This is a genomic window from Agromyces sp. SYSU T00194 (assembly GCF_040496035.1).
Classification (GTDB): domain Bacteria; phylum Actinomycetota; class Actinomycetes; order Actinomycetales; family Microbacteriaceae; genus Agromyces; species Agromyces chitinivorans.
On record NZ_JBEPJZ010000001.1, the window covers coordinates 504,972 to 562,642 of the forward strand.

Here is a 57,671-nt window from a genome sequence, read left to right on the forward strand (position 1 = left end):
TGGCCCAGCCGGTCCCAGTCGAGGTCGATCGTGTACCCGCGGATCACGCCCGACCGTTCGAGTCGCGCGATCCGCTCGGAGACCGCGGGCGCGGACATCTCGACTTTCGCGGCGATCTTGCGGACCGAGAGCCGGGAGTCCTCGGCGATCACCTCCAGGATCGCGATGTCGGTCTCGTCGATCCGCACGGGGTCGTGCGGTCGTTCCACCGCTCCCACCAGGGCCGACATCGGCGTCGAGCGCGTCACGACGTGACCGCCCCGACGCGACCCAAGGCAGGCCGCGCCCCACCCTCGGTCTCCCGGTACCACGACGCGAGCCGTGCGAGACCGCGCCGGAGCACGGGCTCCGACGCCGACAGCGAAATCCGCGCGAACGACGCGGCCACCGAGCCGAACGCGGTGCCCGGCGCCAGCGAGACGCCTCGCTCGACGAGCTCGATGCAGGCCCGACGGGAGTCGACGCCCGCGGCGAAGGACACCATCACGTAGAAGGCGCCGTCCGGCACGACCACCTCGATCCCCTCCGCTCGCAGGAGCCCGACGACGAGGTCGCGCCGTCGCCGGTAGCTTTCGCGCATCGCATCGACCTCCTCGCGCGGACCGGTCAGCGCCGCCATCGCCGCCGCCTGGCTCACCTCGCTCACGCACGACACGAGCGGCTCCTGAACCCTCCAGAGCGTCGGCGCGAGCCACGACGGGCTCGCGACGTAACCCACCCTCCACCCGGTCATGGCGTACGTCTTCGAGAAGCTGTAGACGCCGATCACGTGGTCGCGGTCCACGCCGATCGCGTTCGCCGGCGTCCCGTCGAAGATGAGCTCGTCGTAGACCTCGTCCGAGAGGACGAGCACGTCCCGGGCGGCGCACACCTCCACGATCTCGCGCACCACGGCCGGCGGGAACACCGCGCCGGTCGGGTTGCCGGGGCTGTTCAGCACGAGCAGGCGCGTGCGATCCGTGATGAGGGCGGCGATCTCCGCGGGGTCGGCGACGAATCCCCGATCGGCGGGGAGCGGGTAGTGCACGGCTCGTGCACCGGCGAGTGTCGCGAGCATCTCGTAGTTCGGCCATGCCGGGTCGGGGACGAGCACCTCGTCGCCGGGCGAGAGGGTCGCCGCCATGACGAGCTGGCAGGCCTGCACGCCGCCGGCGGTGACGATGACGTCGTCCGGGTGGTAGTCCAGGCCGCTCGCCTCGTGCAGGCGGCGCGCGAGCAGCGTGCGCAGCTCGGCGAGGCCGGCGGACTGGGTGTACCCGACGCCGTCCAGCGCCCTCCGCATCGCTGCCTCGGTGATGTGCACCGGGGTGGTGAAGTCGGGTTCGCCGATCTCGAGCCGATCGATCTCCCCGGGCGGACGCGCGACCACGAGGTTCACGATCTCGCGGATGCCCGACCCGCCGACATGCGATGCGTACTCGCCGATCCCCGCACTCACAGCGCGAGCCATCCGCCGTCGACCACCAGCGTGTGGCCGTGGACGTACGCGGCGTCCTCGCCGAGGAGGAACGCGACCGCCCCTGCGATGTCGCGCGGGTCGCCCAGTCGCCCGGCAGGGATCTTCGCCCCGGCACGCGCGAGCTTCTCCGGGTCGTCGAGCACCGCCGTCGTGAGCGGTGTCGCGATGGTCCCGGGCGCGACGGCGTTGACCCCGATGCCCAGCGGCGCGAGCTCGACGGCAGCCGAGGTCGTGAGCTGGCGGATGCCCGCCTTCGACACGTCGTAGGCGGCTTCGGGCGTCGACGACGAGACGAAGGCGGCGGTCGACGCGATGTTCACGATGCGCCCGCCCCCGGTGCGGCGGAAGTGGGGCACGATCGCCTGGATCGCGAGGAACGCGCCACGGAGGTTGACGGAGAGCTGCAGGTCCCACTCGGCGACGCTGTAGTCGACGAGCGGCTTCGCGATGGCGATCCCGGCGTTGTTCACCAGGCCGACGAGCGGCGCCGACCGCGCCGCGGCGAAGTCGACCAGCTGCGCCACGGATGCGGGGTCGGACATGTCGACGACGTGCGGGACCGCGCGGTCGCCGCGTTCGAGGATCGCGTTCGCGACGGCGCCCGCCCGGTCGGCGTCGAGGTCGGCGACCACGACGTCCCAGTCGCGGGCGGCGAGGAGGGTTGCCGTCGCCTCGCCGATCCCGCCGCCGGCGCCGGTGACGATCACGGTGCGGTGGTTCTGCATGTGGAGCTGCTTTCTGTGGAGTCGATCCGGTGCGTGGGGTGCGGGTCAGGCCAATCGGTCGCGGACCTCCCCGAGCAACGACACCGAGCGCATGGTCGCGTCGTGGTCGACGCCGGGGTACTTCGACCGGAACATCACGTGCAGGCCGTCGCCCACGATGTCGCGCAGTCGTCCGAGCAGGTCGGCCACGTCGTCGGGGGTGCCGAGCGACATCTCGCCGCGTCTGCGCGCGTGCTCGTCGGGCGACATGCGGTCGGGGTACCATCCCTCGTATTCCTCGGGACGCAAGCCGTACCAGTCGCCGTACACGCGGCGGGTGTACATGTACCCGTCACGGACCGCTTCCCATGCCGCATCCGCGCCGTCCTCGTGCAGGAACCCTCCCAGCGTGAGGTAGAACTGCACCGGTTCGTCGCCGCGGCCGTGCCGCTCGAGCGCCTCGCAGTAGAGCCGGTGACCGGTCTCCACCCGTTCGAGGATGCCGCGATTGTGCCCGCGCTCCGCGAAGACGTCCGAGTCGGTGCCACCGTCCATGATGAACGCATCCGCGAGGCGGGCGACCCGGTCGATCGCGGCCGGTGCGTGACCGCCCATCAGGAGCGGGATCGAGCCGTGCACCGGCTTCGGGAACACCTCGACCCCACGTCGCGTGAAGTGACGTCCCTCGAAGTCGACGGGGCCCGGGCTCCAGGCCTGTCGCAGGATCTCGCACAGTTCCTCGGTGCGCCGCACGCGGGTCGGCCGCCGGACGCCGAAGCCCTCGTACTCCACGTCGCGGTAGCCGAGCGCGAGCCCGAGGCGCAGGCGGCCGTTCGAGAGCTGGTCCACGAACGCGGCGTCCTCGGCGAGCCGGATCGGCTCGTAGAGCGGGGCCAGCGCCACCGAGATGCCGACGCCGATCCTCGTGGTCCGGGCCGCGAGGGCCGCCGCATACGGGAGGACGCTGCCGACGTAGCCGCTCTCGAGGAAGTGGTGCTCGGTGATCCACACGGCATCGAGCCCGACGCGTTCGGCGTGCTCCATCTCGCGCAGGGAGAGCTCGAGCTCCTCCGACTGGTCGAGACCGGTGTCCGGCAGCGCCTCGCCGCTGAACACCCCGAGTCCGATCTCCATGTCATGCACCTCTCTTCGCCTGCGCGCTCATGCGGCAGCCTTCATCTCGTCGTGGCGCCAGCATCGGACCACGTGGTCGGCGGAGAGCACCACTTCGTGGTGCGGTTCCGGGCAGTCCCCGCCGACGACCGGGCACTCCGCGCCGACGGTCGTCTCCTCCGCGGCCTCGCCGGCGAGCTCGGCTCGGAACAGCCGCCGGGTGTACGGATGCCTCGGGGCGGCGAACAACGCGCTCGTCGTCGCCCGCTCGACGATGCGGCCCCGGAAGAGCACGATCACCTCGTGGCTGGTCAGCCGCACCACCTTCAGGTCGTGCGTGGCCATCAGGTAGGTCATCCCACGCTCCTCCTGCATGCGCTCGAGCAGCGCGAGCACCTGTCCTTGGATCGAGACGTCCAGGGCGGAGGTCGGCTCGTCGAGCACGAGCAGCTTCGGAGCGCTGGCGATCGCGCGGGCGATCGCCGCACGCTGCAGTTCGCCGCCGCTGACCCCGCGCGGCCGTAGGCCCGCGAACGCGGACGATAGTCCGACCGAGGTCAGCAGCTCGGCGACGCGGCGATCACGGTCCGCCGGGCGTTCCGGATCGAGACGGAGCACCTCCCCGATCGACCATCCGATCGTCCGCATCGGGTCGAACGAGAGCAGGGGATTCTGGAAGACCATCTGCAACTCGTGCCGGCGGGCGCGCGACCGGCGGGCGGACAGCCCCGACAGCGGTGCGCCGGCGAGCTCGATCGCACCCGCATCCGGTCGGTGCAGCCCCATGATCAGGCGCGCGAGGGTGGACTTGCCGGACCCGGACTCCCCGACCAGCGCGACGGTCCGGCCGTGCGGGATGTCGAACGAGACGTCGTCGACGGGACGGATGGTGCGTCGACCGACGGTTCCCCGGACGCGGAACTCCTTGCGCACGTTGCGGACGCGCAGCAGTGGCTCGGTCATGGTACCTCCACGTTGTGGCATGCGACCCGACGACCGTCGGACCCGACCCGCAGGGCGGGGCGTTCGGTCCGGCAGAGCTCCGTCGCGAGTGGACAGCGCGCGGCGAACGGGCAGCTGTCCTCCGGGATCTCCCCCGGGTCCGGGATCCGCCCCGGGATGAAGCTGATGCGATCGGCCTCCGGGTCGGCCGACGCCACGAGCCCCGCGGTGTACGGGCTGACCGGATCCCGCATGATCTGCTCGGCGGACCCGTGCTCGAGCACCATGCCCGCGTACAGCACCACCACCTCCTCCGCCATCGACGCGATGGCGGCGAGGTCGTGGGAGATGAGCAGCAGCGCGCTCCCCCGCTCGCCGACCTCGCGCGCGATGGTCGCCAGCACCTGCACCTGGATCGTCGCGTCGAGGCCGGTGGTCGGTTCGTCGGCGATGACGAGGTCGGGCTCGCACACGAGCGCCATCGCGATCGCGATCCGCTGTGCCATCCCGCCCGAGAACTGATGGGGGTAGTCGAGCGCACGCCGGTCGGCATCGGGGATGCCGAGCTCCGACATCAGGCGCACTGCGCGGCGCCTCGCCTCGTGCTTGCCGATCGGGAGGTGCGCGCGCGCGACGTCGGCGATCTGGGTGCCGACGTTGACGACGGGGTTCAGGGAGCTGAGGGCGTTCTGGTAGACGATCGAGACGCGCCTGCCGCGCACGGAGCGCATCTCGTGCTCGGTCAGGTCGAGTACGGACCGCCCGTCGAGCTCGATCTCGCCGCCGACCACGCCGACCCCCTCCGGCAGCAGCCCCACGATCGCCCCAGCGGTCATCGACTTGCCGGAACCGGACTCGCCCACGACGCCGATGCGACGACCGGCCGGGATCTCCAGGTCGAGGCCCTGGACGATCGGGCGCCCGCCGACCGACTCGATGCGCAGGTCGCGTATGGACACCAGGTTCATCGGGTCCCCCAATCGGAGATGCGACGGCCGATGCCGTCCAGTGCGATCACGGTGACGAAGACCGCCAGGCCGGGGAAGAACGCCATCCACCACTGGCCGTAGGCGATGCGGGGCGCGCCGATCGCGATCATCGCGCCCCACTCGGGCTCCGGGATCGGGACCCCGAGGCCGAGGAAGCTGAGGCCGGCGATGACCTGGATCGCGAACCCCGTGTTGATCGAGAACTGCGACAGGAGCGGCCCGACCGAATTGGGGGCGATGTGCTGGACGATCACCCCGAAGCCGGTTCGGCCGGCCGTGCGCGCGACAGCCACGAAGTCCGCCTGCAGCAGGGGCGCCGCCACCGAGCGCGCGACCTTGAAGAACGCCGGCGTGTAGAAGACAGCGATGATGCCTGCCAGCACGAGACCGCCGTTGCCGAGGGCGGCGATCACCATGAGCGCGAAGAGGAACAGCGGGATGGCCTGGAACATCTCGGCGATGCGGGAGAGCACCTCGTCCACCCACCCGCCGAAGTAGGCCGCGACGCTCCCCAGCACGAGGCCGAGCAGGAGCGCGACCACGATGCCGGAGACCGAGAGCAGCAGGTCGGTGCGCGCCGCGTAAAGCACCCGCGTGAACACGTCCATGCCCTGGGTGTCGGTGCCGAACCAGTGCGCCGACGACGGCGGCTGGTTGGTCGCCGACAGGTCGGCCTGCACGGGGTCGTAGGGGGTGATCAGCGGCGCGAACGCGGCGAGCAGCACCAGCACGGCGAAGGTGGCGGTGGCGCCGCTCAGCAGGACCTGGCTGTGGAACGCACGGCCGATACTCGTGCGCGGCCGCTCCACGGAGGGCGGCTTCGGGGTGTCAACTGCCACGGCGGATCCTCGGGTCGATCGCGAGCGACACGAGGTCGGCGATGAAGTACAGGAGCAGGTACAGGGCACTGGTCAGGAGGGCCACGCCGATCACCGGCGCGAAGTCGAGGCGCTGCATGGAGAGCACCGCGTATTGGCCGACCCCGGGCCACGCGAACACGATCTCGACGAGTACGGTGCCGCCCAGGAGGTAGCCGAAGGTCATGGCGACCTGTTGCGCGATCGGGGCGGCCGACGACTTGACGGCGTACCGCGCGTATGCCACCTGCGGCGGCAGGCCCATCGCGCGGGCGGTGCGGAAGTGGTCGCTCCGCAGCACCCGGCCGACGACGTCGCGCGTGAGCGCGAGCAGGGCGGGGAACGCGCCGAAGGCGAGCGCGATCGACGGGAGCACGAGGTGGGCGATCGCGTTGGCGAACACCGCCCAGTCGCCGGCGATGGCCGCATCGACGACCGTCATACCCGTGACATGCGGCGGGGAGCTCATGCCGATGTCCAGCTCCCCGGTCGGTGCCGGCGCGATGCCGAGCGTGTAGGTGAAGACGTAGATCAGCAGGATGCCGAGCCAGAAGGTCGGCATCGCGACGCCGAACCGCACGAACCCGGTGATCAAGCGGTCGATCCAGGTCGCGGGGTGCAGCGCGGCCCAGACGCCGAGGGGCAGGGCGAGGAGCACGGTCAGGAGCAGGGCGGCGAGCGCCAGCTCCAGCGTGGCCGGGAACACCGCGGCGAGCGCCTCGGAGACGGGCTGTCGGGAGAAGGTCGAGGTGCCGAGGTCGCCCTGCAGGAGCCCGCCGAGGTAGTCGAGGTATTGCACGACCAGCGGACGGTTGTAGCCCAGCTGCTCGCGCAGCGCCTCGCGCTGCTCGTCCGAGGCGTTCTGGCCGGCGAGCAGGTAGACCGGGTCGCCGACGTTGTGGCTGAGCAGGAAGACGATGAGTGTCACCCCGAGCAGCGCGATCACCGACGTCGCGAGCCTGCGGAGGACGTACACGCCCCCGCCGATCACGGCGCTCTGGCGCATCGCGCTGCCCGGGATGATCGTCATCTCGTGTTCCTTCGTTCGCTCAGTCGCGGGTGAGCGGCTCGAACCGCATCAGACTGTCGGGCTCGAGCACGAACCCGGAGATGTCGTCGCGCATGGCCACGAGGTAGCTGGGCTCGCCCAGGCTCAGGATCGGCACGTCCGCGTTCAGCACCTTCTGGACCTCGGTCGAGAGCTGCTGGCGGGCGTCCGGGTCGAGCTCGACGGCCAGCTGCTCGGCGAGCGCGTCCATCTCGTCGCTGACGTACCCGTAGCGGTTCAGCACGGCGTCGGACGTGAAGAAGAGGAACACCGAGTAGTACGGGTCGTCGACGTAGCTCGACGACCCCGTGACCATGAATGCGTCGCCTTCCTGGGCGAAGCTGCGCTCTGAGAACGCGGCCGGCGCCAGCTGGTTGATGTTCATGGTGACGCCGATCTCGGCGAGCGCGCTCTGCACGGGCACGGCCAGCGCCTGGCCGATCGTGTCCGCGGTCGACACATCCAGCGTGAACTCGAACCCATCGGCGTAGCCTGCGTCGTCGAGGAGGTCCGCGGCCAGCTCGAGGTCCTCCGTCGTGACGCCGTTGTCGGCGTCCGCGTCGAAGCTCGCCGAGTTCTGCGGCCACAGGCCCTGCGGGGTCTGGGCGTACCCGAGGCCGACCTCGTCGGCAATCGCGTCGTACGGGATGGCGTGCGAGAGCGCTTCGCGCACCCGGACGTCACCGAACGGCTCGAAGCCCTGCACCAGGCCGATGTAGTTCTGCGCCCTGGACGGCACGTCGACGATGGTCACGCCGTCGGTGCCCTCGAGCCCCGCGATCGCGTCGGCGGACAACCCCTCCGCGATGTCGAGCGTGCCGTTGGCGAGCAGCTGCGCGCGGTCGGTCTCGCTCGGGATGATCTGCATCACGACGGTCTCGAAGTAGACGTCGTCGGCGTACGGGTAGTCCTCGTTCTTCTGGAGCACGACCTGGTTGCCGGCCTCGTAGTTCTCGAGGGTGTAGGCGCCGCCGCCCAGGCTGTTCTGCGCCATCCAGTCAGCCGCCCAGGGGTCGTCCTCGGTGGCGTGCTCGGCGATCGCGACCGAATCGAGCACCGAGGCGTCCTGGTCGCGCAGGAGCTGGCCGAACATCGGGCTGGGCGACGGGAGCGTCACGACGAACTGCGTGTCGTCGATCTTCTCCAGCTGCGACGCGTCAGTGATGCCGGCCGTGTTGAAGATGAAGACCGGACCCGTGCCCATCCCGAGCGCGCGCTCGATCGTGTAGATGAAGTCGTCGCTGGTGATCGGGTTGCCGCTCGGGAACGTCGCCCCCTCGGTCACCGTGAAGGTGGCGGTGAGGCCGTCCTCGGACATCTCGTAGCTCGCGGCCTCCGCGACCGTCTCCGACGTCTCGCTGATTCCGTACCCGTCGCCCTCGGCGACGGGGTACTTCTGCCACTGGAAGTAGGTGTTCTTGATGATCTCGTTGGCGATCGCCTCGCTCGCCGTGCCCGGGTCGAACGTCGCCGGGTCACCCGCGATGCCGATCACGAGCTGTCGGTCGTCGCTGGAGTCGGACGCGTCGGTGGTGCCGCCGGCGGAGCACGCGGCGAGCGCGAGGCCCGCGGTGACCGCGAGGCCGATGGCGGCGGTCGCACGGCGAGCGCCGAGGCCGCTGCTGCGGAACAGGGATTTCATGCTGGTGCCTTTCGAATGCGGATTCGGGTTGGTGGTGGGGTGGTGCGCTTCAGGGGTGAATCGGTCGTTGGCGGATCATGCGTCGGCCGGGTCGCCCCAGCCGCCGCCGCCGCCGGTGAACACCTCGAGGACCGTTCCTGCTGGGACCTCGAGTGCGTTCGTCTTGAGCCGGCGCGTACGCTCCTCGTTCGGCCGGGTGACGTAGATGTCCGGCCCGAGGCCGTCGGAACCGCCCATGAGGCCCCAGGACGGCGTCTTCGACCGTTCGAACCAGAGGGACAGCCGCGCGTCCTCGAGCACCTCGTACACGCGCTCGATGCCTTCACCGCCGCTGAAGCGGCCCGCACCGCCGGACCCCTCCCGGAACGCGTGGCGATGGATCCGGATCGGATACCGCTGCTCGATCGTCTCGACCGGCGTGTTCTTGAAGTCGCCCGCCGCGGAGTGGATCAGGGCGTCCTCGCCGTCGCTGCCCTCCCATGCGCCCCAGCCGCCGGCCAGGGACTCGCCCGACATGAAGACCGGCGAACCGAGGGCGTTCGTGAACGTGACGTTCCACGAGTCGCCGACGTGCCCGGCGGCCGCGCGATCCGGCACGGCGTCGGAGAGTGCCTTCACGACGAGGTCCATCGCGAGCATCAGGTGCGGTCCGTAGTGCAGGTGCGCGGCCTCGGCGGGCGGATCGAAGCAGCTCCCCGCGGGGATCACGACGTCGAGGTTCCGGAACGCGCCGCCGGATGCCGGGCTCGTCGGGTTGACCAGGAACTTGAACGCCTGCTGCAGCGCGGACTCGGTCTGCACTCGGCCGGAGTTGATGCTGCCGCGCGACTGCGTGCTCGACCCGGTCAGGTCGACCGTCATCCGGTCGCCCTCGATGGTCACCGTCACCTGGACGTGCACGGGCACGTCCTCGCTGATGCCGTCGCCGTCGAGGAATCCCGACGCCCGGTAGGTGCCGTCGGGGATCTCGGAGACGGAACGCCGGTCGTCGGCCTCGGCGTGCGCGAAGTAGGTCTGGATCGCGGCGTCGACGGTCGGCCAGCCGTAGCGGGAGACGATCGCGTGGAACCGCTCCTCCCCCGTGCGGCAGGCGGCGACCTCGGCGAGCAGGTCGCCGACGAGCGCGTCCGGGAACCGCGAGTTGAGGGCGAGCAGGTCGAGGATCTGCTGGTCGAGCACCCCCGCGTGCCAGAGGCGGGTCGGCCCGATGCGGATGCCCTCCTGGAAGATGTCGACCGAGTCGGAGACGTAGCCCGCCTCCTTCGCACCGACGTCGCTCCAGTGCGCCTTGGCACCGCTGAAGCCGCGGAGGACGCCGTCGACGAAGATCGGCACGAACACCGTGACGTCGTTCAGGTGGCTGCCGCAGACGACGGAGTCGTTGACGATCCAGACATCGCCCTCGGTGAACGAGTCCTTCCCCTTGATGTCGATGACGGCGCGGATCGCCCCGGAGAGGCTGCCGAGGAAGAACGGCAGGCCCGGTGCCTGGCCGAGCAGGTAACCGTCGGCGTCGTAGATGCCGACCGAGCAGTCCTTGGCCTCGTAGATGATCGGGCTGTAGGCCGAGCGGTAGAGGTTGCGTCGCATCTGCTCGGCGCCCGACATGAAGGCGTGCTGCACGACCTCCACGGTCGCCGGGCTCGGTGCAATCTCTGACGTTGCGGTCATGCGTCTTTCCTCTCGAGGAGCAGGTGGCCGGCGGGCAGGCTGACGGCCCGCCAGTGCGGAGGGACGACCGTGGTCGAGGTGGTCTCGAGGACCAGCGCGGGTCCCTCGACCTCGACCACGTCCTCCCGCAGGTACACCGGGGTCGACTGGGGCACGTCGCCGAAGTGGACGATCTGCTCGCCGACGGCAGCCCCCTCGCGGGCCTCGGTCACCGTCGCGCCGCGGGACTCGAAGGCCATACCCGTCGAGGCGCGGACGGCCACGAGTTCGATGCCCGAGCCCGGACTCGAGTGCCCGTACCGGCCGTGGTAGACGTCCTGGAAGTGGTCGATGAGCTCCCCGAAGTCCTGGCCGCGCTCGACCGGGATGGTCAGCGAGTACTCCTGGCCGACGTAGCGGACGTCGGCGTAGAACTCGAGGTAGGCGTCGTCGTCGGAGATGCCCTCCTGCGCGAGCATGTGGCCGGCGCGCTCGCCGAGGAGGTCGAGCACCTCGTCGATCTCGGCCGCCGCAGCGTCCTGGTCGCGGAAGAAGGAGCGCACGAAGTCGTGCCGGATGCCGCCCTTGAGCATGCCCGCTGCGGAGAACGAGCCCGGCAGCGCCGGGATCACGATGCGATCGATCTCCAGCTCGTCGGCGACCGAGGTCGCGTGGAGCCCGCCGGCCCCGCCGAAGAACACCAGCGCGAAGGCGCGGGGGTCGAGCCCGCGCTCCACGGTGAGCTCCCGGATCGCCTCGGCCATGCGGAAGTCGACGATCTGCAGCGACTGCTGCGCCAGCTCGACGGCGGAGAGGCCGAGCTCGGCGGCGACGGCCCCCACGGCCTGCTCGGCCGCGGCGCCGTCCAGGCTGAGGCTGCCGCCCAGCCGCTGTGCGAGCGGAATGTGACCGAGCACGACGTGGGCGTCGGTGACGGCCGGCTGGGTGCCGCCCCGCCCGTACGCGGCGGGCCCGGGCATGGCGCCTGCCGACTCGGGGCCGACGCGCAGCCGTCCGAGGTCGTCGACCGAGATCAGGCTCCCGCCGCCGGCGCCGATGGTGTGGACCTCGGCTGAGGGAGCGAGCACCGGCAGCTCCTGCAGCTCGTATTCGCTGCGCAGCGACGGCTTGCCCTCGCGCACGATCGAGACGTCGAACGAGGTGCCGCCGACATCGGCGGAGATGAGGTCGGGCATGCCGAGCAGGTCGGCGAGCGCGGCGGTGCCCGTGACACCGCCGACGGGACCGGACATGAGGGTTCCGATGGCGTGGTCCGAGGCCAACCGGGCGATCATCACCCCGCCGTTCGACTCGTTGATGTAGACCGGGACCTTCAAACCGGCCTCCTCGAGCGCGGCCTCGAGCGCCGCGAGGTACGCCCGCATGATGGGCGTGATGTACGCCGACATCACGGTGGTCGAGGTGCGCTCGTACTCGCGCCATTCGGGGGCGACATCCGCGCTGGTCACGACCGAGACGCCGCGGAGCTCCTCCTCGAGGATCTCCCGGACCCGGTGCTCGTGCGCGGGGTTGACGTAGCTGTGCAGGAGGCAGACCGCTACCGCGGTGTGCCCGGCGGCGCGGATGCGCCCCGCGACCTCGCGCACGCTCGCCTCGTCGACGGGCACGAGCACCGCCCCGTCGCCGGCCAGTCGCTCGGTCACCTCGAACGTGGCGTCCCGGCCCAGCAGCGGTGCGGGCTTGCGGTAGTGGAGGTTGTACATGTCGGGGCGGTGGCCGCGTCCGAGGAGGTAGGTGTCGCGGAAGCCCGCGGTCGTCACCAGGGCGACATCCGCACCCCGGCGCTCGAGCAGTGCGTTGAGCCCCTGCGTCGTGCCGTGCACGAACACCTCGATCGCGTCGAGCGGCACGCGCGACTCGCGCAGTGCGGCGACGACGCCCTCGACGAGGTTCGGCGGCGTCGACAGCACCTTCGTCGTGGTCAGCGCGCCGTGCGCGTCCTCGGCGACGAGATCGGTGAAGGTCCCCCCGATGTCGATCGCGATGCGGTAGCCCATTCCATTCCCTTCGGTCACAGTCGGATCCGATCCAGTTCGTCGTCCAGCCCGAGCAGCTCGTAGCGCTGCAGGGCGATCGGCACGTTGCCGTTCAGCCAGAGGAAGTCGTGGAACGCCATCAGGTCGAACTCGTCGCCGAGCGTGCGCACGGCATCCGCGAGGAATGCCTCGATCTGGGCCTTCCCGATCTGGTATGTCGAGCCCTGGACGGGGATGGCCGCGAAGAACGCGGCCTCGTCCATGGCGGTCTCGAGGTCCATCGGCACGCGATCGGCCATGAGGGCGCCCGCCTCGCGGACGCTGTAGCGCCCGGTCGCGAGCCCGAGGTCGACCAGCACGCGCAGCGCGCGCAGTCGGAGGAACGAGTGCACGACCGCACGTGTCCCGGGCGCGTCGTCGAAGAGCCCGGATCGGAGCATGAGCTCCTCGTTGTAGAACGCGATCCCCTCGTTGGGACCCGAGTCGTAGTAGCGGCGGCGCAGGGCGTCCGGATGCCGCCAGGAGAGCGCGAGCTGCTGGTAGTGCGCACCCTCGTGGATGATGCCGGCTCGCGGATCCCGCGCGTTCGCATCGTAGAAGTAGGGCAGCCCTTCGACCGGCGCCGGCATGTAGCTGACGCCGTCGAGGTCGACGCGGTCGTCGTCGGTCAGGTCGTCCGTGACGCCGAGGAACTTCAGGGGTTCGAGGTATGCCGGCATCGGCGCGACGAGGTAGTGCCCGAGCGTGGCGGGCTGGCTCAGGATGCGGTTGTGCACGTAGAACTCGCGGATGGCGAGCTCGTCCCGGCGCTCCTGCTCCACCTGCGCCTCGACATCCGGCAGGAGCGGCGCCTGCTCGCCGCTCCCCTCGATCGCGGACAGGGCTTCCGCACGTGCGAGCTCGCGGCGTCCGATCGCGAGCATCTCGTCCGCGTCGAGCGGGTTGAGCGCCACCGTCCGGAGGAACTCCCGCACGGCGTCCTCGCCAATCGGCCGCCACTCCGCAGAGCCGGGGATGCGCTCCACGAGCCACTCGCGGAACGACTCGAGCTCGAGTGCCGCGGTGCGGGCAGCGCCGGCGACGCGATCGCGCACAGCCTCCGGCAACTGCGCGGAGAGCGCCGCCGTCGAATCCGCGATGCGGACGCCGATCGATTCGAGGTTCGCGGCCGTCTGCTCGGCGAACTGGCGTACCATCGAGCCCGCCAGGTTCTCCCGAGCCCAGACGAGCACCGTCGGCGTGTGCTCGTAGGCACGCGCGACCCGCTCGGCACGGGCGGCGTCGAACGGCGGGAGCTGGAGCAGCTCGTCGAACACGACGCCGAGCGTGTGGTCCACGTAGAACCCGGGGTGGGTCGCCCACTGTGCCACCACGTCGAGTTCGAACCGCACGCGGGCGATGGCCGACCCGACGAGCGCGTGATCGACCACGGCCGCACGGTGCGCGCGGTCGCCGCGCGGCGCGGGCACCGGCAGCGCGGTCCACTCCGCGGCGAACTCGTCGGCCTTCGCGCGAGCGGCGGCGACGTCCGAGCGCGACCAAGCCGGCAGCCAACCCTCCGGACGCTGGATGCGCGGGATGTCGTCACTCGTGCGCGGCTGCTGCGCGGCGCGCCACGTCCAGAAGCGGCGACCGAGCTCCGAGACCGACGAAGCATCCGATGAGGGGGTGTGCATGCCGTCGATGCAATCGCATGAATGTATCCGGCAGGTGAAACGATGTTTCGACTGTGTAAACGTTAGGCGGAAGTGAGCCTCCACCTTTCATTCGAAAACGCAGTCGGCTCAGTTCTACAGCTGTGGGAAAAGATCCTCGTGAGAGTGCACCAGCATCCACGCGCCGTCCGGTCGACGTCGCCAGGCTGCCGACACGCGAATCAGTTCCATCGGCGCGGCATCGTTCGCATACTCGACGACGAGCGTGTGCCGACCGATACCCGTGTCGCCCCAGACGTCGATGATCGGGTGGTTCGCGGTGATTCGGGAGACGACCGGGACGTCAGGGCCGCTCGGTCGCGCCGCCCGGAGCGCGTTGAACTCCCGCATCCCGTTCGCAAGCTCCGCAACGACGGAGTCCCAGATGGTGCAGTCGTCCGAGATGTGCGCATCGGTCCGCGAGCGGTCTCCGGTCAGGAAGCCGGCGTACATCGAGAGCTGCTCGGCCCAGATCGTGCGCTGCTCGGGCGTGAGCGCGCTCGGGTCCGCAGCGTCGATCAGGGCATCGGGGGAGGTCATCGCGGGTGCGTCCATTCGTCGGTCCTCGGTCGGTGTCACGGGAACGTAACGCGAACGTCGTCTCGTACGATCGACTGACTGATACGTTTCCTTGTGTTCGTAAAGCAGACTAGGAGATTACTTGTCATTCGCTAATTCCGACGCCAACTGGAGTCGCACCCGCGGCGTTTGGACGTTGCTCGGCGAGTCGCGCACGGCACAGGTCGCGAGCAGCGCCGGGTTCGGGTGGAGCGCGATCGACATGCAGCACGGCCGCTGGGACGACGCCGGCATGGTCCGCGCGCTCGAGGTGATGGCGGGTCCGGTGCTGGTACGCGTCCGGTCGCTGGACGACGGGCTCGTTGGACGTGCCCTCGACGCCGGCGCCGCGGGCGTGATCGCGCCGATGGTGGACTCCCCGGACGACGCACGTCGACTGGTCGCCGCGTCCGCCTACCCGCCGGCGGGCCGGCGCAGCTGGGGCCCGATCGTTTCGGGCTACGGCGCCGCCGACGCACCGCCCGCACGCGTGTTCGCCATGATCGAGAGCCGAGGCGCCCTGGATCGGGTCGAGGAGATCGCGGCGGTCGCAGGACTCGACGGTCTGTTCGTCGGCCCGTTCGACCTCGCGCTGGCGCTCGGGATGCCGGTCGACGACCTGCTCCACGACGCGACCGACCTTCGACGGATCGCCCGGGCGGCGGAGCAGGCGGGTCTGGTCGCCGGCGCGTTCGCGGGTACGCCCGAACGTGCGACCCGGCTGGAGCGCCTCGGTTTCGGCTTCGTCGCCGCCACGACCGACGAAGGGCTGCTCGCCCGTGGTGCGCGCGAGGTGCTGGCGGATCGAGGCCGCGCCACCAGCTGATCGCCCGGCCCGCCGCGCGTCACTCGGCGCCGAGCGCCTCCCGCGCGTGCCGGTACTTGCGCGCCATGCGGGTCTGCATGTCGAAGTCGAGGCGACGGGTGCGCCAGGCGGCCGTGTTGTCGTCGATGTCGGCGAGCTTCACGCGCCGAGCGACCGGATGCTGCCGGATCTTCGCGTAGTACTCGTCAGGCGTCACCTCGGGCGTGCGGGTCAGCAGCACCACGACCTCGATGATCTCGGGCAGCACGCCGGCCTCGAAGAGCTCGCGCCGCGAGATCGCGGTGTCCTCGAGCACGTCGTGCAGCCACGCGGCCGCCGACTCGACGGGCTCGAGGAACGGGTCGAATCGCTCCGCGACGCGCCCCGGATGGTCGATGAACGGCGTGCCGCTGCGGTCGAGGCGCTCGCGGTGCGCGACGAACGCGATGCCCTTGGCGAGCATGACCTGGGCGATGGCGTCGGTCGGCGAGAGGTCGGTGGCGGGCGCGGCATGCTGGTGATGCTCCGCCGGGTCCGCGGGCTCCGAGGCGTTGACGGGCGGTGCGGATGCCACGGGCGGTGCGGATGCCACGGGCGGTGCGGATGCCACGGGCGGTGCGGATGCCGCGGGCTGCGCCGCCCCGACCGACATGACGTGCGCGCCGCTCGTCGCAGACGCGTCGGGTTCCCCGTTCCCGTCCTCCGGAAGCTGCACCGTCTCGTCCGGCACCCGCACGGTCTCGTCCGGCACCTGCACGGTCTCGTCCGGCACCCGCGCCGACTCCGCAGCCGCTTCCGGCACCTGCGCGGGCGCCGCCACCGGGTCACCGGACTGCGACTCCTCGCCCTGGGGGCGCACGTCCAGCACCGGCGCCTCGGCCACCTCCGGCGCGGCGACGCCCTCCTCGGCGTCGATCGCCACGGCATCGATCGCCACGGCATCGATCGCCACGGCCGCATCCGACGCCGCCGTCTCCTCGGCCGCCGCCGCAGCCGCTGCAGCCTCCGGCTCCGCAGCCTTCGCAGCCTCCGCACCCTCCTCGGCCGCGGCGTCCGGCACGACCTCTGCGCGCCGCGTCGGCGCGGGCGGAGGCGGCGGCGCCGCTGCCGGCGGCACGACCTCCGACCAGGGACGCGGCTTGGACACGGTCGCGATGGGCACGGTCGGGATGTCGGCGGTCGACGGCTCGGCGGCATCCGCTCGCTGCCCGGCCCCGTCTCCGTCCGCCTCGGCGATCGGGTCGCGCCCGACCACCCGGCGCCGGAACCGCAGCTCGGTCTCGACGGCGCCGACCTCGCGCTCGTCGACCTGCAGCATCGACGTCGAGTCGCCGTCGCGGAGCCACGCGAACGCCTGCGCGTCGATCTCGGTGAGCCGTGCGCCGTCGCGCGTGGTGAAGTAGCGCACGCGGTCGCCGTCGTGCGCGGTGATCACGATCGAGCGGAACTGGCCGCCCGGCACGTTGGAGCAGAGGTAGTAGGTGAGGCCGTGGGCCGGCGCGTCATCGGAGCCTGCGGACGTCGACCCGACGCGCCGACCGTGCAGGCCCACGACGGGGGCGTCGCCGCGACCGTTGCGCGAGCCCTGCCCGTTGCCCTCGACATGACCGTTCCGCGCCACGTTGGGCGCGCGGAAGAAGGAGATGGGCTCCTCGTCGGCGGGCATGGTCAACCGGGCTCCAGGGTGCGCTGCTTCCGTCGGTGCGACGTTCGGGTTCGGGCGTGCTCTCGGTGAGGGGGTGGATGCTGCGGGCGGGATCCCGCGTACGTCCGATGGTAGGGCGTCATGCGCCGAGGCGCAGAACTTCTCCCCGGCATGGCGCATGCGGGCACGGCGGGTCTCGACTCACGCACGTGACGCACGCGGTGCCGGTCGACGCAGGTCCCCGACCCGTGCGTCACCGCCGTGCACCAGCCCGATGACCTGCTCAGCTTCCGCCGGGTCGAACGCGACGGCCAGCGCCGCACGGCACCGTTCGAGGAACGCCGCCGGTGCGAGCGGCCGGCCGGGACCACCGATCGCCATGCGGACCTCCCGCGTGAGCACGCCGCCGGTCCGCGTGCGGACGGTGAGCCGCGTCGGGTACCCGTCCCCGGGTTCGGAGCCGAGGGACTCGTCCCGGACGTGCACCAGCGCGGCGATCCGGTCGGCATCCGGATCCTCGGTGAGCAGGGCCAGCGGCCCGAGCCGGCCACGGACCAGCCGGCGGCCGAGCACGTCGGGGATCGAGAACTGGCGGCTCGCGAGGTCGCGCGTCGCGACATCGCCGAGGACCGCCGCGCTGCCGGGAGCGACGTCGACATCGATGCCCGCGACGTCGTCGAGGTCTGCGAGGTCGGCCAGCTCATCGAGCGCCTCGAGCGCCTCGAGCGCCGCCTGCGCGCCCTGGCACACCGGCGCGGGCTTCGTATAGACGTCGAGCAGCTCCCAGCGCTCACCGAGCGTCGCCGCGACGGCGGGATCGTCGAGTGCGGTCGTGCGGAAGATGCTGCCCACGGGGGTGCCGTCCGGGTCGAAGCCGGCCACGGCGAGCTCCACGGCGGCGACCGCCGTCGCCGCCGCCCAGCCGATCGCCTCCTTGGCACCCGCGGAGGCGAGCACGGCACTCGGGGCGTGGGCGAGGGCGATGCGCAGCGCGGCGCGCACGGTGCCCGCGCCGACACCGCGCAGCGCGCACAGGGCGGCCGTCGCGCCGACCACCGACGCGTGACCGGTCGCCCGGTAGGTCTCGCCGGTGGCGGCGGGCGAGAACCGGGCGCCGGCACGGATCGCGACCTCGTAGCCGACGACCAGCGCGGTGCGCAGCGTCGTCACCTCCTGGTCGTCGTCCGCCACGGCGAGCAGCGCGGGCACGACCGTCGACCCGGGGTGGATGCCGCCCCCGCCGTAGTGCCCGTCGTCGAGGTCGAGCGCGCTCGCGCACGTCGCGCCGGCGAACGCCGCGCGCTCCGGCACGCCGCGCACCCCCGTCGCCCAGACCGGCGCGGGCCCGCTCGACGACGACGCATATGCGAGCGCGACGCGCGACGCCGGCGCGACCACGCCGGCGGCGCCCGCCGCCAGCGTGTCGAGCAGTCGGTCGCGAGCGGCGGCATCGACCTCGGCCGGCGCTCCCGCGGCGGCCGTGTCGACGACGAAGGCCGCGATGCGGTCGAGCGTCACGATGCCGACGCCGATGCCGATGCGGCCGGCCGCGGCTCAGGCCGCGTGCGCACCGGTCCAGGAGGCGATCACGTCGAGACCCGCGCCGGCGCGCGGCCCGGTCTCCTCGTAGAGGCGCCGGTAGCTGCTCGCCGAGTACTTCCACTGGCCGTCGACCTTCACGAACTCGTCGCGGTAGTACGCGGCGCCGACGGTCGTCGTGTCGTTCGTCAGGTCGATCGCGACGTCGTTCTGGGCGAACCAGGCCGTCGCCGTCGTCTCGGAGGTGAACGTGACGTCGGCCTGCCCCACCTGGTGCCAGGTGAGGATGTTCGGGTCGGTGAGGTGCGTGCGCAGCATCGAGACGAGCTCGTCGCGGCTGTCCAGCTGCACGCTGCCGCCGGCGAACGAGATCGTGGGGTGCTCGATGAAGAGGTCCGGGATGCCGTCGAACTCCTTCGTGTCGAGGAAGCGGTAGTACCGGTACTTGGTGACCTTGATCTGCTCGAGGTCGGCCAGCTGCTCGGGGGTCATGTCGCTGCTCCTGGTGTCGGGGTTCGGGTCAGGCGGCCTCGACGGCGGGCGCCGCGAGGAACTCGGCGACGAGCCCGACCACCCGGTCGACCTCGTCCTCGGTGTTGTGGAAGCCGGTCGAGACGCGCAGGGCGTCGACCTCGTGCACCGAACGCACGTCGACGCCGCGGTCGGCGAGGTAGGCGACGGCCTCGTCGACGTCGCGCGGCAGGCGCACGCTGACGAGTCCCGCGTGCGCCGACGGCGTCAGCACCTCGACCCCGGGCAGCGCCGCGAAGGCGGTGATCGCGCGCTCGGCGAGCGACGCGATGCGGTCGGTGACGGCGCCCTCGGCGTCGGCCGCGACGTGCCATTCGGCGGCCGCCGCCATGCCGGCGACGCCCGGGTGGTAGACGCTCCCGACCTCGTAGCGCTGCGCGCCCGGCGCCGGGCGCAGGCTCTCCGGATCGCCGATGCGATAGGCCTCGTAGTCGGCTCCGAAGAACCCGACGAAGGTCGGCTTCAGCACGTCGAGCATCGGTTCGGCGACGTACAGCGCGCCGGTGCCCTCGGGGCCGCACAGCCACTTCTGGCCGGGCATCGCGTAGAAGTCGACGCCTGACGCCGGGAGGTCCAGCGGCATCGCCGCGAAGCTCTGCGCGCCGTCGCCGAGCACGAGCGTGCCGTTGTCGTGGCATGCCGCGACGATCTCGGCGAGCGGGAACCGCGCGCCGGTGGAGTACGCGACGTGGGAGAACGCGAACAGTCGGGTCCGATCGGTGAGCGCAGCGGCGACCAGCCCCGGCACGTCAGCCGGGTCGGCGTCCTCGACCGCGACGAAGTCGACCTCGACGCCGAAGCGCTGCGCGAGCATGTAGAGGGGGGCGAGCCCGCCCATGTGCTCGATGTCGGTCGTGAGCACCCGGTCGCCGGGCTGCCAGGCGAGGCCCCAGGTCACGATGTTCATGCCCTCGGTCGTGTTGTGGGTGAGCGCGATCGACGACGCGTCGGCCCCGACCATGGTGCCGATGGCAGCGCGTGCCCGCGCGGCATCCGCCATCACCGTCCCGAACCGGGCCATGGTGGTGCGGGGCAGCGAGTGATCGAGCGCGGAGGCGGCGGCGATCGCCTCGAGCGACGGCAGGATCGGCGGGCCGGCGGTGCCGGTGTTGCAGTAGACGACCTCGGAGGCGGCGGGGGCGATCGCACGATATGCGTCACCGGCCGTCGCCGACGGTGCCGGCGCGGGGCCGACCGCGGTCAGTTCGACCTCCACCGACGCGCCCTTGGGAAGCGCGTTGACCTCCACCATCGACCGCGCGGGGAGCCACTCCCCGAACGCCTCGACGTACGCCTCGTTCAACTCGGGGGCGGCATCGAGTCGCGTCGTGTAGACCACGGCACGGGCGATGGCCGCACGGTCGACCGCGGCCGACTCGAGGATGGCGAACGCGTTCGACAGGCACAGCCGGAGCTGCTCCGCCGGCGCCGCGTCGGTGGCGATCGAGCCGTCCTCGCGCATGGGCAGCTGCCCGGAGACGTAGATCGTGCCGTTCGCGTCGCGCACGGCGGGCGTGTAGGGGCCGGCCGCGCCGGCGCCCAGCGCGAGGGGCTGCAGTACGGGCGTCGCCTGGTGGATGGTCATGGGCGTCATTCCTCCCGGATCTCGTTGAGGTAGTTGTAGATGGTGAATCGGGTCACGCCGAGGCTCTGCGCGGCGAGGTCGACGGCGTCGCGGATCAGGAAGAAGCCCTGGGCGTCGAGGTCGCGCACGACCGCCACCTTGTGCTGCTTCTGCATCAGCGACGGCGGTACGTCGATCCGCTCGATGGCGCGGCGGATGAGCGCCTCGGAGAGTTCGCCGACGTTGTTCGAGAACAGCTCGCCGGATGCCTCGGGCTCGACCGCGCCCGTCTCCCCCTCGCCGGTGCGCAGCACGGCGTCGATCAGGGCGCGCGCGCGGTTCCACTGCGTGAGGTCGGTGTTGATGCACAGGCTCGCGAAGGGCGTGCCGTCCGGGTGGCGGAGGAAGATCGTGGACGAGCGGAAGGTGCGGCCGTCCGCGGGCGACGCGCGGTACCGGATGATGTCGTCGGTGCGCCCCATCTTCAGGTGCTCGAGCAGGAGGTTGGTGATCGGGCCGCCTGCGGTGCGACCGGTCAGCTCGCCGCCGACCGCGACGATCGTGTCGGGCAGCAGGGTGAGGTCGTGGATGACGACCTCGCTGTCCTCCCCGAGCGCGGCGGCGAGGGGCTCGGCGATGCCGCAGAGCACGTCGACGATCACGCGCGAGTGCTCGGTGTGCGTGACGCCCCCCACGCCGGGATCGAGCTCGGCGTCGCCGATCGCGGCGGGGTCGGTCGGGATGGTGCCGTCGTGGGCGCTCATGTGCGGTCTCCTCCGTGGTCGCGCGTGTTCACGCCGCCAACATAGACCTCGCGGAGACGGTCGTCGGCCATGACGCCGGAGGGGGTGCCGTCGAGCGCGATCGCACCCTGCTCGAGCACGACCAGCCGGTCACTCACGACGGCCGCCGCCTTGACGTTCTGCTCGACGATCAGCACGGTGACCCCGCCGTCGGCGATGTCGCGCACGCGCTCGAAGAGCGCCGTGCGCGCTCCCGGCGAGAGGCCGAGCGACGGCTCGTCGAGCAGCAGCACCTCGGGCTCGGTCATGAGCGCCATCGAGATCTCGACCGACTGCTGCTGGCCGCCCGAGAGGCTCGACACGCGTGCGTGCCAGCGCGAGTCGACGACCGGGTCGGCGGCGCGCACCGCGGCCATCCGCGCGTGCAGCGCGCGTCGCGGCAGCGTGTACCCGGCGAGCATGAGGTTCTCCTCGACGCTCAGCTCGGCGAAGTTGGTGCGCCCCTGGCCGCAGAGCACGACGCCCTCCCGGACGCGCCTCGTGGCCGGGATCGTGCTGAGGACGCGGTCACCGAGGCGGATCTCGCCCGCCCGCACCGTGACGAGCCCGGCGATCGCCTTCAGGAAGGTCGACTTGCCCGCGCCGTTCGGCCCGATCACCGTCGTGATGCTGCCGCGGGCGATGTCGAGGTCGATGCCCTTCAGGATGTCGGCGGCCCGGCCGTACCCGGCGCGGAGGCCGGACACGGAGAGCTCGGCGGCGTCCCGTGCGATGCGCTCCGTCGCGTGCGTGTCGGTCATGCGGTCACTCCCATTCCCATGAGCGCCTCGAAGACGCGGTCGTCCTGCAGGACCTCGACGCCGCCGGCGGCCGCGACCGCCCCCTGGGCGAACACGACGACGTGGTCGCTCATGTGCGCCACGAAGTCCATGTTGTGCTCGATGACGAGCAGGGTGCGGTGCTCGGCGCGCAGCCCGTCGAGCACCTCGACGAGGAGGTCGGTCTGGCGCGGGCTCACCCCGGCGAGCGGCTCGTCGAGGCAGAGCACGGTCGGGTCGGTCACCAGGCCGCAGGCGAGACCGAGCAGCTTCTGCTGCCCGTAGGACAGCGCGTCGGCCTGCTCGTGCCGCTTCTCGACGAGCCCGACCCGCTCGAGCTCGTGCTCGGCCCGCTCGATCGCCGCTGCCTGTGCAGACCGGAGGCGCGGGGTGCGGAGCACCGCGTCCCACCAACCCGTGCCGTCGGTCTCCTGCTGGGCGACCTCGACCTGCTCCAGCGCGGTCATGCCCTCGTAGGCGTGCACGGCCTGGAACGTGCGCCGGAGCCCGGCGAGCGCGCGACGGCGTCGCGACGCGCGGGTGAGGTCGCTCCCGGCGAGCGCGATCGTGCCCGCGTCGGGTGCGAGGAATCCGGTGATGCAGTCGACGAACGTGCTCTTGCCGGAGCCGTTGGCCCCGACGAGGCCCGTCACCTGCCCGGCGGGCAGGCGCACGTCCACGCCGTCGAGGGCGATGACGCCGCCGAACCGCTTGCGGATGCCGAGCGCTTCCAGCGCCCAGGACCCGGTCGAGGCCGCGCCCGTGGAATTCGTACCGTCGGTCATCGGACCAGCTCCTTCTCGGCGTCGACCGGGGCGGTCGGTTCGGTGGACGGGTCCGTCGTCTCGGCCGCATCCGACCCGTGCCCGGGCCGGGCCGCACGACGCGCGCGCCAGGCGCCGACGAGCTGGGTGAACCGCGCCGGGATGCCGAGTGGGAACAGCAGGCACAGCACGACGAGCAGGCCGCCGTAGATGAACTGGCGCCACTCGTCGAACCCGCGGGCGAGCTCGGGGATGAAGGTGACCACGACCGACGCCATCACGACGCCGAGGAAGTTCCCCGGTCCGCCGATGAAGATGATGGCGAGCAGCGGCGCGAGGTACTCCAGGCCCGCCATGCTCGGCACCGCCACGGAGATGCGCAGCACGTGGATGCCGCCGACCAGGCCGCAGAAGGCGGACGCGATCGCCAGCACGAGCACGCGGTGGTGCAGCAGCGAGACCCCCATCGAGGCGGCGAGGAGCTCGTCGCCCTTCGTGGCGCGCAGGGTGCGCCCCCACCGGCTGGACACCATGGCCCACATGGCGAGCATGATGAGCGCCACCACCGCGAGCGTGAAGTAGTAGAACTCCGTCGGCGTGACGATGTCGGTGAACCCGAGGTCGATGACCGGCAGGTTGGCGATGCCCGCACCACCGCCGGTGACCTCCGTCCAGGTGCGCACGAGGATCTCGACGAACAGCATCAGCACGAGCGAGAGGATGGCGAACGAGTTGCGGCCTCGGCCGAGGGTGGCGAGGCCGAACAGCGCCATCACGAGCGCGCCGCCGACGGCGCCCGCGAGAAGCGCCGGCACCGTCTCCCACTCGTGGGTGCGGGTGAGCACGGCGGTGACGTACCCGCCGACCACCCACGGGACGGTGATGCCGAGCGCGAAGAACCCGGCGTAGCCGAACACGAGGTTCAGCGACTGCGCGATGACCATGTAGGTCAGCGCGAGCGAGGCGACGGCGACGAGGTAGTTCGAGTCGGCGAGCACCGGGAACAGCACGGCGAGCACGAGGAGGACGGCGCTGGTCGCCCAGCCGATCGCCCGCCGTCGACGTGCTGCGGGATCGAGGAGTGTGGGAGTCGTCATGCGGTGCGCACCTTGCTTCCGAAGAGGCCCTCGGGCTTGAAGAGGAGGACGGCGGCGATGAGGGCCAGCGGCGTGATGGCCGCGGCGCTCGCGGAGATCAGCCCGGAGGTGAAGCTCGTGAGCACGCCCACGATGAGCGCCGCCACCACCGAGCCGAGCACGCTGGTCATGCCGCCCATGTAGAGGATCGCGAACCCGATGAAGATGAACCCGGCGCCCATGTTGGGGAACACTCCGTAGAACGGGCTCACCGCGGCGCCCGCGATGCCCGACAGCGCGAACCCGAGCACGATGGACACGACGTTCACCCGCCGTTCGGGGATGCCGACCAGCACCGCGAGGTCGCGGTTCTGCGGCACGCCGCGGATGGCGAGCCCGATTCGCGTGTACCGCAGGAACAGGCCGAGGGCGCCGAGGATCACGACCGCGAGGCCGAATGCGAGCATCCGGATGTACGGGATCTGCACCCCGCCGATGCTCACCCCGTCGGTGCCCCACGGGTTGTCGGGGTAGTAGGCGTTCGGGCCGAACACCTGCAGCGCGGCGTTCTGCAGCAGGATGGACAGCCCGAGCGTCAGCACGAGCCCGACTTCCAGCGATCGGGCGTCGCTGGTGATCCGCCGGAAGAGCGTCGTCGCGAGCAGGAGTCCGATCACCGCGAGGGCGATCGTCGTCACCACCAGCGCCGGTCCGAAGGCGAATCCCGCGGCCCCGATGAGGAGCCAGGCGACGTAGCCGCCGATCATGAAGATCTCGCCCTGTGCGAAGTTCATCAGCTTCGCGGCGCCGAAGATCATCGTCAGGCCCGAGCCGAACAGCGCGTAGACGCCGCCCAGCGTGATGCCTGCGATCAGCAGCCCGAGGTAGAAGTCGGGCTCGTAGCCGAACACGGTGGATCAGTTCCCTTCGAAGGTGACGGGCTCGACGTCCGAGCCGGTGAACTGCTCGATGACGAGGTTCGGGTACGCCTGGTTGTGGTCGTCGAAGGTGATCTCCTCGCCGCCGACGATCATCGGACCGTAGGTGTAGCCCGTGAGCGTGTCCTTGATCGACGCGGGGTCGATGCCCGGCGCGTCCTCGAGCACGGAGGCGAGGATCTGCACGCTCTGGTACCCGTCCCAGCCGACGTAGGCGTTGGCGACGTCGAAGCCGGCACCCTCCCACGCGGCGAGGTAGGCCGAGTTGCCCTCGGACTCGATCGATGCCGAGTACGAGGCCGAGTTGTAGCCGAAGAGCTCGTTGTCGGCGATCGCCGACTGCGTCATGTCGAGCTGGCCGGCGAGCGGTACCGACTTGAGGTCGGACGCGGCGTACGCCTCGTAGAACGAGCCGATCGTGGCGGACGCGTTGAGCCAGACGACGACCGCGTCGGGCTCGGACTGGCTGACGCGTGCCACGACCGAGCTGAAGTCGGGCGTCTCGAGGTTGACGAGGTCGGTCGAGAGCACGGTGATGCCGAGCTCGTCGGCCTTGGCCTCGATCGCCTCGGCGCCGCCCTGGCCGAACGCGCCGTCGTCCGCGATGACCGCGATCTCGTCGTAGCCGCCCAGCGAGTCGAGGTACTCGACGGCCGTCTGCGCGGTGATGTCGTCGCTCGGCGCCCAGCGGAAGACCCACTCGTTGCCGCCGACGCCGGCCTCCGCGGTGATCGAGGGGTTCGACGCGAGGTCGACGAGCAGCGGGATCTCGCTGCGCTGCACGACGGTCAGCGCCGGCAGGGTGGCATCGGAGCACAGGCCGCCGATGATGGCCACGACGTCCTGCTCGATGAGCGACTCGACGGCGGTCTGGCCGTCGGTCGCGTTGCAGGCGTTGTCCTCGACGACGAGCTCGAGGTCGCGGCCGTCGATGCCGCCGGCGGCGTTGATCTCGTCGACGGCGAGCTGCGCGCCGTCCACGGCGGGCTGCCCGAAGGCGCCGATCGCGGCCGCGATGGGGGCGGACATGCCGATGACGATGGGACCGTCGTCGTCGGCCGCGACGGTGGCGTCGCCGGCGGAGGCGCATCCGGCGAGTGCCATGGAGAGCGCGAGCGCGCCGGCGCCGCCGGCGAGCAGCGCGCGAGATCGGCGCGGGGTGGGGTTCGAGCGCATGGTCGTCTTCCTGTTCTGTGATCGGGATGGAGCTGGAGGTGCCGGTCCGGCGGGGAAGCGGGTCGGTGGGACGCCGTCGGGTGTCCGCCGGAGCAGTGGATCCGGTGCAGCGAGTATGCAGCGCCTGTTGAAGCGATTACTACGGATGTTGAACTCTGTAACACCGTGTTTACGACGTTGACACCATGTTGAATCAATTCGCTACATATGTTGAATACGCCGATCTGCGCCCGTGAGACGGATGCGAGCGGCGACACCCGACTGCGGCACCAGGAAGGCCCCCATGACCCAGCGCACACTCGTCGTCGGCACGTCCGGCACCATCGGCGGCGCCGTCGTCGACCTGTTCGACGAGGCCGGCTACGACGTCGTCCGCGCCGACTACGAGGTCGGCGACCTGCGCGTCGACATCACCGACAGCGCGTCGATCGCCGCGATGCTGGACGCCGTCGGCCCGGTCGACCACATCGTCTGCACGGTCGGCATGCTGGCGTTCGCCCCGATCGACGAGCTCACCAAGTCCATCGTCGAGGAATCGATCGCCGGCAAGCTGACCAGTCAGGTCGACCTCGTGCTCCAGGGCCAGCGCGTCGTCCGCGACGGCGGTTCGTTCACCCTCATCTCGGGCATCATGAGCCGCTTCCCCTGGCGCACCGGTGCCGGGGTGTCCGTGGCGAACGGCGGTCTCGACGGGTTCGTGATGGCCGCTGCCGCCGAGCTCGGACGCGACCGTCGCATCAACGCGATCTCGCCGAGCATCCTCACCGAGTCCATCGAGGCGCGCGGCGGCGTGAACCCGCTCCCCGGCTACACGCCCGTGCCCGCACGCCGGGTCGCCGAGATGTACCTGCGTTCGGTGAGCGGCATCGAGAACGGTGCCGTCTTCAGCGTCGACTGACGCCTCGCAGGACGAACCCCACCAGGACAGACACACGAAGGAGACCCCCATGGCGCACATCGCCGTACTCGGCGCGACCGGCAGGACCGGACGGGAGATCGTCGTCCGCGCCCTCGCGAAGGGCCATCACGTCACCGCACTCGTCCGCCGCCCCGACGCACTCGGCGTCGAGGACGAGCACCTCTCGGTCGTCGTCGGCGACGCGACCGACCGAGACGCCATCGACCGCGTGCTCGACGGTGTCGACGCGGTCGTCTCGAGCCTCGGGCGCCCGGCCGCCGGGTTCACCCGCGCCGAGATCGACGACGGCGAGGAGGTGTACGTCTGCGAGACCTCCACCCGTCACCTGTTCGACCTCGGCCCGGCGCACGGCGTGGACCGCATGTTCTTCATGAGCACCCACGGTGCGGGCACGAGCAACGACGGCAGCCCGTACGTGGTCCGGCTGCTCGAGCTCGTCGGCAATCGCGTGGTCGACAAGGACCGCATGGAGGCGTTCCTCGCCGCCAGCGACGCCCCGATCCGCTGGACCGTCTGCCGCAACCCCTACATCTACGAGGGACCGGTCGGGCAGCCCCACGGCGTGCACGAGTCGATCGAGCTCGACTCCAGCTCGCAGGTCACCTACGCCGACCTGGCCGAGTTCGCGATCGGCGAGGTGCTCGACCCGCAGTACGCCGGGAAGTTCCTCACCATCACCGAACCGCTCGACCCCGCGAGGCGGCGCCCGCAGTGACGATGTTCGCGGCGACGCCGACCGCCGGGGCCCCGACGACCTCGCTCCGCGACCGCGCGGAGATCGCCGAGGTGCTGTCGCGGTACAGCCAGGGCGTCGACCAGCGACGCTGGGACCTCTTCGCGTCGGCGTTCGCGCCCGGCGCGCGCATCCGCATGACCCTGTTCCCCGGCCGCTCCTACACCGCGGCCGAGTTCCGCGGATTCCTCGCCGACGGCTACGACGGCGTGCGACTCTCGGGCCAGCACGCGCTCGCCAACCCGCTCGTGACGTTCGCCGACGACCAGGCGACCAGCGCGGTCGAGTTCCTCGCGACGACGCTCGAGGCGACCGGCGCCGACGGCCGGACGGTCCGCGGCACCGCCGCCGGGCTCTACCTCGACCGATGGACGCGCACCGACGCGGGCTGGCGCATCCGGGAGCGCCTGCTGGTGCTGAAGACGCTCGACGAGCGCCCGGTCGAGCCGGCGCCCGCGCTGCGCGACGCGATCCTCGGCACCCGGGACGCCTTCGTGGCGACCGGCCCGCACACCCCCATCCGATTCCTCGAAGGAGACCCCATGCCCCTCACCCCCGACGACCTCGCCGCCCGCGCCGAGATCCACGACGTGCTGATCGCGTACTGCCAGGCGCAGGACCAGGAGCTCTGGTCGCTCTGGGACCGCGTGTTCACGCCCGACGCCACCGTGCGCATGCCGGGCGTGACCGACGCGGCGTTCACGCCCGACCAGCTGCAGGGATTCCTCCGGCAGTTCAATGCGACGCGGGTCTCCGGCCAGCACACCGTGTCCAACGTGCTCGTCGACCTCGACGGCGACACCGCGCGCACCGTCAGCGAGCTGACCGCGGTCACGCTGCAGACCACCGACCGCGAGGGCGTGCTCAAGCGCTCCCGCAGCGCGGGGCTCTACGTCGACGACTTCGTGCGCACCGACGAGGGCTGGCGGATCCGCAGCCGCACGACGCTCCAGAAGCTGGTCGAGATCGACGACGTCGAGTACGACCCCGCGCTCATCGCCACCTTCGCCCTGTCGAAGGAGCATGGCTTCACGATCGACTGACCCGCCTCACCCGGAGGCCGGCACCGCATCCACCTCCGCCGGCCGCGGCTGGCTCGGGTGGGGCGCGTCGCCCAGCCGCTCCTGCTCGCGCCACATCGCGGCGGCGAGCTCCTCGCGTACGGCGCGGTACGCCGGGTCGTGCGCCACGTTGCGCAACTCGGCCGGATCGGCCTCGAGGTCGTACAGCTCCCACTCCGGCGGGTAGGTGAACGGGCCGGTGCCGGGCAGTCCCAGTCCGTCGTTGTAGTAGTAGATGAGCTTGTACCGGTCGGTGCGGTAGCCGTAGTGCGCGGGCGCGTGGTGGAACGCGTCGTCGTGCTCCCAGTACCGGTAGTACATGCCCTCGGCGGGCGGCGACGAGGGCTCGCCCACGAGGTCGCCCCAGAAGCTCCGGCCCTGCATGCGCGGGTGGTGCGCCACGTCGGCAGCGTCGAGCAGGGTCTGCGCGAAGTCGACGTTCGTGACGATGCCGTCGTGCACCCGTCCGCCGGTCAGCCGCCGCGGATAGCTCAGGAGCATCGGCATCCGCAGCGACTCCTCGTACATCATGCGCTTGTCGAACCAGCCGTGCTCGCCGAGGAAGAACCCCTGGTCGGACGCGTACATCAGCATCGTGTCCTCGAAGTCGCCGCGCTCGCGGAGCCAGTCGATGACGCGCCCCACGTTGTCGTCGACGGATGCCACGCAGGCGAGGTAGTCCTCCATGAAGCGCTGGTACTTCCACAGCGCCGCGTCCTCGTACGAGAGCCCCTCCGGCGGGGCGACCTTCAGGTCCTCCTCGTTCAGGTTCTCGGCGAGGCGCAGCAGCGCCCGCCGGGTCGACGCCGACCGGGTGTCGTAGTCGTCCCAGAACGTCTCCGGCACCGGCAGCGTGTCACGGAACCGCTCCGCGTGCTCCGGCTTGGGCTCCCACGGCCGGTGCGGCGCCTTGTGGTAGATCAGCACGCACCACGGGTCGCCACCCGGCAGCCGCTCGACCCAGTCGAGGGCCAGGTCGGTGATGACGTCCGTCGCGTACCCCTCGGCGATGCGCTCGCCCTCGGCCGACAGGAACAGCGGGTCCCAGTACTCGCCCTGCCCGTCGTGCCCGACCAGGATGTCCCAGTAGTCGAACCCCTCGGGCGTGTTGCCCTCGCCCTCGCCCATGTGCCACTTGCCGACCATGGCGGTGCGGTAGCCGGCGGCCTTGAGCTGCGACACGAACGTCGGCTGGCTCGCGTCGATCGGCGTCACGAGCGTCGAGACGCCGTTCACGTGGCTGTAGGTGCCGGTGAGGATCGACGCCCGGCTCGGCGAGCACAGCGCGTTCGTCGCGAAGCAGTTGTCGAAACGCCAGCCCTCGCGCGCGATCTCGTCGATGCGCGGCGTCGCGTTCAGCTGCGACCCGTAGGCGCCGATCGCCTGCGACCCGTGGTCGTCGGTCAGGATCATGACGATGTTCGGGCGACGGGCGGCGCTCATGCGGTGCGCCGTTCCGGTGCGGGGTCGGATGCCTCGAGCCCGGCGGGTGCCGGCACGGCCGGCGCGTCGGGGGCGACCGGCATCGCGTCGGCCCCGGCGGCATCCGCTCGCCCCATGCCCGCGGATGCCGCGGCGGCCCGCTCGTCGGCCTGGTAGGTGGTCTCGTCGAGTCCGCTCTGGGTGGGGTCGTAGTCGACCTCGCCGACGTCGTACATGGTCGTCATCCAGTGGTAGAACTTGTCGCCCCGGTCGCGCAGCACGCGGTACAGCCGCTGCATCATCCGGCCGCGCACGGGCTCCATCTCGGGGTGCGCGTACACGTTCTGGAGCTCGTCGGGATCGCGCTCGAGGTCGTACAGCTCGTTCACCGAGTCGGGGTTCACGACCAGCTTGTAACGGTCCTCCCGGAGCATCCGCTGCGGGTACGGGAAGTGGTGCCCGTGGAACTCGCACACGATGTCGGCATCCCACTCGACCTGCTCCCCCGCCACGAGCGGCACCAGGCTGCGCGAATCGACCGCCGGCGACGGGTCCAGGCCCGCCAGGTCGAGGATCGTGGCGGTGCAGTCCAGCAGGCTGACGAACTCGGTCCGCACCTGCCCGGCCGGCGCACCCGGGATGCGGACGATGCCGGGGGTGCGGTAGATGTCCTCGTACATCGCCGGGCCCTTGTCGTGCAGCCGGTGCGCGCCCGTGAACTCGCCGTGGTCGCAGGTGAAGAACACCGCCGTGTCGTCGACCAGGCCCAGGCACTCGAGCGCGTCCATGACCCGGCCGATCTCCATGTCGATCAGGGCCACGTAGCCCCAGTACACCGCGATGAGCTTGCGCGTCACCTCGATCGGCATGGTGTCGAAGGTCCAGTGCGCGCTGTAGTTGCGCTGCACCGGTGGCTTGCCCTCGAACGTCTCCGAGATCGACTTCGGCAACTCGATGTCGGCCGGATCGAACATGTCGAAGTACTCGTCGGGCACGATGTACGGCAGGTGCGGCCCGAAGAAGTTCAGCTCGAGGAAGAACGGCGTGCCGTCCCGCTCGCCCTCGGCGGCGTACCGCTCCAGCAACTCGATCGTGCGCGTGGCCAGGTAGTGCTCGAACGTCGCCTCCACCGGCTGGTGGAGCCGGGCAGCCAAGAGGTTGCCCGGCCCACCGTTCGGCAGGGTGCCGCGGATGCGGTCGCTGATCGCGTACGGCGGCAGGCCACGCTCGCGCAGGTAGCCGAGGTAGTCCTCGTTCTCCACGGGATTGTGCCAGCCGGGAAGGTCGGGGCCGTCGAAGCCGAAGTCGGCGGCCTGCTTCTCGGTGCCGGCATGCCACTTGCCGACCAGTCCCGTGTTGTACCCCTCGTCCCGGAGGGCCTCGACGAAGGTGAACGTGCCCTCGTCGAGATCCTCCAGGTACCCGACGTTGCGCTCGTGGTTGGCGAGCACGCGATGCCGGAACGGGGCCTGACCGGTCAGCAGGCTCGCACGAGCCGGCGTGCAGATCGCGGTCGGCGTGTACCAGCGGTCGAAGCGCGTGCCCGTGCGGGCCAGCTCATCGAGCACCGGGGTCGCCGCCAACGCGTTCCCATACGCCCCGAGCGTGTCCGCCCGGTGCTGGTCGGTCATGAGGAAGAGGATGTTACTCGGCATCGTGGATTACTCGCCCGCCTGCAGGAAGAGGTCGCCGGTGTAGAACGAGGTGTCGACCGTGCTCTCGAGCTTGCCGGAGCCGACGAAGTAGTCGACCATGCCGTTCAGCCACGAGTCGACGGTGCCGTCCTCGGTCAGGGTGTCGAGCTCCTCGAGCGAGAGCACCTTGTTGTTCGAGGCGTCCGCGGCCACGTCGGCCTCGTCGAGGGCGTTGTACGCGGCGGTCAGGGCCACGGCCTCGTCCGGGTTCTCGTAGCGGAACGTGATGGCGTCGCGCAGCGCCTTGAGCACGCGCTCGACCTTCTCGGGCTCGTTCTCGACGACGTCGTTGCCGGCCACGAACGCGGTCGGGAACGCCACGGTGTCCTCGAAGTCGGAGTTCTGGGCGATCTCGACGAGGTCGGGCACCTGCTCCTTCACGGTCGCGAGGGCGGGGTACCAGAACCCGGCGCCGTCGACCTGTCCGGAGGCCAGCGCCGAGACGATCGCGGACGGTTCCATCGGCACGAGCTCGACGTCGTCCTTGGTCATGCCCGCCTCCTGCAGCGCGAGCGTGAGGATCATGTCGCCCGAGGTGCCCTCGGGGACGGCGACGGTCTTGCCGCGCAGGTCCTCCATGGTCTCGATGCCGGGCTGGCCGACCACGCGGTCGGACTGGCCGAGCGTGTTCATGGCGACGATCTTCGCCTCGCCCGACGCGGGCAGCCAGAAGGCGCCCGGCCCGATGTAGCCGAAGTCGAGGTCGCCCGTGCCGAGCGCCTGGATCTGGAGGGGGCCGTTGGTGAACGACGGGGTCTCGACCTCGAGGCCGTACTTCTCCCAGTAGCCCTGGTCGTCGGCGATGGCCAGGAGGCTGGTGCCGTTGAAGTCGGGGATGTAGCCGAAGTTGACCTGGATGGTCTCCTGCTCGTCGCCCGATCCGGCGTCGGCGCCGTCGGAGGCGTTGGATGCGCAACCGGTGAGCGCGAGTGCGACGGCCGCGCCTGCGGCGACGATGCCGGCGAGCTTGCTGTGGGTCCTCATGGTGGTGATGTTCTCCTCGTGGGTGTCAGGCCGTCCGCGGAGCGGACGACGCGGTTCCGGCATCGCTGCCGGGGTTCTGGTGGTACACCGAGTGCCAGACGCGGTTGCGCAGCTCCCCGAACTCGGGGCTCAACCGCATGTCCTCGGTGCGCGGGTAGGGCAGGTCGACGTCGATCACGTCGAAGATGCGACCCGGGCGGGCCGCCATCACGATGACCCGGTTCGCGAGGAACACGGCCTCGTCGACGTCGTGGGTGATGAACATGACAGTGCGCTTCTCGGCGCTCCAGGTCTCGAGCAGCTGCTCCTGCAGCTTCACGCGGGTCAGCGCGTCGAGCGCGCCGAACGGCTCGTCCATCAGCAGGATCGACGGGTTGACGGCGTAGGCGCGGGCGATCGCGCAGCGCTGCTTCATGCCACCGGAGAGCATCTTCGGCAGTGCGTCGGCGAACTGCTGCAGGCCGACCATCTCGATGAAGTGCTCGGCGCGCTCGCGGCGCTCGGCCTTCGAGACGCCGGCGACCTTGAGCCCGAACTCGACGTTCTTGCGCACGGTCAGCCACGGGAAGAGCGCGTACTGCTGGAAGATCACGCCGCGTTCGGGTCCGGGGCCGGAGACCGACTTCCCGTCGACGAGGGCCTCGCCGCCGCTGGGCGTCTCGAGCCCGGCGAGCACGTTCATGAGCGTCGACTTGCCGCAGCCGGAGGGACCGACGACGGTGACGAACTCGTTGTCGGCGATGTCGAGGCTGACCCGGTCGAGGGCGACGAACTCCTCGCCCTTCAGCGGGAAGGTCTTCGAGACCTCGCGCACCGAGATCTTCGCGGTGGAGGTGGGGGTCGTGGTGGTCATCGGCGTTCCTGCCATCCGGTCAGCTGGGTTTCGGCGAAGAGCAGCAGGCGATCCATCACGAGACCGAGGATCCCGATCAGGGCGATGCCCACGAAGATGGTCGCCAGGTCGTAGTAGATCTGCGCCTCCTGCATCCGTCGGCCGAGGCCGGCCTGCGCGGCGAGCAGCTCGGCGGCGACGAGGGTGGCCCACGCCGATCCGAGGCCGACGCGCATGCCGACCAGGATGAACGGCGTCGAGGCGGGCACGACGACGCGCACGAAGATCGTGCCGTCCTTCGCGCCGAGCACGCGGGCCGCGTTGATGAGCGTGCGGTCCACGCTCACGACGCCCTGGTAGGTCGAGATGACGCAGGCGAGGAACGCGGCCAGGAAGATGACCACGATCTTCGGGATCTCGCCGATGCCGAGCAGCACGAGCACGAGCGGCAGCAGGGCGAGCGGCGGGATGGTGCGGAAGAACTGGATCCACGGCTCGAACAGGCCGCGGGCGGTGGTGTACCAGCCCATCAGGAAGCCGACCGGGATGGCCGCGGCCGAGCCGAGCAGGAAGCCCGCGAGCACGCGCCCGAGGCTCGCCATGATGTCCTCCTGGAGGATGCCGGCGTTCCAGAGCTGGATCGCCTTCGCCACGACCTCGGGCGGTGTCGGCAGCTGGAAGCCGTTCAGCGCGAGCAGCCACCAGATGCCGATGCCGCCGACGATCGAGACGGCGTTGAGGATCAGCAGCCGCATGCGCTTCGAGAGCCCGCCGCCGCGCGGTGCGCGCTCCCGGCCGCCCTGCGCGTCGTCGACCGAGGTGATCGCGCTCGTGCGCATCCCCTCGACGACGACCGCGGTCTCCTCGGTGCCGGTCGCGGGCTGCGCGCCCCGGTCCTCGGTGCCCTGCGTCTCGTCCATCGTGCTCACCCGCGCCACGGCGCGACCTCGCTCGTTCGTATCGGTGCCTGGTTCACTGTGCGCTCCTTCGCTGCGGTGCGGTCTCAGCGGATGCCGCGGGGTCGGGGTATCCGGCGAGCAGGGGGGACTGGTGGAAGATCGCCGCGATCGCACCGAGGGCGCCGTCGCTGTCGCGCAGCTGGGCGGCGCGCACGATGTGCGGCTGGTCGGACGGGATCGAGTAGAGCTCGTAGCGGAGGGTCGCGGCGGCCTGCTCGACGAGCACGGGCGCGATGCGCACGATCTCGCCGCCGATCACCACCTCGCGCGGGTTCAGCGTCATGGCCGCGGCGCCGAGCACCCGCCCGATCGCGGAGCCGACCTCGCGGAGCACGGCGTCGACGGCCGGGTCGCCCATGGCGACGGCCGCGGCCAGGTCGTCGATGGTCGCCACGTCGGCTCCGGTGTCGGCGCAGGCGCGGAGGATCGCGGGCACCGAGGCGATGGTCTCGAGGCAACCGCGCTTGCCGCATCGGCAGGCGGCGCCCGACGGGTTCGCGGTCACGTGCCCGAGCTCGCCCGCGAAGCCGCGCGAGCCGGTCACGAGCCGCCCGGCGACGACGAGCCCGCCGCCGACGCCGTCGGAGAGGCGGAGGTAGATGAGGTTGTCGACGGCGTCGGGCCGGTTGATGGCCTCGGCGAGCGCCGCGAGCCGCGTGTTGTTGTCGACCATGACGGGCGCGTCGAACCGCTCGGCGAACGCGGTCTCCACGCCCTCGGGCGCGAGCCTGGCCTTCCAGTTCACCGCGGGGGCGCCGGCGGCCGCCCCCGTGTAGGGACCCGGCACGCCGATTCCGACCGACTGCAGTGCGCCGTAGTGCACCCCGGTCTCCCGGCTGATGCGGTCGATGACCGCGAAGGCGATCTCGAGCCGGTCGGCCCACGGGGTGTCGTCCGCGTACCGCTCGACGCCCTGCGCGACGACCTCGTGCGAGGCGTCCGCCACGGCCACGTGCACGCGCCGGTGCCCGAAGTCGACGCCGAGGAACTGGCCCGAGTCGGGGTCCAGGGCGAGGCGCTCGGCGGGGCGCCCGCTGCCGGCGCGGGTGGCGGCGTCGGTGTCGGCGACGATGATGGCGCCGCGCTGCAGCAGCTGGGCGGTGATCTCGGAGAGGGTCGTGCGGCTGAGCCCGACCTGCCGCGCGAGCTCGCCGCGGCTGAGGGCTCCGTGGGTGCGCAGGGCGGCGAGCACCCGCTCCTCGTGGGTCCGCCTCACGAGGGCGTGGACTCCGGTCGTCGTCGACATGCGTGCAAGATTCGCAGCCCCGAATTTTTCCGTCAACAGACCGACAGAAAAACTTCGAAGATCGGTCGACCCTCCTTGCAGAACCGGATGCGCGCCTCCGCGCCGGACGCGGCGACGGGGCGCCCACCCGCAGGTGGACGCCCCGTCGGACGGCGCCGCGGCCCTCAGCTGCCGGGGCGCGCGACCGTCAGCACGTTGCCGGTCGGCCCGGACTGCTCCAGCCGCACGACGCCGGGCACGGCGGCCTCGTCGATGCGCGAGGCATCCGACCAGTACCCGGCGTTCGGGTTGCGGAAGAACGTCGCCCAGACGGTGCCGTCCTCGTCGACGAACATGTTGTTGTGCCCCGCGCCGACGCCGAGGGTGTACCGCTGCGTGTACGGCCCCTCGAACGAGTCGGACACCGCGACGACCGCGTCGTACTGGTCCTTCGTGCCGGTGCCCGGCAGGTACGACCACGACGCGTCGTCGCCCGACCCCGACTTCAGGGCCCAGACCGCGTGCATGAGGTAGTACTGCTCCCCCACCTTCGTGACCGTGGCGCCCTCGAGGTAGGGCTCGGGACCGTACGCCCGCTGCGTGAACGTCGGCAGGTCCGTCGGCGTCTCGATGTCCTCCATGTCGGCGGTCATCTTCGCGTACAGGTCGTTGTGGAGCACCAGGTACGCGTCGTCGCCTTCGGCGAAGAGCCCGCCGTCGATGTGGTAGTACTGCGGGTTGCCCGCCCGCACCGGCTCGCCGAGCGGGTGGTCGATGCTCCCCTCGATGTTGCGGTACGGCCCCTCGGGCCCGCCCTCGCTCTTCAGGATGAACGAGCCCGTCAGCGTGCTCTGGTCGCCCATGCACGCCACGAGGTACCACTCGCCGTCGATGTAGTGCAGCTCGGGCGCCCAGGCGTTGCCGGCCCGCGTGGCCGGGTCGTCGGGGTTCTTCCAGGCCTGCCAGTCGGCCACGACCGTGCGGTCCGCGGTGTTCTCGTCCACGAACTCCGGCGACCACACCTTGCCCGTCGGCTCGTCGGGGCGGATGCCGGTGGTGTCGGCGAGCGTCCACGGTCCGTCGAGGGCCGGTGCGGTCCAGACGTAGATGCCGTCGTTCCAGGGCGCCGCCTTCGTCAGCCCCTCGGCACGCGTGGTGCCGGTGGCGACGTAGAGCGGCTCGCCGTCGACCTCGAAGCGGTTCACATACGTGTCCCGCATCCAGACCCGACCGAGCTCCTCGTCCTGCGGGCGCAGCTCGAGGTCGAGCACCATCGAGTTCTCGTCGGTCGGCACCAGCTCGCTGCGCCCGTCCGCGGTGCCGTAGGGCATCGGGATCGGCCAGCTCACCGGCGTGGTGCGCGAGTCGCCGCCCATGTCGTAGGTGCGCACGTAGTCGAACTCGGCGGTGGCGCCCGGGCGGTTCATCGAGATCAGCCCGATGCGCAGGTCGCCCCGCACGGGCATCGTCCAGACCCCGCCCCACTGCCAGTCGTCGCCGTCGACGCTCGACGCCATGCGGATCTCCCACTCGTCGGCGGCCTCGTCGACCTGGGCGTACAGGCGCAGCCACGTGGTCTGGGCGGCCTCGGCACCGAACATCGGCGCGTTCGCCACGGCGGTCGGCGTCGGCGTGGTCGGCCGCTCGGCCTCCTTGCCGAACTCCAGCTGGTGCAGGAACGTCCCGCCGACGCGGTTCAGCGGCAGCACGGTGTGCGTGAGCTTCACGTACCGGTCGTCGGTCTCGTAGAGTACGAGCCCGGCCTGCTGCGCGGCGAGCGTCGCATCGAAGGTCAGCTTCGTCTCCACGACGAAGTCGCCCGCCGGGGCGTCACGCAGGAGCACCGACGCCGAGTTGTTGGTGCGGAACAGCTCCGCGCCCTGCGTCGGCCAGACCAGCTCGCCGTCGCTGACGTTCGGCCCCGACGCGGGCTCGCGCACCCACGTCCAGGCGTCGTCGGCCGCCGCGGGCGCGCCGTCGACGTCGAACTCGTCGGAGTGCTCGGGCAGCAGCGCGCCGAGCTGCGGGTCGGGCACGCGCTCGGTGACCGGCTCGTACAGGGCTGCGGCGCTGAGGTTGTCGCCGTCGACGGATGCCCCGTCGGCCGCGATGCCGATCGCGCCGTTCGACGTGGCGTCGTCGGGTGCCGTCACCGCGACCTCGGCGAGCGGGTCGCGCAGGCCGTCGGCGGAGACCTCGGCGGCGACCTCGTCGCCGCGCCACTCGAGCGCGACCTGGTGCCACGTGTCGTAGGCGAAGGTGTCGGGCAGGGGGGCGACGTCGGTCGAGACCACGTCGCCGTGGCGCACCTCGAGACGGAACTCGCCCGCCGCGCGGTCGATCCAGGCCGTCGCGCCGTTCTGGCCGCGGTCGCCCGCGACGAGCCCGGCGGCACCGGCCGCGCCGTCGCCGGCGAGGCGCAGGTCGGCCTGCACGCGCAGGTCGCCGCTGACCTTGTCGGACGTGACCAGTGCACCGGCATCCGTCGCCGCCACCCGCGCGAAGCCACCCGCATCGATCTCGTCGGCCGCCTCGGCCACGGCACCGCCGCGGGTCTTCCAGTCACCCGGCACGCCGTCCTCGAACGCGCTGCCGAGAAGTCCCTCGGTCACCGGCGCGACCTGCTCGCCGCTCGACGGGCCGGCGCCCGCGTTCACCACGGGCCAGCCGTCGATCCAGTCGAGGCGGTCGATCATGAGCGGCCGCTTCGACAGGTTGAGGTTGCCGGCGCGGGTGGCCACCGTCGGGAAGTCGGGGTCTGCCGTGGGGATCGCGTGGTAGACCAGCCAGTCCTGCCCGGCGAGGTCGGTCTGGATGGCGTTGTGCCCGGGCCCTGCGAAGCCGTTGCCGTTCGAGGCGAGCACGTAGCCGCCCGTGCTGCCCGGCGTCATGAGGTCGACGCCGTGGTCGTCGAGGAACGGCCCGCGCGGGTCGTCGGCGCGTCCCACCTTGACCGTGTAGCCGCTGAACGACCCGTCGCAGCATCCGGCGTCGGAGTACATGAGGTAGTACCAGCCGTCGCGCTGCACGACGAAGCCGCCCTCCATGCGCCGCGCCTGCCCGATCTGCGTGACCTCGCCGACCAGCTCGGTCGCGTCGGCGTTCAGCTCGGAGACGCAGATGACGTCGTAGCTGCCCCAGTAGAGGTAGTGGGTGCCGTCGGTGTCGGTGAACAGCGCCTGGTCGATGTTGCCCGTCGGGCAGCCGGCCACCTGCGCGCCGCCGAAGTAGCGGCCCTCGTCGGTCCACGGCCCGGTCGGCGTCTCGGAGGTCAGCAGGGCCACCCCGCCGTTGGAGAGCGAGTAGGTGAGGTGGTACCGCCCGTCGAGGTAGCGGATGTCGGGCGCCCACGGGCGCGTGCCGCCCGCCCAGTAGGAGGGCAGGTCGGCGCCCTCGGGGTAGACGTCGCCGACGTACTCCCAGTCGACCATGTCGGTCGAACGGAGGATCGGCAGGATGTGCTCCCCGTCCTCCCCCTCGCTGTTGAAGATCGGGTTCGTGGTGCCGTAGGCGTAGTACGCGCCGTCCTTCGCCCGGATCATGGCCGGGTCGGGGAACGTGTCGACCACGCCCGCGCTGACGGGGTTCGTGTACGTGCCGGGCGTCGGCTCGGCCGACGCCGCCTCGGGCGGCCCCGCGAGGGCGGGGAGTCCCCCGCCGACGAGGAGGGCCGCCGCGATCGCGGCCACCGCCCCGAGGTTGGCTGGTCTGGTTCGCATCAGGTGTGCTCCTTCTCCGTCGAAGTCGCCGCGCGCGGGCGCACGGCAGCACGCGCGCCGCGGTGGCGCGCGAGACCATGGGAGAGCCGCGCCCGGCCCGATCGTCATCGCGTCGGCAGCCTGGGCGCTCCCCCGGAAGTGCTTCGCGACCCATCAAATGCGCGCGCGATTTTTCCGTCAAGACGGCGACGGAAAGGTCGCGGGAATCCGTTCGGGAGGCGGCGGAGCGGCGGCGGAATCCGCGGCACGTCATGCGCGGCGGGCTCGTCGACGAACTGCGGGCGGCGGATGCCCCGGGGCGTCCGCCGCCCGCTGCGGTGTCTTGAGGGTCAGCCGAACACGGCCGGGTCGGGCCCGGTGCGCCCGTCGGCCGATGCGAGGCCGTCGATCGCCGCGAGCTGCTCGTCGGTCAGTGCGAAGTCGAACACGTCGAAGTTCTCCGCGATGCGCGACGGCGTGACCGTCTTCGGGATCACCACGCGACCACGGTCGAGGTGCCAGCGCAGGATGACCTGGGCGGGCGAACGACCGACGGATGCCGCGATCGACGCGATGGTCGCATCCTGCAGCGCGGTGCCGCTGCCGAGCGGGCTCCACGCCTCGGTGACGATGCCGAGGCGGTCGCAGGCGGCCTGGATCTCGTGCGGCTGGAACAGCGGGTGGAACTCGACCTGGTTGAGCGCGGGCACGACGCCCGTCTCCTCGACGAGGCGGTCGAGGTGCTCGGGGAGGAAGTTCGAGACGCCGATGGCGCGGGCGCGACCGCTGGCGGCGATGTCGGCGAGCGTGCGCCAGGTCTCGACGTAGCGGTCGGCCGACGGCACCGGCCAGTGGATCAGGTAGAGGTCGATCGCCTCGACGCCGAGTCGCTCGAGGCTCGCGTCGAAGGCGCGCAGCGCCTCGTCGCGGCCCTGGTCTGCGTTCCAGAGCTTCGTGGTGAGGAAGATCTCGTCGCGCGGCACGTCGGAGTGCGCGATCGCGCGGCCGGTGCCGCGCTCGTTGCCGTAGATCGCTGCGGTGTCGATGCTGCGGTAGCCGACGCGGAGCGCCTCGGCGACGGCCGCCTCGGCCTCGTCGTCGGGCACCTGCCAGACGCCGTAGCCGAGCGCCGGCATCTCGAGGTCGGGGGTCAGTCGGTGGGTCTGCACGGGCGGATGCTCCTCGGTCGTCGGGGTCGGGTGGATCAGAGGTCTCGCGCTGGCGGGCGCGCGCCGGTTGCCCGAGGCATCCGCCGCAGCGCCGGGCGGGGCTCAGGGGCGGACGGGGTGCAGGAAGTGCAGCTCGGAGCCGTCGCCGACGATGTGCTCGCCGAGCGCCGCGTTGAACGGACCGCCCGCGGGGCTCGCCAGGTGCGCGTCGAACGCGGCCTGGTCGACGTACTGCTCGTAGACGACGAACGCGTGGTCGTCGTCGGCGGCGGTGAACGGCTCGAAGACGAGGTTGCCGGGCTCCTGGCGCACCACGTCGGCGAAGTCCGCGATGAGGTCGGCGACCGCGTCGCGGTGCCCGGGCAGGGCGGTGAAGGTGGCGGTGAGCGTGACGGTCATGCGCGACTCCAGACGGCGGCGACGGCGACGGGCCGGGCCGCGTCGCTGGGATTCCGAACCTGATATTACAGGTGACCTGATATTACAGGTACGCAGGCCGGTGCGCAGCCCGGTCGTGCAGCAGGTGCGAGCGAGCGGATGCCCCGGGCATCCGCCCACCGCAGTCGCACGCTAGGTGAGCGCGAGCTCGTCCGCGTAGACGAGGCGGAGGTCGCGCACCTTGCCCGACGCGAGGATCGGAACGCCGAGCGGGTCGCCGCGGTGCACCTCGTACTCGGCCAGGCGCACCCGCAGTCGATCGCCCGGCTGCGTATCGGGCAGCGGCACCACGCCCGCCCACTGCACGTTGCCGAGCGCCGCGCCGCGGGCCTGCGCGAGCGTGAGCACGACGTCGAGCCCGAAGGTGTCGCCGACGAGCTCCCAGTCGAGGTCGCCGGTCGCGCCGGCGGGCAGCCGCTCGATCCACGCCTCGACGCGGCGCGAGGCCGCGACGCGCGTCTCGGGGTTCGGCAGCGTCGCCGCGTGCTGCGGGACGCCCAGCGGCCCCGCGAGCGTCACCGCCACCGCGTCGCGCTTCGCCGTGACGACGTACGTCGCCTCGCGGCGCGGCACGAGCTGCACGAAGTCGGCCTTCACGACGGTCGAGAGCTCGACGCTCGGCACCGAGTGCTCCTGGTAGCGCGCGAGCGCGAGCTGGATGAACGGCGTGTACGCTTCGCCCGCGTCGACCTGCAGGTCGCAGTACCAGAGCCCGCGGCCCTCGTCGTACTCGGGCTGGTGGCCGACGACCGTGACGTGGTCGTTCACCTCGGCGAGTCGCACGCTGCCGACCGCGGTGCGCAGCGCGAACTGGTGGATGAACGGACCCGAGCCCATCGGGTCGCCCGCGAACACGGGGTCGGCGCCCCAGGCGGTGGTGAACCGGCGCCCCTCGGGGCCGGTGCCGGCGAACAGCCCGAAGTGGGCCTCGATGAGCGACGCGGTGGCGTCGGCGACGCCCGTGGCGACGAACCGCGGGTCGGCCGCCCGTCGCGACGCCACCTCGCGCGCCGCGTCGGCGAGGAACCGCTCCTCGCGCGTGCGGACCCGAAGGCCCGCCACCGGGTCGACGAACTCCCTGCGGCCCCGCGCGGCGGCGTGCGCGACGAGCGACGCCGATGCCGACTGCGGCCCCACCGGCCGCTCCCCCTCGGCCCGCAGTGCGCGCCCCGCCCACTCGTCGGCGACCGTGCGCAGCAGCTCGCCGCCGGCGATCTCGTGCAGGAGGTCGTCGCGCCAGGTGACCCACGGCTGCGTGCGCAGCACGACGCCGAGCAGCTCGTCGGGCCCACTCGAGAACCACGGCCGCCCGAGGTACACGCGCAAGCCCCCGCCCGTGCGCACGCGCCGCACCGCCAGGGGCGAGCCGCGCACGCCGAGGTGCTCCTCGTGCCACTCCCACGTGGGCACGATGTACTTCACGAGCGGCGCATCGGGCCGGGCGCTCGACGGCACGTCGACCTGGGCGAGCACCGGCCCCACCGCGGTCACGAGGTCGGGTCGGCTCGTGATCTCGGGCGGGAAGTACTCGCGGAACCGCGTGGTCGCGGTCGCGCGGTAGTCGACCCAGCGGTGCCTCGTGTCGCCGAACTCGTGGCGCACGAGGTGCGTCGGCCCGACGGCACCGGTCGCCGGGGCGGCATCCCGGTCGATGCGGGCCTTCGCCTCGGATGCCTCGAGCTCGAAGTCGCCCACGTGCGCACCCTTGTCGTGCTCGACCCAGCGCTCCTGCAGCACGTCGTCGACCGGGTCGACCCACGTCGCGTCGATGTCGATGCGCCCGGTGCTGGCCGCGTGGTTGTGCACGGCGCCCGGCAGCCGCGAGAACGTCTCGGCGAGCGCGCGCAGCGGCCGGCCGTCGAGCACGACGACCGGGTCCTCGAGCGGCTGCTCGACCGCGTGCACGACGGTGAGCTCCGACCACGGCGTGAGCATCCAGTTGCGGCCCTCGACCGCCTCGACCACCCGCGCGTCGGGCGCCGGGGCGAGCGACTCGTCGAGCAGGTTCCAGATGCGCAGCAGTCGCAGGTCCTCCTTGTCGAGCACCGAGGCGAGTCGCACGACCGCGAGCGTGGCCTTCGGCAGGCGCACCGTCAGGAGGCGCTTCGCGGCGTCGAACTGCGCGGCGCCGGTGCCCTCCTCGATGCGGACGCGGATGGGCAGGCGCTCGTGCCAGCCGGGGCCGCCGGTCGGCCACGGCTCGGTCTTCGTGCTGCCGCCCGGCTCACCCGGCAGCGTGGTGAGCGAGAGCCCGCGCGAGAGCGGGTCGGGCAGGTACGGCAGGCCGAGCGCGGGCGTGTCGTGCACGACGTACTCGCCCTCGGCGAGCCGCTGCCCGCGGTCGCCGGTGAGCACCGTGGGCGCACCGAGGTGGTTCACGACCTCGGCGCCCGCGAGCGTCAGGTAGTTGCCCGACTCCTTCGCGGCGATCGCGAACTGCGCCGCCACGTCGGCCGCGGTGCCGTCGAGTGCGGCGTCGAACTCGCCGTGCGTCTCGGCGAGCTGCATACTGCCGAGCGGCGGGGCGAGGTGCCGCTCGTTCTCGACGCGGTAGACGATGCCCGCGCGACCGCTCGGCTCGTGCCCGTCCAGCCCCTGCACGCGCGGCATCGCCACGTACGTCGCGACGGGCACGTCACGCGTCGAGCGGATCACCATGCGCATGAGCGACTCGCCCTCGGTGAACTGCGTGAGCGGCACCACGGCGGGCGACGGCACGGGCTCCCAGCGCTGGTAGGGGCCGGAGAGCTCGCGCTCGTGCGCCGGGTCGAGCTGCTTCGACGGAATCGACCCGCCCGAGAGGTCGACGGCACGGATGCGGAAGCGGTAGTGCCGGCCGAACCGGAGGCGCGGGAGCGAGCCCTGGACCACCCCGAACTCGGCGGCGAGCGGGAAGCCCGAGTCGGCGACTTCGCGCTCGTCGGCGTCGACCGTCGCGAGCTCGTCCTGCGGCCGACCGGGCCGCTTCACCGCGAGCGACCAGCCGTCCCACCCCGCGAGCGTCTCGTGCAGGTACTGGTCGGCTGCCGGGTCGGGGTCGCCGCTCGAGGTCGTCGCGCCCTTGAGGTACCCCTCGTCCGCCTCGGGCTGCACCGACAGCGCCACGGGCGGCGGCACCGGCTGGTTCGCGCCCGGCGGGGGCTGCACGAGCCGGTACTCGCCGCGCCGCTCGTGCAGCGAGAACCACTCCTGCTGCCCGCCGTCGAGGTCCTGCACGTCGATGCGCCAGCCGCGGGTGACGTCGGCCACGTCGAGGTCCGCCGGGTCGCCGGTGGTGCGCGCCTGCTCGTGCGCGGCCGACCGATCGAACTGCCCGACCAGCTCGGCGGCCCGGTTGCGGCGCGCGAACACCACGCCCGTCGATCGCAGCGCCGGCAGGGTCGCGTCGTCGGGCGTCATCGAGCGCTCGGCGGGCGCCTTCCGCGCCTCGTCCTGCCGCTGCAGCGTACGCAGCAGCTCGGACACCTTCATCGCGGCCCCGTCGGGGTCGACCTGCTCGAGGTCGAAGCGGTCGTCGAGGTCGATCGCGAGGCTGCCGTCGACGATGTCCTGGTTCTCGGTGCGCGACGCCGGCGCCCACACCTCGTCGGTGCGGTGGAAGAAGGTCTTCGGGCGCGCCGCGGGCGGGTGCACGAGCTGGTCGAGCGGCGAGACGCCGCCCGCGTCGACGACCTGGATGTCGCCGTGCGCCTGGATCGCCGGGTCGTCGGTGATCCAGACGTCGATCGCCAGCCCGAGGTGCCGCAGCAGTTCCGGGTAGTCGGCGCAGCGCGACACGAACGAGTGGAACTCGGGCGGCACCGGCTTCGGCATGTCGGCGGCGATGGCCTGCTCGCTCCACGGGTCGTCGGTGCGGTCGTAGAACGCGGTCGCTGCGGCGAGCGCCACGGCAGGGGCATCCGCTGCGCCCTGCAGCTGCTCGAAGTCGATCGCGCGCGCCGGAGCCCCCGGCCCGCCCTGCTGCCCGCGCAGGTCGGAGAGCATCTGCTTGATCGCGAGGCGGCGTCCGAGTTCGCGTTCGAGCCCGCCGAGCCGCTCCCCCGGGTCGAACTCCTGCAGGATGCCGCGGAGGCCCGCGATCGTCGGGTGCTCGTCGGAGTGCATCGTGACGACATCGCGGTAGAGGCCGGTCAGGGCGGATGCCACCTGCCCGACCGGGTACGAGTGCACGGTCGCCTGCTCGAAGTGCTGGAACTGCGCCTCGCCGACGCTCGTGGTGCCGAGCACCTCGGCCCACGCGTTCGAGTCGGGCGCGATCGGGGTGTCCATCGGGGCCGCCTCGACGGTGCCGATGCCGGTGACCTCGAGCTGCCAGACGGCGTCGCGCACCGTGGCCGGCCAGTCGGCGAACGCGGGGAAGTCCGTGATCGGCAGCAGCACGCCCGGGCCCGCGCCGGTGGTGAGCTTCGGCGTGACGAAGATCGTCACGCGCAGCCGCTCGCCGTCGATGCGGCCCGCGGGAATGGCGGTGAAGATCGCGTTCTCGTCCATCACGTCCTCCTACGGAGCCTCGGGCGCGAACGCCGCGCAGTAGTCGGCCCACGGATCCTTCGGCACGCCGAGCGCCTGGAACGGGCCCATCATGTCGACGAACGTCGGGTCGCCCTTCGACCCGGCGAACTGCTTCTCGCAGCTCACCGACACCGAGAACGAGACGAAGCAGACCGACACCTCGATGCTGATCGACGCCTTGCCGACGGCCTTCTCGTTGCCGTTCTGGTTGCGGTAGCTGAGTTCGAGGTAGAGCTCGATGCAGGCCGAGATGAGGCCGAGCACGTCGACCTCGCCACGCGCCCGGAAGTAGCCGGTGAGTTGCACGAGCTGGTCGTCACCCTGCTGCTCGAGGCGGAAGTAGATGCCCGCCATCACCGAGATGCTCCCCGACGCGACGCCGAAGTTCATCGACACCGCGGCGCCGAACTCGAGGGCCGCCTCGACCACGCGCATGCCGTCGGGTGCGACCGTGAGCGCGAAGAACCCGCCGCCCGCGAACAGCGACACCTGCAGCCGGAACGGGTCGTCGCGGGTGGCGAAGTTGAACCGGAACTCGAGCGACTCGCCGATGAACGGCACCGAGAGCCGGGCGCCGACGTTGATGTTGGTCAGCGCGAACATGCCCACCGCCAGGTCGGGAATGGCGAGGTCGAAGCCCGCGGTGATGCCGCTCGCCGACACGTCGAGGTACGGCGGGTCGCTGAAGCCGTCGAACGGGATGACCTTCTTGATCGCCTCGATGAAGGCGAGCGGTCCGACGAACTCGATGCCCTTCGCGTCGTCGAGCTGCACGTCGACGTCGGGCTTCTTCCCGCCCTGCACCGAGAACGCCATGACCGCGACGCGGATGATGATGAACTCGGCGTCGCCCACCAGTCGCAGGTCGAACGGCGGGAGCGAGCAGGAGACGAGCGCGCCGGGCGACTTCGACGCGTCGAGCGGCGCCTGCACCTCGGCGACGAGGCGGAGCATCCGATCGTCCTTGGGCTCGAAGACGGGCTTCGCCGCGTTCGCCGGCCACTGGCCGAGCTCGGTCGACCACTCGAGGCGTGCCGACACCTGCTCGGGCACGGCGAGGCCCTTGTAGAGGTTGCGGAGCGCGGTCACGACGGTGCCGGCGGTGCCCGCGACATCGGCCAGGCGATGCATGACGGATGCCGCCTGCTCGACCTGCGGCCTCGCCAGCGGGAGGTTCGGGCCAGCGTCGTCGAGCGCCGTGGCGATCGTGCCCGCGGCTGCACCGATGTCGGCGACCACCTGCTCGAGGTTCGGCGCGGCATCCGCGTCGGCCGCGAGCTGGCCGATCGCGTCGGTGAACTCCTGCGCCTTCGTTGCGAGTGCCGTGGCGGCGTTCTGCACGTTCGCGCCGAGCGTCGCGAGCTCGCCCGCCTGCGCGGTGACGAAGGCCTGGGCGCGGGCGACCGTCTGCTGCGCGGTTGCGGCGGCGTCGAGCACCTGGGTGACGAACTTCGGCAGCACGCCGTTCGCCGCAGGCAGGAGGTCTCGCAGGTCGATGACGCCGAACAGCTTCGCCGCGCTCGCCGGGAACATCGCGCCCATGTCGAAGTTCGCCGGGTTCGTGGCGAGCGTGGCGAGGTCGCCGCCGACCGGGCCGACCTTGCGGGCGAGCGCCTTCACGCCGATCGACGGGCTGAGGAACGCGCCCGACCGGTCGGACTGCGAGCCGAAGTCCATGGTCGGCGGCGCGGTCGGCAGCGGCGCGCCGGCCGCATCGGCGAGCTCGAGGAACAGCCCGCCCGCGTTGCCGGCCGCGAACCGGCCGCCGCGGTAGGCGTCGGCGATGCGCAGCGGCACCGGGCCCGACTGCCCGGTGAACGCGGCCATCGCGGGCACCGGTGCGGTGGCGACGCGCAGGCGCGGTACGACGTAGTTCGGCCTGCCGCCGTGGTACGCGTCCTCGAACCGCACCGTGGTGGTCGGCAGGGCGGTGTCGCCCGGGTCGTTGCCGCCGTCGGGCTCGGCGTAGGCGACGAGCTGCCCGCCCAGCTGGTAGGTCGGCGACGCATCGTTGACCGCCTGCAGCACCGGCGCGCTGCCGGTCTCCACGGCGGTCTTCTCGGCGAACACGAGCGGCCCCTCGAACTCGACGAGGTGGTTGTCGACGTCGTTGGCGAGGAACCGGAAGTGGAACGGCCGGCTGCCCGCAGGTGCCGCACCGCCCTGCCCGGCATCGGCCGTGGCGATCTCGGGCACGAACACCTGCCCGGCCGCGGCGATGAGCGAGTGCGGCAGGGCGAGCGGCGGAGTCACCCGCGTGAGGATGCGCACCCACCGGAACGGCATCGCGTTGTCGAGTCCGGGCACTCCCGCATGCAGGTACGAGCGCTCCGGCTCGCGCACGATGATGAACAGGCGCTGGTAGAGCGTCGCCATCCCGTCGCCCGCGACCCGCCGCTCGGTGACCTTCACGAGCGACGCCCGGTGGCCGAACGGCGCGAGGATGCCCGCGTAGACGACCTTCACGTAGTGGTCGCGCGCCATGGTGGCGCGGTGACGCCACTCCTCGATGCTGAGGCCTTGGGCCGGGAACCCGAACTCCGCCTCGCTCGCGAGCCAGCCGCCGAGGCCGGTCAGCATCAGGTGCTCGACCTGCGCGGGCCGCGCGACGTGGCCGGGCTTGGACCAGCGGTGGTTCGAAGTCAGGTGCACCAGCTGCATCCGATCGCGCACCGAGAGGCTCGCGCGGAAGGGCGGCAGCGTGCCGAGGTTGCCGAACTCCTCCAGCGGGAACGCGGCGTCCTCGTCGGCCGCGCTCCGTCCGGGCACGAAGTCGCGCGTCCAGATCGCGCGCACCTGGCGCGTGTCGGGGTCGTCCTCGTCGACCGGCGAGGTCGTGGCGGCGGCGATCGGGAACACCTGACCGGCCTCGGCGTCGCGCGTGCCGAGGCGGGTGTGCCACAGCTCGACACGGCCGTCGTGGGCGACGTCGTCGATCGCGTGCATGAACCCGCCCGAGGCGTGCGGGCTCAGCTGCATGCGCCACGGCAGCTCGATCGCGGTCTCGGTGGAGGTCGGTGCGCGCGGTGCGGGCGGGCGCAGGTCGAGCGCCGGCACGGGCGAGAGGTCGATGATCGCGCCCGGGCCGGATGCGACGGCGCCGACCGCGCTCGCCGGGCCGAAGCGCGCCTCGACGACGCCGGCGGTGCGGTGCAGGCGGGCGGCGGCCGCGGCGGCCGCGAGAGCGCCGGCCGAGGCATCCGGAGCCAGCTCCAGGTTCGCGAGCTCGACGGATGCCGCGGCGTCGGGCCTCGCCGCGATGCGCTCGCGCAGCACCGCGCGACGTGCGGCCTCCTCGAGGAAGGCCGATGCGCGCGTGGTGGCCTCGAGCACCGCGCCGACGTCGGTGACGAGGTCGGGGAAGCGGCGGAGCGGGGTGAACGAGACGGCGTGCGGGGCGACGCTGAGCGGCAGCAGGCGCATCGCGGCGAGCAGGCCGGTCTCGGTGAACGGGATCTCCTCCTCGGTGACGCGGAAGGCGAGGCGGCTGGGCCGGGAGAGGATCGCCTCGACCGGGTACGTCGGCGGCTCCGGGGTGGACGGGTCCTTCCGCTCGGGCGGCTCCGGTTCCTTCGCGAAGCTCGTCACCGGGCCGGCCGAGTCGAAGAACGCCTGCTCGAGCAGGTGCTGCGGCCCGAAGACTGCGATGAGCTGCGCCGGGCGGCCGGCGATCTCGCGCGCGACGACCCGGCGCGTGCCGGAACCGCGCAGCGCGAGGTTCACGAAGCGGAATTCGACGTCGATCAGGTCGCGCGGGCGGAACAGGCGCACCGACGGCAGGCTCTCGCCGGGCGGTCGCCCGCCGAAGATCGCGCCGATCCGTTCGAGGAAGTGCGCGCGCACCGGCATCGCGACGGCGGGTCGGAAGACGCGGCCGAACGCCGCGACGAGGTTCGGGTCGATGGGCGGCATGGTGCGCTCCCCCATGGCCCCCGCCCTGCCCCGCAGGGCCGAGGTCGTGCTCGTGGCTGGTGACGTGAAGTGCTCTCGGGCCGGACTCCCCCCCGCCGGCGCGGGCACGTGGTCGGCCGCCGCTTCCGCGGCACCGGCACCGCGGTGCCCACGTTTCCACTCGGGGCGGCCGGTCACGTCAGTGCCATCCCCCAATACCGGCCTGCGGCGGAAGCCCCGGGCGGGCGCGGTGCGCTGCCTCAGGCCGACTCGCGTGCGACGAGCTCGGTCGGGAGCGACATGCGCGCGCCGGGACGACCGTCGATCACGTCGAGGAGCATCCGCACCATCTCGTGCGCGATGCGTTCGAAGGGCTGGCGCATCGTGGTGAGCGCCGGCGATACGCGGGTGGCGGTGGGGGCGTCGTCGAAGCCCGCCACGGCGACGTCCTCGGGCACGCGGCGACCCGCCGACCGCAGCACCTCGAGCGCGCCGGCGGCCATCACGTCGTTGGCGACGAACACGGCGTCGAGGTCGGGCACCCGGTCGAGCAGCTCGCGCATGGCGCGCACGCCGCTCGCGCGGGAGTAGTCGCCGTGGGCGACGTAGCGCTCGTCGTACGCGTCGCCGAGCTCCTCGCGGTATCCGGCCAGCCGGCCGACGCCGCCCGAGGTGTCCTCGGGGCCGGTGATCGTCGCGATGTGCGAGCGCCCCTGCTCGCGCAGGTACGCGACCATGTCGCGCGCCCCGCCCACGTCGTCGGCGGTGACGTAGCCGATGCGCCGCTCGTAGCCGAGCGGAATGCCGCACGAGACGAGCGGCACCTCCCCCTCGACGAGGCGCTTGAGGAAGTGCTCGCGCCCCGCGTGCGACGACACCAGCAGCGCGCCGTCGACGTGGCCGCCCATGATGAAGTCGGTCGCGCGGCGCTGCTCGTCGTCGGAGCCCGCCATGATGAGCACGAGCGGCAGGTCGCGCTCGGCGAGCGCGTCCGCGGCCCCGCGCATGAGGGCCGAGAAGTTCGGGTCCTCGAACAGGCGGTCCTGCGACTCGGTGAGCAGGAACGCGATCGAGTTGGCGCGCGAGGTGGCGAGGTTCCGGGCGTGCGGGTTGATCCGGTAGCCGGTCTTCTTGATCGCCTGCTCGACCGCGATGCGCGCCTCGTCGCTCACCCAGTGCCCGCCGTTCAGCACGCGCGAGACGGTGCCGCGCGAAACGCCCGACTCGCGCGCGACGTCCTCGATCGTCGGCCGCCGGCGCGGGGTGTGGTCGCTCACGTGGCCAGTGTAGGCGCGGGCACGGGCCGGGCGCCCGACCGCGCGCGGCGCCCGCTCCGGGGCATCCGGCCGCGACGCCCGCGCCGGCGCGCGATCGGCGTCGGTGGGCGCCGGCCCCGGGGCATCCGCTCCGCTCACGCCTTCACGGCGCCCGCGGCGAGGTCGACCCGCCAGTACCGCTGGAGCACGAGGAAGAGCGCGATGAGCGGCACGATCGACAGCAGCGCGCCCGTGATGACGAGCGTGTACATCGCGGGCAGCGACGCGCCCTGGTTGAGCAGGCCGTGCAGGCCCACGGTGATCGGGTACAGCTCGTCGTTGCCGAGCATGATGTACGGCAGCATGAAGTTGTTCCACACCGCGACGAACTGGAACAGGAAGATCGTCACGAGGCCCGGCGCCATCATCGGCAGGGCGATGCGGTGGAAGATCGACAGCTCGCGCGCGCCCTCGGTGCGGGCCGACTCGACCACGTCGTTCGGCACGGCCGCGGCCGAGTAGATGCGGGCGAGGTAGATGCCGTACGGGCTGATCAGCTGCGGCAGCAGCACCGACCAGTAGGTGTTGGTGAGGCCGATCTGGGCGAGCAGCAGGTACTGCGGGATCGCGAGGATCACCGCGGGCACGAGCACGCCCATGAGCAGGATCCTGAAGACGATGCCCTTGCCGGCGAACTGGTACTTCGCGAGCGCGTAGCCCGACAGCGCCGACACGTAGGTCGAGATGATCGCGCCGCCGCCCGCGTAGAGGGCGGTGTTCAGCATCCACCGCCAGTAGAGGCCGTCGCGGTAGGCGGTGAGCTCGACGATGTTGCCCCACAGGTGGGTCGACGGCGCGAAGGTGAACGTCGAGAACAGCTCGGAGGCGTCCTTGGTCGACGCGATGAGCACCCACGCGACCGGCAGCAGGCAGTAGAGCGCGCCGACGATGAGCACGGCGGTCGGGCCGACGGCGATGGGCACGCGGTGGTCGTGGCGCGAGACGCCCGAGCGGCGGCCGGAGCCGGCGGAGTCGAGGTCGGGCAGCACGGCGGCGCGCGTCTCGGCGCCGGCGCCGGCGCCGGTGGTCACGGACTGGGTGGCGGTCATGGGTCAGTCCTCCTGACCGAAGGCGCGCCGCTGCACGACGCGGAGGAACAGGAACGAGAGGGCGAACGTCGCGGCGGCGATGATCACGCTGGTCGCGGCGGCCGAGGAGATGTCGTCGCGGATGAACGCGTCGCGGTACACCAGCATGAGCGGCGACCAGGTGGTGGAGAGGCTGTTCGTGAGCGGACGCAGCGTGGTCGGCTCGGCGAACACCTGCAGCGTCGCGATCATCGAGAACAGCGCGGTCATGATCAGCGCGGGCGTGATGATCGGCACCTTGATGCGCCAGGCGATCTGGGCCTCGGATGCCCCGTCGATGCGCGCCGCCTCGTAGATCTCCTGCGGCACGGCCTTGAGCGACGTGTACATGACGATCATGTTGAAGCCGACGCCGCCCCAGAGGCCGATGTTCGCGATCGCGAAGATGACGAGGCCCGGCGTGAGCATGCTGGGCACGTCCCACCCGAGCCGGTCGAAGATCCAGTAGAACGGGCTGACGGCCGGCAGGTAGAGGAAGCCCCAGAGCAGCGACGAGATGACCGCGGGCACCGCGTAGGGCAGGAAGATCGAGACCCGGGAGAAGCTCTTCGCGCCGGTGCGGCGCGCATCGAGCAGCAGGGCGAACAGCAGCGCGAGGCCGAGCATGGCGGGCACGAGGATGAGCCCGTAGAGCAGCACGCGCCCGACCGACTCGAGGAACTCGGGGTTCGTGAGCGAGTTCGCGTAGTTCTCGAACCAGGCGAACTCGCGGGTGCGCGAGCCCGACCCGAGGCCGAGCCCCGACACGACCTCCTTCTGGAAGGAGAGCACGATCGTGTAGAGGATCGGCGCGGCCATGAACAGCGTGAACAGCACGATGGCCGGTGCGAGCATGCCCCAGGGCGCGATGCTGGGGCGGCGCCTCCGGCGCGGGGCGGCGGGCGCTGCCTGGGGCGGGGCGGATGCCGCGTGGCTGGCGGCCTCGACCGTGGCGGTCATCTCGTGGGGGTCCTTCCGTTCGTGGGGTGCGACGACGCCGGGGAGCCGACGGGCGGCTCCCCGGCGCATCCGCTAGTCGGCGACGTTGAAGCCGCCGGCGACCAGGTCGTCGACCGTGATCTGCTGCATCGCGGCGACCGCGTCGAGGAAGGCCTGGGCCGACTTCGCCTCGGCGGCCTTCGCGAACTCGTCGTTGTAGGCGCTGAACGTGACGTTCACGTTCGGGCCGTACTGGAACGGCGCGACCGCTGCGGCGGCCTCGGCGGCCACGTCGTAGAAGTCGGGCTGGTTGGAGAAGAACTCCGGCGCCGCGGTGAGGGCGGATGCCGCGGCATCCGTCGCCGCCGGGTAGATGCCGGTCTGCTCGACGAGCGCCTGCACGGCCTCGGGGTCGGTGTTCAGCCAGGTGACGAACTCGGTCGCCGCCTCGACGTGCTCCGACTGCGAGGTGACCGCGGTGGACGAGCCGCCCCAGTTGCCGTTGGAGACCTCGTCGCCCCAGGTGGGCATCTGCGCCGCGGCCCAGAGGCCCGCGGTGTCGGCGGCGTTGCCCGAGAGCACGCCCGGGCCCCAGACCGCACCGGTCCAGCCGACCTGCGTGCCGTCGTTCAGGCCGGCGTTCCACTCGGGGGTGTACATCGGCTTGTTGTCGATGACGCCCTCCTCGACGAGGCCGCCCCAGAACTCGGCGACCTGCCGGGTGGGCTGGGCGTCGATGTCGACGGCCCACGAGTCGCCCTCGATGGCCCACCAGGCGGCGTTCGCCTGCTGCGAGAGGCCCGCGAACCAGCCGGCGTCGTTGGCCGAGAAGGTGCCGAGGTACTTCGACGGGTCGGCCTCGTGGAGGGCGCGCGCGGTGTCGCCGTACTCCTCCCACGTGGTGGGCACGGTCAGGCCGAGCTCCTCGAAGATGTCGGCGCGGTAGTAGAACATCATCGGGCCGGTGTCCTGGGGGATCGCGTAGAGCGCATCGCCGCCGAGCGTCACCGACTGCCAGACGCCGGCCGGGAACTGCCCTTCGACGTCGTCGCCGACGACGTCGGAGAGGTCGGCGAGCGCGTCGGACGCGACGAGCGTGGGGATCTTCTGGTACTCGGCCTGGATCAGGTCGGGCGCGCCGCTGCCGGCCTTGATGGCGGTGAGCAGCTTGGTGATGGCGGGGTCGCCGCCGTCCTGCTTGTTCACCGTGACCTGGATCTCGGGGTGCTCCTCGTTCCAGATGTCCACGACCTGGTCGAGGTTGGGCGCCCATGCCCAGTAGGTGAGCTCGATCGGGTCCTCTGCCGTTCCCTCGGCCTCACCGCTGCCGGCGCAACCGGTCAGGATCAGTGCCGTCGCGGCGACCGCGGCGACGGCCCCGGTGCGGAATGCTGCACGCATTCGTCCTCCTTGTCGAAAGCTGTGATTGCGGATGCTCGGGGCCTCCGCGCGACCGGGACGGACGACGGTGTGCCTGTGAGCGCTCCTAGTCAGACACAGCCTGTTTCGCTTGTCAAGTCGATGTTTCGGCTTGCAATGCCGTGTGATCGGTGTGCTAGAACTGTGAGCGCACACAGTCATCAAGGGAGATCGCTCCATGCCCTCGCACTCCGCGTCGACCGCCTCCGGCACCGTCGACACCGCCGCCGCCGCCACGCCCGGCGCAGCATCCGCCGCCGGTTCCGGCCTCGCCCGGGCAACCGCCGCCACCGCCCCCGCGGCGCGCTCGGGCTGGATCCCGGGCACCTCGTCGATCCGCTTCGGCGGCGACTACAACCCCGAGCAGTGGGATCGCGCGACCTGGCTCGAGGACATCGAGCTGATGCGTGAGGCGGGCGTGAACCTCGTGAGTGTCGGCATCTTCTCGTGGGCGCTGCTCGAGCCGCGCGAGGGCGAGTACGATTTCTCGTTCCTCGACGACGTGCTCGACCTGCTCGCCGGCGCCGGCATCGACGTCGACCTCGGCACGCCCACCACCGTGCCGCCCGCCTGGTTCTGGACCCGGTACCCGCACGCCCGCCCGGTCACCCGCGAGGGCCTGCCCCTCGGCTTCGGCTCGCGCGGCATCGTCTCGCCGAGCTCGCCCGAGTACCGTCGCGCGGCCGAGGCGATCGCCGAGCGCCTGGCCGAGCGCTATGCGCACCACCCCGCGGTCGTGATGTGGCACGTGCACAACGAGTACGGCGCGCCCGTCTCGGAGAGCTACGACGAGGCATCCGTCGCGAACTTCCGTACCTGGCTCGCCGCCCGCTACGGCACGATCGACGGGCTCAACCGGGCCTGGGGCACCACGTTCTGGGGGCAGGTGTACGGCTCGTTCGACGAGGTCGACGCGCCGCGCCTGTCGGCGAGCGTGTCGAACCCGGCGCACCGGCTCGACTTCGCGCGATTCTCCTCCGACGCACTGCTGGAGTGCTTCGTGCTCGAGCGCGACGCGATCCGCCGGCACGCGATACAACCGGTCACCACGAACTTCATGGCGACCAGCTGCCCGTCGATCGACTACTGGCGTTGGGCGGGCGAGGTCGACATCATCGCGAACGACCACTACCTCACCGCCTCGCGCCTCGATGCGCACGTGATGCTCGCGATGGACGCCGACTTCACCCGCTCGCTCGCCGGCGGCAAGCCGTGGGTGCTGATGGAGCACTCCACGTCGGCCGTGAACTGGCAGCCGCGCAACGTCGCCAAGCGCGCCGGCGAGCTCGCCCGCAACTCGCTGTCGCACCTCGCGCGCGGCGCCGACGGCATCCTCTTCTTCCAGTTCCGGGCGAGCCGCTTCGGCGCCGAGAAGTTCCACTCGGCGATGCTCCCCCACGCCGGCCGGTCGTCGCGCGTGTGGCGCGAGGTCGTCGAACTCGGCGGGCTGCTGTCGGATGCCTCCGAGCTGCGCGGCTCGCAGGTCGAGGCATCCGTCGCCATCGTCTGGAGCACCGAGTCGTTCTGGGCGCAGGACCTCGAGTGGCGCCCGTCGGTCGACCTCTCGCACCGCGAGCGGATCGAGGCGGTCTACGCGGGGCTCTTCGCGCTGGGCGTGACCGTCGACTTCGTGCACCCGTCGCAGGACCTGTCGGGCTACTCGGCGGTGTTCGCCCCCTCGCTGTACCTGCTCGACGAGGCTTCGGCGGCGAACCTGTCGGCGTACGTCGCGGGCGGTGGCACGCTCGCCGTCGGCTGCTTCTCGGGCATCGTCGACGAGCACGACACCGTGCCGGCCGGCCCGTTCCCGGGCCGCCTGCGCGACGTGCTCGGCCTGTCGATCGAGGAGTTCCTGCCGCTGCGCGAGGACGCCCGCGTGGTGCTCACCGGCGGTGCGTCCGGCGCGGTGTGGAGCGACGAGATCGTGCTCGAGGGCGCCGAGGCGGTCGAGCACTACATCGACGGCCCGGCCGCAGGGCTGCCCGCGATCACCCGGCACGCTGCGGGGGCTGGTGCGGCCTGGTACCTGTCGACGGTGCTGCACGGCGCCGACCTCGGCGGCTTCGTGCGGCGGGTGCTGGCGGATGCCTCGGTGCCCGTCGCCCCCGCACCGCCCGGCGTCGAACGCGTCGAACGCGTCGCGGCCGACGGCACGCGGTACGTCGTGGCGATCAACCACGGCGCGGCCGACGCCGTGATCGACGCCGCCGGCGTGGACCTCGCCTCGGGCCGGCCGACCGGCGCCGAGACGCTCGTCGCGGCAGGGGGGAGTCGCATCATCCGACTCGAGTAGGCGCCCGCGTCAGACCTGCATGTGCTCGCCCACCCGGGGCATCCGAACGCGGCACCACCAGCCAGACCAGCACCACCAGCACCACCCGTCCGCCCGACCGGGCCGGGCGGCCCACCGCAGCGACGCGGTTCCCCTCGGAGCGGGCGCGCTGCACCAACCGAGAGGAAGGGAACGTGCGCATTCGCAGGATGAGGAGGGGTGCCGCGGCACTCGCCGCGGCACTCGCGGCGACGCTCGCCGTACCCGTGGGCGCCGGGGCGGCGCTCGCCGCCGAGCCGGGCGACGGTCCGGTCGATGCAGGGATCTTCGTGAACGCGGTCGAGGGGCTCTCCCCCGACTTCGTGCACGGCGTGGACGTGTCGACCGTGCTGTCGCTCGAGGAGAGCGGCGTGGCGTTCCGCGACGACGCGGGACAGCCGGCCGACCTGTTCGACGTGCTCGCCGACCACGGCGTGAACAGCGTGCGGGTGCGCGTCTGGAACGACCCGTACGACGCCGACGGCCGGGGCTACGGCGGCGGGACGGTCGACGTCGACCGCGCCATCGAGATCGGCGAGCGCGCGACGGCCGCGGGCCTCGGCGTGCTGGTCGACTTCCACTACAGCGACTTCTGGGCCGACCCCGGTCGCCAGCTCGCGCCGAAGGCGTGGGCCGGGCTGACGCCCGCCGAGACGGCGACCGCGCTGCACGACTTCACCGTCGACGCGCTGCAGCGGTTCGACACCGCGGGCGTCGACGTGACGATGGTGCAGGTCGGCAATGAGACGAACAACGCCATCGCGGGCTACACGCGCCCCGGCCGTGAGATCGATGCGACCTTCGCCGCACTGCTGCAGGCGGGCACGTCC

The 57,671-nt window shown here is 71.7% G+C and carries 44 protein-coding genes (2 of these 44 cut by a window edge); 6 read left to right on the forward strand and 38 right to left on the reverse strand.

Going from position 1 to position 57,671, the window contains the following annotated elements; translation table 11 throughout:
* From ABZK10_RS02440 to ABZK10_RS02500, 13 genes are all read right to left on the reverse strand, one after another.
* Nucleotides 1–209, reverse strand: partial view of an Lrp/AsnC family transcriptional regulator gene (locus ABZK10_RS02440; protein WP_353807591.1) — the start only. It extends 298 nt beyond the left edge of the window; the window shows 209 of its 507 coding nt (coding positions 1–209); the start codon lies at nt 207–209; its stop codon lies off the left edge, out of view.
* A 35-nt stretch (nt 210–244) separates the two neighbouring features.
* Nucleotides 245–1,438, reverse strand: coding sequence for a pyridoxal phosphate-dependent aminotransferase (locus ABZK10_RS02445; protein WP_353807592.1), 1,194 nt, complete (start codon nt 1,436–1,438; stop codon nt 245–247).
* Nucleotides 1,435–2,184, reverse strand: a complete 750-nt coding sequence (locus ABZK10_RS02450) for an SDR family NAD(P)-dependent oxidoreductase (RefSeq protein ID WP_353807593.1) — start codon at nt 2,182–2,184, stop codon at nt 1,435–1,437. Before ABZK10_RS02450 ends, ABZK10_RS02445 begins: the two co-directional genes overlap by 4 nt.
* 45 nt (nt 2,185–2,229) lie before the next feature.
* Nucleotides 2,230–3,297 carry an LLM class flavin-dependent oxidoreductase gene (locus tag ABZK10_RS02455; RefSeq protein ID WP_353807594.1) on the reverse strand — a complete coding sequence of 356 codons (1,068 nt, stop codon included), beginning with the start codon at nt 3,295–3,297 and terminating at the stop codon, nt 2,230–2,232.
* 27 nt (nt 3,298–3,324) lie between these two features.
* Nucleotides 3,325–4,239 (reverse strand): ABC transporter ATP-binding protein, encoded by a 915-nt coding sequence (locus ABZK10_RS02460; RefSeq protein WP_353807595.1) that lies wholly within the window; start codon nt 4,237–4,239, stop codon nt 3,325–3,327.
* On the reverse strand, nt 4,236–5,177 hold the full coding sequence (locus ABZK10_RS02465) for an ABC transporter ATP-binding protein (protein ID WP_353807596.1): 942 nt from the start codon (nt 5,175–5,177) through the stop codon (nt 4,236–4,238). The genes ABZK10_RS02460 and ABZK10_RS02465 overlap by 4 nt, the downstream gene beginning before the upstream one ends.
* A 5-nt stretch (nt 5,178–5,182) precedes the next feature.
* Complete coding sequence (locus ABZK10_RS02470; protein WP_353807597.1) at nt 5,183–6,046, reverse strand: ABC transporter permease; 864 nt, start codon at nt 6,044–6,046, stop codon at nt 5,183–5,185.
* Nucleotides 6,036–7,094, reverse strand: a complete 1,059-nt coding sequence (locus tag ABZK10_RS02475) for an ABC transporter permease (RefSeq protein ID WP_353807598.1) — start codon at nt 7,092–7,094, stop codon at nt 6,036–6,038. Before ABZK10_RS02475 ends, ABZK10_RS02470 begins: the two co-directional genes overlap by 11 nt.
* Before the next feature lie 19 nt (nt 7,095–7,113).
* Entirely contained in the window at nt 7,114–8,754 is a 1,641-nt protein-coding gene (locus tag ABZK10_RS02480) for an ABC transporter substrate-binding protein (RefSeq protein WP_353807599.1), read from the reverse strand.
* Nucleotides 8,755–8,829: 75 nt separating this feature from the next.
* The gene (locus ABZK10_RS02485) at nt 8,830–10,425 is read right to left on the reverse strand and encodes a hydantoinase B/oxoprolinase family protein (RefSeq protein WP_353807600.1); all 1,596 of its coding nucleotides are present in this window, start codon (nt 10,423–10,425) and stop codon (nt 8,830–8,832) included.
* The gene (locus ABZK10_RS02490) at nt 10,422–12,440 is read right to left on the reverse strand and encodes a hydantoinase/oxoprolinase family protein (RefSeq protein WP_353807601.1); all 2,019 of its coding nucleotides are present in this window, start codon (nt 12,438–12,440) and stop codon (nt 10,422–10,424) included. Before ABZK10_RS02490 ends, ABZK10_RS02485 begins: the two co-directional genes overlap by 4 nt.
* Nucleotides 12,437–14,077: a DUF885 family protein gene (locus ABZK10_RS02495; protein WP_353807602.1), complete on the reverse strand. Its 1,641-nt coding sequence runs from the start codon at nt 14,075–14,077 to the stop codon at nt 12,437–12,439. The genes ABZK10_RS02490 and ABZK10_RS02495 overlap by 4 nt, the downstream gene beginning before the upstream one ends.
* 114 nt (nt 14,078–14,191) lie before the next feature.
* A complete protein-coding gene (locus tag ABZK10_RS02500; RefSeq protein ID WP_353807603.1) occupies nt 14,192–14,650 on the reverse strand; it encodes a nuclear transport factor 2 family protein in 459 nt (152 codons plus the stop codon).
* Between the two features lie 106 nt (nt 14,651–14,756).
* On the opposite strand from ABZK10_RS02500, the gene ABZK10_RS02505 reads away from it, so the two are divergent.
* Nucleotides 14,757–15,479 carry an HpcH/HpaI aldolase family protein gene (locus ABZK10_RS02505; protein ID WP_353807604.1) on the forward strand — a complete coding sequence of 241 codons (723 nt, stop codon included), beginning with the start codon at nt 14,757–14,759 and terminating at the stop codon, nt 15,477–15,479.
* A 19-nt stretch (nt 15,480–15,498) separates the two neighbouring features.
* Here the strand turns inward: ABZK10_RS02505 and ABZK10_RS02510 are convergent, their stop codons facing one another.
* From ABZK10_RS02510 to ABZK10_RS02555, 10 genes are all read right to left on the reverse strand, one after another.
* Nucleotides 15,499–17,130, reverse strand: coding sequence for a hypothetical protein (locus ABZK10_RS02510; RefSeq protein WP_353807605.1), 1,632 nt, complete (start codon nt 17,128–17,130; stop codon nt 15,499–15,501).
* A gap of 174 nt (nt 17,131–17,304) precedes the next feature.
* Nucleotides 17,305–18,621 carry an MmgE/PrpD family protein gene (locus tag ABZK10_RS02515; RefSeq protein ID WP_353807606.1) on the reverse strand — a complete coding sequence of 439 codons (1,317 nt, stop codon included), beginning with the start codon at nt 18,619–18,621 and terminating at the stop codon, nt 17,305–17,307.
* Nucleotides 18,622–18,657: 36 nt separating this feature from the next.
* A complete protein-coding gene (locus ABZK10_RS02520; RefSeq protein WP_353807607.1) occupies nt 18,658–19,134 on the reverse strand; it encodes a nuclear transport factor 2 family protein in 477 nt (158 codons plus the stop codon).
* Nucleotides 19,135–19,162: 28 nt separating this feature from the next.
* The gene (locus ABZK10_RS02525; RefSeq protein ID WP_353807608.1) at nt 19,163–20,758 is read right to left on the reverse strand and encodes an aminotransferase class V-fold PLP-dependent enzyme; all 1,596 of its coding nucleotides are present in this window, start codon (nt 20,756–20,758) and stop codon (nt 19,163–19,165) included.
* A 5-nt stretch (nt 20,759–20,763) separates the two neighbouring features.
* A complete protein-coding gene (locus ABZK10_RS02530; protein ID WP_353807609.1) occupies nt 20,764–21,501 on the reverse strand; it encodes a helix-turn-helix transcriptional regulator in 738 nt (245 codons plus the stop codon).
* Nucleotides 21,498–22,280: a branched-chain amino acid ABC transporter ATP-binding protein gene (locus ABZK10_RS02535; RefSeq protein WP_353807610.1), complete on the reverse strand. Its 783-nt coding sequence runs from the start codon at nt 22,278–22,280 to the stop codon at nt 21,498–21,500. Before ABZK10_RS02535 ends, ABZK10_RS02530 begins: the two co-directional genes overlap by 4 nt.
* Nucleotides 22,277–23,083, reverse strand: a complete 807-nt coding sequence (locus ABZK10_RS02540) for an ABC transporter ATP-binding protein (protein ID WP_353807611.1) — start codon at nt 23,081–23,083, stop codon at nt 22,277–22,279. Before ABZK10_RS02540 ends, ABZK10_RS02535 begins: the two co-directional genes overlap by 4 nt.
* Complete coding sequence (locus tag ABZK10_RS02545; protein WP_353807612.1) at nt 23,080–24,159, reverse strand: branched-chain amino acid ABC transporter permease; 1,080 nt, start codon at nt 24,157–24,159, stop codon at nt 23,080–23,082. The genes ABZK10_RS02540 and ABZK10_RS02545 overlap by 4 nt, the downstream gene beginning before the upstream one ends.
* Nucleotides 24,156–25,049 (reverse strand): branched-chain amino acid ABC transporter permease, encoded by an 894-nt coding sequence (locus ABZK10_RS02550; RefSeq protein ID WP_353807613.1) that lies wholly within the window; start codon nt 25,047–25,049, stop codon nt 24,156–24,158. The genes ABZK10_RS02545 and ABZK10_RS02550 overlap by 4 nt, the downstream gene beginning before the upstream one ends.
* 6 nt (nt 25,050–25,055) lie before the next feature.
* The gene (locus ABZK10_RS02555) at nt 25,056–26,252 is read right to left on the reverse strand and encodes an ABC transporter substrate-binding protein (RefSeq protein WP_353807614.1); all 1,197 of its coding nucleotides are present in this window, start codon (nt 26,250–26,252) and stop codon (nt 25,056–25,058) included.
* 283 nt (nt 26,253–26,535) lie between these two features.
* On the opposite strand from ABZK10_RS02555, the gene ABZK10_RS02560 reads away from it, so the two are divergent.
* Genes ABZK10_RS02560 through ABZK10_RS02570 form a run of 3 tightly spaced genes read left to right on the forward strand, consistent with a single transcriptional unit; the run spans nt 26,536 to nt 28,947 of the window.
* Nucleotides 26,536–27,150, forward strand: a complete 615-nt coding sequence (locus ABZK10_RS02560) for a short chain dehydrogenase (RefSeq protein WP_353807615.1) — start codon at nt 26,536–26,538, stop codon at nt 27,148–27,150.
* A gap of 49 nt (nt 27,151–27,199) precedes the next feature.
* Entirely contained in the window at nt 27,200–27,886 is a 687-nt protein-coding gene (locus tag ABZK10_RS02565) for an NAD(P)-dependent oxidoreductase (RefSeq protein WP_353807616.1), read from the forward strand.
* A gap of 2 nt (nt 27,887–27,888) precedes the next feature.
* Nucleotides 27,889–28,947, forward strand: a complete 1,059-nt coding sequence (locus tag ABZK10_RS02570; protein WP_353809588.1) for a nuclear transport factor 2 family protein — start codon at nt 27,889–27,891, stop codon at nt 28,945–28,947.
* 6 nt (nt 28,948–28,953) lie between these two features.
* Here ABZK10_RS02570 and ABZK10_RS02575 read toward each other — a convergent pair whose 3' ends face one another.
* The 15 genes from ABZK10_RS02575 to ABZK10_RS02645 form a co-directional block, all read right to left on the reverse strand.
* Complete coding sequence (locus ABZK10_RS02575; protein ID WP_353807617.1) at nt 28,954–30,408, reverse strand: sulfatase family protein; 1,455 nt, start codon at nt 30,406–30,408, stop codon at nt 28,954–28,956.
* Nucleotides 30,405–32,042 (reverse strand): sulfatase family protein, encoded by a 1,638-nt coding sequence (locus tag ABZK10_RS02580; RefSeq protein WP_353807618.1) that lies wholly within the window; start codon nt 32,040–32,042, stop codon nt 30,405–30,407. The genes ABZK10_RS02575 and ABZK10_RS02580 overlap by 4 nt, the downstream gene beginning before the upstream one ends.
* A gap of 6 nt (nt 32,043–32,048) precedes the next feature.
* On the reverse strand, nt 32,049–33,065 hold the full coding sequence (locus ABZK10_RS02585; protein WP_353807619.1) for an aliphatic sulfonate ABC transporter substrate-binding protein: 1,017 nt from the start codon (nt 33,063–33,065) through the stop codon (nt 32,049–32,051).
* 25 nt (nt 33,066–33,090) lie between these two features.
* On the reverse strand, nt 33,091–33,918 hold the full coding sequence (locus tag ABZK10_RS02590) for an ABC transporter ATP-binding protein (protein ID WP_353807620.1): 828 nt from the start codon (nt 33,916–33,918) through the stop codon (nt 33,091–33,093).
* Nucleotides 33,915–34,817 carry an ABC transporter permease gene (locus ABZK10_RS02595; RefSeq protein ID WP_353807621.1) on the reverse strand — a complete coding sequence of 301 codons (903 nt, stop codon included), beginning with the start codon at nt 34,815–34,817 and terminating at the stop codon, nt 33,915–33,917. Before ABZK10_RS02595 ends, ABZK10_RS02590 begins: the two co-directional genes overlap by 4 nt.
* 52 nt (nt 34,818–34,869) lie before the next feature.
* Nucleotides 34,870–36,102 (reverse strand): ROK family transcriptional regulator, encoded by a 1,233-nt coding sequence (locus ABZK10_RS02600; protein ID WP_353807623.1) that lies wholly within the window; start codon nt 36,100–36,102, stop codon nt 34,870–34,872.
* A gap of 164 nt (nt 36,103–36,266) precedes the next feature.
* Complete coding sequence (locus ABZK10_RS02605) at nt 36,267–39,800, reverse strand: family 43 glycosylhydrolase (RefSeq protein WP_353807624.1); 3,534 nt, start codon at nt 39,798–39,800, stop codon at nt 36,267–36,269.
* Between the two features lie 329 nt (nt 39,801–40,129).
* A complete protein-coding gene (locus ABZK10_RS02610) occupies nt 40,130–40,915 on the reverse strand; it encodes an aldo/keto reductase (protein WP_353809589.1) in 786 nt (261 codons plus the stop codon).
* Between the two features lie 135 nt (nt 40,916–41,050).
* A complete protein-coding gene (locus tag ABZK10_RS02615; RefSeq protein WP_353807625.1) occupies nt 41,051–41,347 on the reverse strand; it encodes a putative quinol monooxygenase in 297 nt (98 codons plus the stop codon).
* A 171-nt stretch (nt 41,348–41,518) separates the two neighbouring features.
* Nucleotides 41,519–45,877 (reverse strand): hypothetical protein, encoded by a 4,359-nt coding sequence (locus tag ABZK10_RS02620; RefSeq protein WP_353807626.1) that lies wholly within the window; start codon nt 45,875–45,877, stop codon nt 41,519–41,521.
* A 9-nt stretch (nt 45,878–45,886) separates the two neighbouring features.
* Nucleotides 45,887–49,825 carry a hypothetical protein gene (locus ABZK10_RS02625; protein ID WP_353807627.1) on the reverse strand — a complete coding sequence of 1,313 codons (3,939 nt, stop codon included), beginning with the start codon at nt 49,823–49,825 and terminating at the stop codon, nt 45,887–45,889.
* A 224-nt stretch (nt 49,826–50,049) separates the two neighbouring features.
* Complete coding sequence (locus ABZK10_RS02630; RefSeq protein ID WP_353807628.1) at nt 50,050–51,066, reverse strand: LacI family DNA-binding transcriptional regulator; 1,017 nt, start codon at nt 51,064–51,066, stop codon at nt 50,050–50,052.
* A gap of 134 nt (nt 51,067–51,200) precedes the next feature.
* Nucleotides 51,201–52,154 carry a carbohydrate ABC transporter permease gene (locus ABZK10_RS02635; RefSeq protein ID WP_353807629.1) on the reverse strand — a complete coding sequence of 318 codons (954 nt, stop codon included), beginning with the start codon at nt 52,152–52,154 and terminating at the stop codon, nt 51,201–51,203.
* Nucleotides 52,155–52,157: 3 nt separating this feature from the next.
* Nucleotides 52,158–53,132 carry a carbohydrate ABC transporter permease gene (locus ABZK10_RS02640; RefSeq protein WP_436408480.1) on the reverse strand — a complete coding sequence of 325 codons (975 nt, stop codon included), beginning with the start codon at nt 53,130–53,132 and terminating at the stop codon, nt 52,158–52,160.
* 72 nt (nt 53,133–53,204) lie between these two features.
* On the reverse strand, nt 53,205–54,512 hold the full coding sequence (locus tag ABZK10_RS02645) for an ABC transporter substrate-binding protein (RefSeq protein ID WP_353807630.1): 1,308 nt from the start codon (nt 54,510–54,512) through the stop codon (nt 53,205–53,207).
* A gap of 196 nt (nt 54,513–54,708) precedes the next feature.
* Here ABZK10_RS02645 and ABZK10_RS02650 point away from each other — a divergent pair, with 196 nt between their 5' ends.
* Nucleotides 54,709–56,823, forward strand: a complete 2,115-nt coding sequence (locus ABZK10_RS02650; RefSeq protein ID WP_353807631.1) for a beta-galactosidase — start codon at nt 54,709–54,711, stop codon at nt 56,821–56,823.
* Between the two features lie 173 nt (nt 56,824–56,996).
* A protein-coding gene (locus ABZK10_RS02655; RefSeq protein ID WP_353807632.1) for a glycosyl hydrolase 53 family protein crosses the window boundary here: on the forward strand, nt 56,997–57,671 show its beginning. Its footprint extends 1,497 nt past the window's final position; only the first 675 of its 2,172 coding nucleotides appear in the window; it begins with the start codon at nt 56,997–56,999; the stop codon falls past the right edge of the window.

Bases quoted from the DNA above. Each gene is read 5' to 3' on its own strand.
- ABZK10_RS02450 (WP_353807593.1), bottom strand. From the start codon at position 2,184: ATGCAGAACCACCGCACCGTGATCGTCACCGGCGCCGGCGGCGGGATC.
- ABZK10_RS02455 (WP_353807594.1), bottom strand. From the start codon at position 3,297: ATGGAGATCGGACTCGGGGTGTTCAGCGGCGAGGCGCTGCCGGACACC.
- ABZK10_RS02460 (WP_353807595.1), bottom strand. From the start codon at position 4,239: ATGACCGAGCCACTGCTGCGCGTCCGCAACGTGCGCAAGGAGTTCCGC.
- ABZK10_RS02475 (WP_353807598.1), bottom strand. From the start codon at position 7,094: ATGACGATCATCCCGGGCAGCGCGATGCGCCAGAGCGCCGTGATCGGC.
- ABZK10_RS02480 (WP_353807599.1), bottom strand. From the start codon at position 8,754: ATGAAATCCCTGTTCCGCAGCAGCGGCCTCGGCGCTCGCCGTGCGACC.
- ABZK10_RS02485 (WP_353807600.1), bottom strand. From the start codon at position 10,425: ATGACCGCAACGTCAGAGATTGCACCGAGCCCGGCGACCGTGGAGGTC.
- ABZK10_RS02495 (WP_353807602.1), bottom strand. From the start codon at position 14,077: ATGCACACCCCCTCATCGGATGCTTCGTCGGTCTCGGAGCTCGGTCGC.
- ABZK10_RS02500 (WP_353807603.1), bottom strand. From the start codon at position 14,650: ATGGACGCACCCGCGATGACCTCCCCCGATGCCCTGATCGACGCTGCG.
- ABZK10_RS02520 (WP_353807607.1), bottom strand. From the start codon at position 19,134: ATGACCCCCGAGCAGCTGGCCGACCTCGAGCAGATCAAGGTCACCAAG.
- ABZK10_RS02525 (WP_353807608.1), bottom strand. From the start codon at position 20,758: ATGACCATCCACCAGGCGACGCCCGTACTGCAGCCCCTCGCGCTGGGC.
- ABZK10_RS02530 (WP_353807609.1), bottom strand. From the start codon at position 21,501: ATGAGCGCCCACGACGGCACCATCCCGACCGACCCCGCCGCGATCGGC.
- ABZK10_RS02535 (WP_353807610.1), bottom strand. From the start codon at position 22,280: ATGACCGACACGCACGCGACGGAGCGCATCGCACGGGACGCCGCCGAG.
- ABZK10_RS02540 (WP_353807611.1), bottom strand. From the start codon at position 23,083: ATGACCGACGGTACGAATTCCACGGGCGCGGCCTCGACCGGGTCCTGG.
- ABZK10_RS02545 (WP_353807612.1), bottom strand. From the start codon at position 24,159: ATGACGACTCCCACACTCCTCGATCCCGCAGCACGTCGACGGCGGGCG.
- ABZK10_RS02555 (WP_353807614.1), bottom strand. From the start codon at position 26,252: ATGCGCTCGAACCCCACCCCGCGCCGATCTCGCGCGCTGCTCGCCGGC.
- ABZK10_RS02560 (WP_353807615.1), top strand. From the start codon at position 26,536: ATGACCCAGCGCACACTCGTCGTCGGCACGTCCGGCACCATCGGCGGC.
- ABZK10_RS02565 (WP_353807616.1), top strand. From the start codon at position 27,200: ATGGCGCACATCGCCGTACTCGGCGCGACCGGCAGGACCGGACGGGAG.
- ABZK10_RS02570 (WP_353809588.1), top strand. From the start codon at position 27,889: ATGTTCGCGGCGACGCCGACCGCCGGGGCCCCGACGACCTCGCTCCGC.
- ABZK10_RS02575 (WP_353807617.1), bottom strand. From the start codon at position 30,408: ATGAGCGCCGCCCGTCGCCCGAACATCGTCATGATCCTGACCGACGAC.
- ABZK10_RS02580 (WP_353807618.1), bottom strand. From the start codon at position 32,042: ATGCCGAGTAACATCCTCTTCCTCATGACCGACCAGCACCGGGCGGAC.
- ABZK10_RS02585 (WP_353807619.1), bottom strand. From the start codon at position 33,065: ATGAGGACCCACAGCAAGCTCGCCGGCATCGTCGCCGCAGGCGCGGCC.
- ABZK10_RS02590 (WP_353807620.1), bottom strand. From the start codon at position 33,918: ATGACCACCACGACCCCCACCTCCACCGCGAAGATCTCGGTGCGCGAG.
- ABZK10_RS02595 (WP_353807621.1), bottom strand. From the start codon at position 34,817: ATGGACGAGACGCAGGGCACCGAGGACCGGGGCGCGCAGCCCGCGACC.
- ABZK10_RS02600 (WP_353807623.1), bottom strand. From the start codon at position 36,102: ATGTCGACGACGACCGGAGTCCACGCCCTCGTGAGGCGGACCCACGAG.
- ABZK10_RS02605 (WP_353807624.1), bottom strand. From the start codon at position 39,800: ATGCGAACCAGACCAGCCAACCTCGGGGCGGTGGCCGCGATCGCGGCG.
- ABZK10_RS02610 (WP_353809589.1), bottom strand. From the start codon at position 40,915: ATGCCGGCGCTCGGCTACGGCGTCTGGCAGGTGCCCGACGACGAGGCC.
- ABZK10_RS02615 (WP_353807625.1), bottom strand. From the start codon at position 41,347: ATGACCGTCACGCTCACCGCCACCTTCACCGCCCTGCCCGGGCACCGC.
- ABZK10_RS02620 (WP_353807626.1), bottom strand. From the start codon at position 45,877: ATGGACGAGAACGCGATCTTCACCGCCATTCCCGCGGGCCGCATCGAC.
- ABZK10_RS02625 (WP_353807627.1), bottom strand. From the start codon at position 49,825: ATGGGGGAGCGCACCATGCCGCCCATCGACCCGAACCTCGTCGCGGCG.
- ABZK10_RS02635 (WP_353807629.1), bottom strand. From the start codon at position 52,154: ATGACCGCCACCCAGTCCGTGACCACCGGCGCCGGCGCCGGCGCCGAG.
- ABZK10_RS02640 (WP_436408480.1), bottom strand. From the start codon at position 53,132: ATGACCGCCACGGTCGAGGCCGCCAGCCACGCGGCATCCGCCCCGCCC.
- ABZK10_RS02645 (WP_353807630.1), bottom strand. From the start codon at position 54,512: ATGCGTGCAGCATTCCGCACCGGGGCCGTCGCCGCGGTCGCCGCGACG.
- ABZK10_RS02650 (WP_353807631.1), top strand. From the start codon at position 54,709: ATGCCCTCGCACTCCGCGTCGACCGCCTCCGGCACCGTCGACACCGCC.